Origin of the sequence: Aeromonas sp. R6-2, from assembly GCF_040908155.1 — a bacterium.
Taxonomy (GTDB): Bacteria; Pseudomonadota; Gammaproteobacteria; order Enterobacterales; family Aeromonadaceae; genus Aeromonas; species Aeromonas schubertii.
Map to the genome: position 1 here is coordinate 1 of NZ_JBFODE010000007.1, position 56,867 is coordinate 56,867.

50 protein-coding genes, 1 pseudogene and 1 riboswitch (1 of these 52 running past the window's edge) are annotated in these 56,867 nt (G+C 63.4%); of the genes and pseudogenes, 27 read left to right on the forward strand and 24 right to left on the reverse strand.

Features of this window, described 5'->3' with window-relative positions:
- Positions 1–29: 29 nt before the first annotated feature.
- From gpsA to AB5Y48_RS01540, 3 genes are read right to left on the reverse strand one after another with little or no spacing between them, the layout of a single operon-like run.
- The gene (gene gpsA, locus AB5Y48_RS01530; RefSeq protein WP_050668018.1) at positions 30–1,034 is read right to left on the reverse strand and encodes an NAD(P)H-dependent glycerol-3-phosphate dehydrogenase; all 1,005 of its coding nucleotides are present in this window, start codon (positions 1,032–1,034) and stop codon (positions 30–32) included.
- Between the two features lies 1 nt (position 1,035).
- Complete coding sequence (gene secB, locus AB5Y48_RS01535; protein ID WP_050668017.1) at positions 1,036–1,509, reverse strand: protein-export chaperone SecB; 474 nt, start codon at positions 1,507–1,509, stop codon at positions 1,036–1,038.
- Between the two features lie 51 nt (positions 1,510–1,560).
- The gene (locus tag AB5Y48_RS01540) at positions 1,561–1,992 is read right to left on the reverse strand and encodes a rhodanese-like domain-containing protein (protein ID WP_060587767.1); all 432 of its coding nucleotides are present in this window, start codon (positions 1,990–1,992) and stop codon (positions 1,561–1,563) included.
- A 205-nt stretch (positions 1,993–2,197) separates the two neighbouring features.
- Between AB5Y48_RS01540 and gpmM the strand changes: the two genes are divergently transcribed.
- The 4 genes from gpmM to AB5Y48_RS01560 all read left to right on the forward strand — a co-directional run bounded on the left by gpmM (position 2,198) and on the right by AB5Y48_RS01560 (position 7,513).
- Entirely contained in the window at positions 2,198–3,727 is a 1,530-nt protein-coding gene (gene gpmM / locus AB5Y48_RS01545) for a 2,3-bisphosphoglycerate-independent phosphoglycerate mutase (RefSeq protein WP_368163567.1), read from the forward strand.
- Between the two features lie 9 nt (positions 3,728–3,736).
- Positions 3,737–5,026, forward strand: coding sequence for a murein hydrolase activator EnvC (gene envC, locus AB5Y48_RS01550; protein ID WP_368163569.1), 1,290 nt, complete (start codon positions 3,737–3,739; stop codon positions 5,024–5,026).
- Between the two features lie 172 nt (positions 5,027–5,198).
- Positions 5,199–6,419, forward strand: a complete 1,221-nt coding sequence (locus AB5Y48_RS01555; protein WP_060587763.1) for an ammonium transporter — start codon at positions 5,199–5,201, stop codon at positions 6,417–6,419.
- A gap of 62 nt (positions 6,420–6,481) precedes the next feature.
- Complete coding sequence (locus tag AB5Y48_RS01560; protein WP_368163570.1) at positions 6,482–7,513, forward strand: substrate-binding domain-containing protein; 1,032 nt, start codon at positions 6,482–6,484, stop codon at positions 7,511–7,513.
- A 50-nt stretch (positions 7,514–7,563) separates the two neighbouring features.
- Here AB5Y48_RS01560 and AB5Y48_RS01565 read toward each other — a convergent pair whose 3' ends face one another.
- From AB5Y48_RS01565 to AB5Y48_RS01575, 3 genes are read right to left on the reverse strand one after another with little or no spacing between them, the layout of a single operon-like run.
- A complete protein-coding gene (locus AB5Y48_RS01565; protein WP_224160814.1) occupies positions 7,564–8,205 on the reverse strand; it encodes a bifunctional 4-hydroxy-2-oxoglutarate aldolase/2-dehydro-3-deoxy-phosphogluconate aldolase in 642 nt (213 codons plus the stop codon).
- 21 nt (positions 8,206–8,226) lie between these two features.
- The gene (gene edd / locus AB5Y48_RS01570) at positions 8,227–10,023 is read right to left on the reverse strand and encodes a phosphogluconate dehydratase (RefSeq protein ID WP_368163572.1); all 1,797 of its coding nucleotides are present in this window, start codon (positions 10,021–10,023) and stop codon (positions 8,227–8,229) included.
- The gene (locus AB5Y48_RS01575; RefSeq protein WP_368163574.1) at positions 10,020–10,529 is read right to left on the reverse strand and encodes a gluconokinase; all 510 of its coding nucleotides are present in this window, start codon (positions 10,527–10,529) and stop codon (positions 10,020–10,022) included. Before AB5Y48_RS01575 ends, edd begins: the two co-directional genes overlap by 4 nt.
- A 164-nt stretch (positions 10,530–10,693) precedes the next feature.
- On the opposite strand from AB5Y48_RS01575, the gene AB5Y48_RS01580 reads away from it, so the two are divergent.
- The 4 genes from AB5Y48_RS01580 to AB5Y48_RS01595 all read left to right on the forward strand — a co-directional run bounded on the left by AB5Y48_RS01580 (position 10,694) and on the right by AB5Y48_RS01595 (position 17,802).
- Positions 10,694–12,055, forward strand: a complete 1,362-nt coding sequence (locus AB5Y48_RS01580; protein ID WP_224160812.1) for a GntP family permease — start codon at positions 10,694–10,696, stop codon at positions 12,053–12,055.
- Positions 12,056–12,224: 169 nt separating this feature from the next.
- Entirely contained in the window at positions 12,225–13,577 is a 1,353-nt protein-coding gene (gene pssA / locus AB5Y48_RS01585) for a CDP-diacylglycerol--serine O-phosphatidyltransferase (RefSeq protein ID WP_168929937.1), read from the forward strand.
- Between the two features lie 99 nt (positions 13,578–13,676).
- The gene (gene recG / locus AB5Y48_RS01590; RefSeq protein ID WP_050668006.1) at positions 13,677–15,746 is read left to right on the forward strand and encodes an ATP-dependent DNA helicase RecG; all 2,070 of its coding nucleotides are present in this window, start codon (positions 13,677–13,679) and stop codon (positions 15,744–15,746) included.
- Positions 15,747–15,765: 19 nt separating this feature from the next.
- The gene (locus AB5Y48_RS01595) at positions 15,766–17,802 is read left to right on the forward strand and encodes an AsmA-like C-terminal region-containing protein (RefSeq protein WP_224160811.1); all 2,037 of its coding nucleotides are present in this window, start codon (positions 15,766–15,768) and stop codon (positions 17,800–17,802) included.
- A gap of 4 nt (positions 17,803–17,806) precedes the next feature.
- On the opposite strand, the gene AB5Y48_RS01600 is transcribed toward AB5Y48_RS01595, so the two are convergent.
- Complete coding sequence (locus tag AB5Y48_RS01600; protein ID WP_050668004.1) at positions 17,807–18,709, reverse strand: bifunctional GNAT family N-acetyltransferase/hotdog fold thioesterase; 903 nt, start codon at positions 18,707–18,709, stop codon at positions 17,807–17,809.
- Between the two features lie 51 nt (positions 18,710–18,760).
- On the opposite strand from AB5Y48_RS01600, the gene AB5Y48_RS01605 reads away from it, so the two are divergent.
- Entirely contained in the window at positions 18,761–19,405 is a 645-nt protein-coding gene (locus AB5Y48_RS01605) for a spermidine synthase (protein ID WP_050668003.1), read from the forward strand.
- On the opposite strand, the gene dtd is transcribed toward AB5Y48_RS01605, so the two are convergent.
- Positions 19,402–19,839, reverse strand: coding sequence for a D-aminoacyl-tRNA deacylase (gene dtd, locus AB5Y48_RS01610; RefSeq protein WP_060587747.1), 438 nt, complete (start codon positions 19,837–19,839; stop codon positions 19,402–19,404). The two genes, AB5Y48_RS01605 and dtd, sit on opposite strands and share 4 nt — an antisense overlap.
- Positions 19,840–19,892: 53 nt before the next feature.
- Positions 19,893–20,837 carry a homoserine O-succinyltransferase gene (gene metA, locus AB5Y48_RS01615; RefSeq protein ID WP_050668001.1) on the reverse strand — a complete coding sequence of 315 codons (945 nt, stop codon included), beginning with the start codon at positions 20,835–20,837 and terminating at the stop codon, positions 19,893–19,895.
- Between the two features lie 138 nt (positions 20,838–20,975).
- Here metA and AB5Y48_RS01620 point away from each other — a divergent pair, with 138 nt between their 5' ends.
- On the forward strand, positions 20,976–22,220 hold the full coding sequence (locus tag AB5Y48_RS01620) for an HD-GYP domain-containing protein (RefSeq protein WP_050668000.1): 1,245 nt from the start codon (positions 20,976–20,978) through the stop codon (positions 22,218–22,220).
- A 7-nt stretch (positions 22,221–22,227) separates the two neighbouring features.
- On the forward strand, positions 22,228–23,367 hold the full coding sequence (locus AB5Y48_RS01625; protein ID WP_368163578.1) for a molybdopterin-binding protein: 1,140 nt from the start codon (positions 22,228–22,230) through the stop codon (positions 23,365–23,367).
- Between the two features lie 49 nt (positions 23,368–23,416).
- On the opposite strand, the gene AB5Y48_RS01630 is transcribed toward AB5Y48_RS01625, so the two are convergent.
- Positions 23,417–24,034, reverse strand: a complete 618-nt coding sequence (locus tag AB5Y48_RS01630) for a cytochrome c (protein ID WP_050667998.1) — start codon at positions 24,032–24,034, stop codon at positions 23,417–23,419.
- 140 nt (positions 24,035–24,174) lie between these two features.
- Here AB5Y48_RS01630 and yihA point away from each other — a divergent pair, with 140 nt between their 5' ends.
- Complete coding sequence (yihA, locus tag AB5Y48_RS01635) at positions 24,175–24,819, forward strand: ribosome biogenesis GTP-binding protein YihA/YsxC (protein ID WP_050667997.1); 645 nt, start codon at positions 24,175–24,177, stop codon at positions 24,817–24,819.
- Between the two features lie 48 nt (positions 24,820–24,867).
- Here the strand turns inward: yihA and AB5Y48_RS01640 are convergent, their stop codons facing one another.
- From AB5Y48_RS01640 to AB5Y48_RS01680, 9 genes are all read right to left on the reverse strand, one after another.
- Positions 24,868–25,833, reverse strand: a complete 966-nt coding sequence (locus AB5Y48_RS01640) for an ABC transporter permease (protein ID WP_050667996.1) — start codon at positions 25,831–25,833, stop codon at positions 24,868–24,870.
- Between the two features lie 3 nt (positions 25,834–25,836).
- Entirely contained in the window at positions 25,837–26,940 is a 1,104-nt protein-coding gene (locus AB5Y48_RS01645; RefSeq protein WP_050667995.1) for an ABC transporter permease, read from the reverse strand.
- Complete coding sequence (locus AB5Y48_RS01650; protein ID WP_050667994.1) at positions 26,937–28,493, reverse strand: ABC transporter ATP-binding protein; 1,557 nt, start codon at positions 28,491–28,493, stop codon at positions 26,937–26,939. Before AB5Y48_RS01650 ends, AB5Y48_RS01645 begins: the two co-directional genes overlap by 4 nt.
- A 69-nt stretch (positions 28,494–28,562) precedes the next feature.
- Positions 28,563–29,561, reverse strand: a complete 999-nt coding sequence (locus AB5Y48_RS01655) for a BMP family protein (protein ID WP_050667993.1) — start codon at positions 29,559–29,561, stop codon at positions 28,563–28,565.
- A 299-nt stretch (positions 29,562–29,860) separates the two neighbouring features.
- Positions 29,861–30,073 (reverse strand): hypothetical protein, encoded by a 213-nt coding sequence (locus tag AB5Y48_RS01660; protein WP_050667992.1) that lies wholly within the window; start codon positions 30,071–30,073, stop codon positions 29,861–29,863.
- 91 nt (positions 30,074–30,164) lie between these two features.
- Positions 30,165–30,770 carry a sugar O-acetyltransferase gene (locus tag AB5Y48_RS01665; protein WP_050667991.1) on the reverse strand — a complete coding sequence of 202 codons (606 nt, stop codon included), beginning with the start codon at positions 30,768–30,770 and terminating at the stop codon, positions 30,165–30,167.
- A gap of 55 nt (positions 30,771–30,825) precedes the next feature.
- Complete coding sequence (locus AB5Y48_RS01670) at positions 30,826–32,079, reverse strand: DUF4010 domain-containing protein (RefSeq protein ID WP_224162804.1); 1,254 nt, start codon at positions 32,077–32,079, stop codon at positions 30,826–30,828.
- A gap of 66 nt (positions 32,080–32,145) precedes the next feature.
- Positions 32,146–33,354, reverse strand: a complete 1,209-nt coding sequence (locus AB5Y48_RS01675; RefSeq protein ID WP_368163580.1) for a sensor histidine kinase — start codon at positions 33,352–33,354, stop codon at positions 32,146–32,148.
- The gene (locus AB5Y48_RS01680; protein ID WP_368163581.1) at positions 33,351–34,019 is read right to left on the reverse strand and encodes a response regulator transcription factor; all 669 of its coding nucleotides are present in this window, start codon (positions 34,017–34,019) and stop codon (positions 33,351–33,353) included. Before AB5Y48_RS01680 ends, AB5Y48_RS01675 begins: the two co-directional genes overlap by 4 nt.
- An 80-nt stretch (positions 34,020–34,099) precedes the next feature.
- Here AB5Y48_RS01680 and AB5Y48_RS01685 point away from each other — a divergent pair, with 80 nt between their 5' ends.
- The 12 genes from AB5Y48_RS01685 (at position 34,100) to thiH (ending at position 45,958) form a co-directional block, all read left to right on the forward strand.
- Positions 34,100–34,513 (forward strand): DUF5666 domain-containing protein, encoded by a 414-nt coding sequence (locus tag AB5Y48_RS01685; protein WP_060587733.1) that lies wholly within the window; start codon positions 34,100–34,102, stop codon positions 34,511–34,513.
- A 72-nt stretch (positions 34,514–34,585) separates the two neighbouring features.
- Entirely contained in the window at positions 34,586–35,059 is a 474-nt protein-coding gene (locus tag AB5Y48_RS01690) for a hypothetical protein (RefSeq protein WP_224162781.1), read from the forward strand.
- A 234-nt stretch (positions 35,060–35,293) separates the two neighbouring features.
- Positions 35,294–36,754, forward strand: coding sequence for an aerolysin family beta-barrel pore-forming toxin (locus AB5Y48_RS01695; protein WP_193556653.1), 1,461 nt, complete (start codon positions 35,294–35,296; stop codon positions 36,752–36,754).
- Between the two features lie 154 nt (positions 36,755–36,908).
- Positions 36,909–37,322, forward strand: a complete 414-nt coding sequence (locus tag AB5Y48_RS01700) for a DUF350 domain-containing protein (protein ID WP_368163583.1) — start codon at positions 36,909–36,911, stop codon at positions 37,320–37,322.
- 7 nt (positions 37,323–37,329) lie between these two features.
- Complete coding sequence (locus AB5Y48_RS01705; protein WP_368163585.1) at positions 37,330–37,866, forward strand: DUF1190 domain-containing protein; 537 nt, start codon at positions 37,330–37,332, stop codon at positions 37,864–37,866.
- Positions 37,867–37,868: 2 nt separating this feature from the next.
- A complete protein-coding gene (locus AB5Y48_RS01710; RefSeq protein WP_368163586.1) occupies positions 37,869–39,026 on the forward strand; it encodes a glutathionylspermidine synthase family protein in 1,158 nt (385 codons plus the stop codon).
- Positions 39,027–39,096: 70 nt separating this feature from the next.
- Positions 39,097–39,210, forward strand: a riboswitch (TPP riboswitch).
- A gap of 266 nt (positions 39,211–39,476) precedes the next feature.
- A complete protein-coding gene (thiC, locus tag AB5Y48_RS01715; RefSeq protein WP_368163588.1) occupies positions 39,477–41,468 on the forward strand; it encodes a phosphomethylpyrimidine synthase ThiC in 1,992 nt (663 codons plus the stop codon).
- Positions 41,465–43,075 carry a thiamine phosphate synthase gene (thiE, locus tag AB5Y48_RS01720; RefSeq protein WP_368163589.1) on the forward strand — a complete coding sequence of 537 codons (1,611 nt, stop codon included), beginning with the start codon at positions 41,465–41,467 and terminating at the stop codon, positions 43,073–43,075. Before thiC ends, thiE begins: the two co-directional genes overlap by 4 nt.
- The gene (locus tag AB5Y48_RS01725; RefSeq protein ID WP_368163590.1) at positions 43,065–43,841 is read left to right on the forward strand and encodes a ThiF family adenylyltransferase; all 777 of its coding nucleotides are present in this window, start codon (positions 43,065–43,067) and stop codon (positions 43,839–43,841) included. The genes thiE and AB5Y48_RS01725 overlap by 11 nt, the downstream gene beginning before the upstream one ends.
- The gene (gene thiS / locus AB5Y48_RS01730) at positions 43,838–44,044 is read left to right on the forward strand and encodes a sulfur carrier protein ThiS (protein WP_042009043.1); all 207 of its coding nucleotides are present in this window, start codon (positions 43,838–43,840) and stop codon (positions 44,042–44,044) included. Before AB5Y48_RS01725 ends, thiS begins: the two co-directional genes overlap by 4 nt.
- A 1-nt stretch (position 44,045) precedes the next feature.
- Positions 44,046–44,813, forward strand: a complete 768-nt coding sequence (locus AB5Y48_RS01735) for a thiazole synthase (RefSeq protein ID WP_368163593.1) — start codon at positions 44,046–44,048, stop codon at positions 44,811–44,813.
- Complete coding sequence (gene thiH / locus AB5Y48_RS01740) at positions 44,810–45,958, forward strand: 2-iminoacetate synthase ThiH (protein WP_368163595.1); 1,149 nt, start codon at positions 44,810–44,812, stop codon at positions 45,956–45,958. Before AB5Y48_RS01735 ends, thiH begins: the two co-directional genes overlap by 4 nt.
- A gap of 475 nt (positions 45,959–46,433) precedes the next feature.
- On the opposite strand, the gene AB5Y48_RS01745 is transcribed toward thiH, so the two are convergent.
- Both AB5Y48_RS01745 and AB5Y48_RS01750 read right to left on the reverse strand, forming a co-directional pair.
- Positions 46,434–49,046 carry an AAA family ATPase gene (locus tag AB5Y48_RS01745; RefSeq protein WP_368163596.1) on the reverse strand — a complete coding sequence of 871 codons (2,613 nt, stop codon included), beginning with the start codon at positions 49,044–49,046 and terminating at the stop codon, positions 46,434–46,436.
- A gap of 248 nt (positions 49,047–49,294) precedes the next feature.
- Positions 49,295–49,585, reverse strand: a pseudogene (locus tag AB5Y48_RS01750) (chloramphenicol acetyltransferase); the annotation flags it as partial.
- Positions 49,586–49,751: 166 nt separating this feature from the next.
- On the opposite strand from AB5Y48_RS01750, the gene AB5Y48_RS01755 reads away from it, so the two are divergent.
- Positions 49,752–50,642, forward strand: a complete 891-nt coding sequence (locus tag AB5Y48_RS01755; RefSeq protein ID WP_136614386.1) for an ABC transporter substrate binding protein — start codon at positions 49,752–49,754, stop codon at positions 50,640–50,642.
- 59 nt (positions 50,643–50,701) lie between these two features.
- Entirely contained in the window at positions 50,702–51,421 is a 720-nt protein-coding gene (locus AB5Y48_RS01760; RefSeq protein WP_368163598.1) for a substrate-binding periplasmic protein, read from the forward strand.
- Positions 51,422–51,465: 44 nt separating this feature from the next.
- Here AB5Y48_RS01760 and AB5Y48_RS01765 read toward each other — a convergent pair whose 3' ends face one another.
- Positions 51,466–52,389 carry a LysR substrate-binding domain-containing protein gene (locus AB5Y48_RS01765; protein ID WP_368163600.1) on the reverse strand — a complete coding sequence of 308 codons (924 nt, stop codon included), beginning with the start codon at positions 52,387–52,389 and terminating at the stop codon, positions 51,466–51,468.
- A 103-nt stretch (positions 52,390–52,492) separates the two neighbouring features.
- On the opposite strand from AB5Y48_RS01765, the gene AB5Y48_RS01770 reads away from it, so the two are divergent.
- Entirely contained in the window at positions 52,493–53,107 is a 615-nt protein-coding gene (locus AB5Y48_RS01770; protein ID WP_060587702.1) for a LysE family translocator, read from the forward strand.
- A gap of 27 nt (positions 53,108–53,134) precedes the next feature.
- Here the strand turns inward: AB5Y48_RS01770 and AB5Y48_RS01775 are convergent, their stop codons facing one another.
- Together AB5Y48_RS01775 and glmS are read right to left on the reverse strand one after the other, a co-directional pair.
- Complete coding sequence (locus tag AB5Y48_RS01775) at positions 53,135–55,132, reverse strand: bifunctional 2',3'-cyclic-nucleotide 2'-phosphodiesterase/3'-nucleotidase (protein WP_368163602.1); 1,998 nt, start codon at positions 55,130–55,132, stop codon at positions 53,135–53,137.
- Between the two features lie 133 nt (positions 55,133–55,265).
- Positions 55,266–56,867, reverse strand: the 3' portion of a protein-coding gene (gene glmS / locus AB5Y48_RS01780; protein ID WP_368163603.1) for a glutamine--fructose-6-phosphate transaminase (isomerizing). The gene runs 231 nt beyond the window's last position; the window shows 1,602 of its 1,833 coding nt (coding positions 232–1,833); its start codon lies beyond the right edge, outside the window; the stop codon is at positions 55,266–55,268.

Here is a 56,867-nt window from a genome sequence, read left to right on the forward strand (position 1 = left end):
ACTGGCGGGGCCTTCTTGTTTCGGGTGAACTACTCGTCTTTCTTGTCCCGGGAGAGCAGGGCTATCGCCGCCTCTTTCGGGTTCTTGCCCTCGTAGAGCACCTTGTAGATCTGTTCGCAGATGGGCATCTCCACCCCACAGCGTGCCGCCAGCAGGTGCACCTCCTTGGTGTTGCGATGCCCCTCGACGACCTGGCCTATTTCGGTCATGGCACTCTCGACCGACTTGCCGGCCCCCAGCGCCAGACCGAAGCGGCGGTTGCGCGACTGGTTGTCGGTACAGGTGAGAACCAGGTCCCCGAGTCCTGCCATCCCCATGAAGGTCTTGGCATCGGCACCGAGGGCGAGCCCGAGGCGCTGCATCTCAACCAGGCCACGGGTGATGAGGGCGGTACGTGCGTTGGCACCAAAGCCCAGACCATCGGAGAGACCGGCACCGATGGCGATGACGTTCTTCACGGCGCCACCCAGCTGCAGGCCGATAAAGTCCGGGTTGGTATAGACCCGGAACGAGCGGCCACAGTGCAGCAGGTGGGAGAGGTCCTCGGCAAAGTCGTCATGGGTTGAGGCGACCGAGATGGCGGTCGGCATGCCGGCGGCCAGCTCCCTGGCGAAGGTGGGACCGGAAATCACCGCCAGCGGCATGGTATCGCCCAAGACCTCGCGCGCCACCTCTTGCAGCAGGCGGCCGCTGTCCGGCTCCAGGCCCTTGGTGGCCCAGGCGATACGGCTGTCGGGGCGCAGGAAGGGCCTGATCCGGGCCAGCACCTCTCCGAAGACATGGCTCGGGACTACCAGCAGCAGCACGGGAGCCGCCGTGACAGCCTCTTGCAGATCCGAGGTCAGCAGCAGGGAATCGGGAAAGGGCACATCCGGCAGGAAGGCCTTGTTGCAGTGCTCTCTGGCCAGATCGGCAACGTGAGCCGGATCGTGACCCCACAGCAGGGTCGGATGGCCGTTACGGGCCAGAGAAATGGCAAGGGCGGTGCCATAAGACCCCGCCCCCAAGACCGAAATGGCAGCCTTGTCACTCATCTCAAGCTTCCGCAGTGGCCTGCTCTGCCTGCAGTTGGGCCACATGCTGGGCGAACAGGGCATCGAAGTTGACTGGAGCCAGGTTCAGCTGCGGGAAGGAGCCGCGGTTAACCATGGCGGAGACGGCTTCACGAGCGTACGGGAACAGGATGTTCGGGCAGAAGGCGGCCAGGCAGTGAGCCAGCTGCGGCTCCGGCAGGTTGCCGATGGTGAAGATACCGGCCTGGTGCACTTCGCACAGGAAGGCGGTCTCTTCGCCCAGCTTGCAGGTGACGGTCAGGGTCAGCACCACTTCGTAGATGCTTTCGGCCAGCATATTGGTCTTGGTGTCCATATCCAGGCTGACTTCCGGCTGCCACTCTTTCTGGAAGATGTGCGGGGTGTTCGGTGCCTCGAACGAAACATCCTTCACATAGACGCGCTGGATGTGGAATTCCGGTTGCTGTACTTCCTGGTTGTTGATCGCTTCAGCCATGTTGTTTGATTCCTTTATTTAGCAAAAACGGGGCCTGTGGCCCCGGGATTATCAGCGCTTCTTGGTGACCGGCAGGTTATCTGCACGCCACTGGGCCATGCCACCCGCCAGGGTGTGCACCCGCTTGAAGCCATGCTTGTAGAGGGCTCCGGCGGCGGCACCCGCACTCATACCTGTCTCGCACACCACGATAATGGGGTCATCCTTGTGCTTTTCAAGCTGGCCCAGGTTGTTGGCCTGGATTTCGCTGAGGATGAGGTGCTGGGCACCGGCCAGATGGCCGCGACCAAACTCGTCGAGAGTACGGATGTCGACCACCACGGCATTCTCGCGGTTGATCAGCATGGTGGCGGCGTGGTTATTAACCGCCTTGACGGGGGAGAAACGGGCACGCACCGTGGTGTAGATCAGGGTGCCGGCCAGGCCGAACCAGGCTGCGGTGAGCAGGGGGTTGCGGCCCGCGAAATCCAGATACTCTTGCATCTTTCCTACAATCCAAATCCGGGACAAGGGCCCGAGTATACATGGGGGAGGTGAGAATATCAGCCATCAATGGGGCAAAGCGGGAGCACGTTCTCAGGCAGGGCTGGCGGGCCCCGGCGGATCAGGTGACTATTTCGGCGGATGTAGTAATATTACGCTAGTTTCGCTTTCTGCAATTCATTCCAATCCGAGAGGACATAGTCTTATGTCAACAGCCAAGAAACCCCTGGTTCTGGTCATCATGGACGGTTGGGGCTACAGCGACAAGGCAGAGCACAACGCCGTCGCCGCCGCCAACACCCCCAATCTGGATCGCCTCGCTCGTGACTACACCAGCACCCTCATCTCCGGCTCCGGCCTCGACGTCGGTCTGCCCGATGGTCAAATGGGCAACTCCGAGGTGGGTCACGTCAACATCGGCGCCGGCCGGATCGTCTACCAGGAGCTGACCCGCATCTCCAAAGACATCCAGGACGGCCCCTTCTTCGACAACGTCGAGATCGGCAAGGCCGTCGATGCCGCCGTTCAGGCCGGCAAGGCTGTCCACATTATGGGCCTGATGTCTCCGGGTGGCGTGCACAGCCACGAAGAGCACATCCTGGGGATGATCGAGATGGCCGCCCGTCGTGGCGCCGAGCAGATCTACTTCCACGCCTTCCTGGATGGCCGTGACGTGCCGCCGCGCTCCGCCCAGTCCTCCATCGAGCTGTTCGACGCCAAGTTTGCCGCCCTCGGCAAGGGTCGCTTCGCCTCCATGATCGGTCGTTACTACGCCATGGATCGCGACAACCGTTGGGACCGCGTACAGCAGGCCTATGACCTGATGACCCAGGGCAAGGGCGAGTTCACTGCCGCCTCCGCCACCGAGGCCCTGGCTGCTGCCTACGCTCGTGACGAGAACGACGAGTTCGTCAAGGCCACCCGTATCGGCGAAGCCGCCCCGATGCAGGATGGCGATGCCCTGATCTTCATGAACTTCCGTGCCGACCGTGCCCGCGAGATCACCCGCGCCTTCGTCGACACCGACTTCACCGGTTTTGCCCGCGAGGCCCTGCCGAAACTGAACTTCGTGATGCTGACCGAGTATGCGGCCGACATCAAGACCGCCTGTGCCTACCCGCCAACCGCCCTGGTCAATACCCTGGGTGAGTGGCTGGCCAAGCAGGGCAAGACCCAGCTGCGCATCTCCGAGACCGAGAAGTACGCTCACGTCACCTTCTTCTTCAACGGTGGCGAAGAGGCCTGCTTCACCGGCGAGGATCGCGAGATTGTGGCCAGCCCCAAGGTAGCCACCTACGATCTGCAGCCCGAGATGAGCTCTGGCGAACTGACCGACAAGCTGGTTGCGGCCATCAAGAGCGGCAAGTACGACGTCATCATCTGTAACTACCCGAACGGCGACATGGTCGGCCACACCGGTGTGTTCGATGCCGCGGTCAAGGCTTGCGAGGCCGTCGATCACTGCATCGGTCGTGTCACCGAGGCCCTGGCCGAGGTGGGTGGCGAATGCCTTATCACCGCCGACCACGGCAACGCCGAGAAGATGATGGATGAAGAGACCGGTCAGGCGCACACCGCCCACACCAACCTGCCGGTGCCCCTCATCTACTTCGGTCGCAAGTCCGAGGTGGTAGAGGGCGGCAAACTGTCCGATCTGGCGCCTACCATGCTGACTCTGATGGGTCTGCCTGTGCCGCCGGAAATGACTGGCAAGCCCCTGATGATTTTGAAATAATTCCGCCCCATGCGGGGACGTGACTTGATTTCAAAGCACTTACAACGCGTCGGCCTTTTGGCCGGCGCGCTGTTTTATTGCCTGAGCGCCCAGGGGGGGCTCAACAACGATCTGGGCAAGGTCCAGAACGATATCAAGGCTCAGCAGAAGGCGGTCAAGCTCGGCAAGCAGGAGCTGGCCAAGCTGGCCAAACAGCTGGAGCAGGATGAGCGCGCCGTCTCTGTCGCCGCTGCCAAGCTGGCGGATACCCGCTCTCAGCTCAAGAAGAGCGAGAGCCGTATTCAGGAGCTTGCCCGCGAGAAGGACGAACTGGAGCGCCAGGCCAACCAGCAGAAGAGCCTGCTGGCCAAGCAGGCCGAGAGTGCCTTCCGGGCCGGCGATCACGACTATCTCAAGCTGCTGCTCAACCAGCAGGATCCCAATCGCCTCAGCCGTACCATCGACTTCTACGACTACCTCAACAAGGCCCGAATTGAGGCCATCGAGTCCCTGCGTGCCACCCAGCGGCGGCTGACCGCCAATCAGGAGGCGACTCGGGAGACCCTGGGTCGTCAGCAGCGCCTCCTCGACGATCAGAAGCAGCAGCATCAGGGGCTGCTCGCCAGCCAGCAGAGCCGGGAGCAGACCCGCAGCCAGCTGCAGCAGGATGTGCAGAGCGATGAGGCCAAGCTGGCCAAGATGGTGCAGGCGGAGAAGCGCCTCAAGGCACGCCTCGAGGAGTTGCGCCGCCAGCAGGAGGAGGCCGAACGCCGCGAGCGCGAACGCATCGCCAGGATGAAGGCGGAGCAGGAGCGGCTACGCAAGCAGGCGGAGCAGGCCCAGGGGGAGGAGGAGCGCCAGCTCGCCCGCCGTCAGCAAAAAGAGCTGGAGCAGGCCGAGGCCCAGAGCCGTCGCTACAGCGGAGGCCTGAGCACCAGCAGCGCCCTGCGCTGGCCGGTGCAGGGGCCCATTCTCATCTCCTACGGGTCACGGCGCACCGCCGAGATCAAGTGGAAAGGGACCCTGATCGGCGCCCCCGAGGGCACTCAGGTCAAGGCGGTAGCGCCCGGTCAGGTGGTCTATGCTGACTGGCTCGATGGCTACGGCATGCTGCTGGTGGTCGATCATGGCAAGGGTTATATGAGCCTCTATGGTCACAACCAGTCTCTGCTGCGCCATGTGGGGCAGAAGGTCGAGCAGGGCGAGCCTGTGGCCCTGGTGGGTAACAGTGGCGGCCAGGATCAGACCGGTCTCTACTTCGAAATCCGTTATCAGGGGGAGGCGATCAACCCCACCAGGTGGCTCTCCCGGCGCAGTTAGTGCCCCATTTTGGTGCCAGGCACACAACTGGTGCCCCATCCTGAACCAATGCGTCTCTATCGGGCCCTCTTTTGGGCCCGATTTGCTGGCACGACTCCTGCTCTGCTCTCCCTCCGCCAGCCCCCTCGACGGGGCGGTGCATGACAACAAATCAGGATGATGGAGACACACAGTGCAGGACCCCAACGCTATCGCAACCCTTACCCAGAGTGCGGACACCCTGTTCGTGCTCGGCGGCGCCATCATGGTACTTGCCATGCATTCCGGCTTTGCCTTTCTCGAACTGGGCACGGTGCGCAGCAAGAACCAGGTCAACGCCCTGGTGAAGATCATCACCGACTTCGGCATCTCGACCCTGGCCTACTTCTTCATCGGCTATTGGCTTGCCTATGGCAAGACCTTCTTCGCCGATGCGCCGACCCTGGCGGCAGGGCAGGGCTACGAGCTGGTGAAGTTCTTCTTTTTGCTCACCTTCGCCGCCGCCATCCCGGCCATCGTCAGTGGCGGTATTGCCGAGCGGGCGCGCTTCTACCCCATGTTGCTCTGCTCCGGGCTCACGGTGGGGTTGGTCTATCCCCTGTTCGAGGGGATCGCCTGGAATGGCAACTTCGGCCTGCAGGCATGGCTTGAGCTGCGCTTCGGGGCCCCCTTCCACGACTTTGCCGGCTCGGTGGTGGTGCATGCCGTGGGGGGCTGGATCGGCCTGGTGGCCGTGGTACTGCTCGGCATGCGCAAGGGGCGCATTCGCGGTGGTCAGGCGGTGGGCTTTGCCCCCTCGAACATCCCCATGCTGGCGCTCGGGGCCTGGGTTCTCACGGTCGGCTGGTTCGGCTTCAACGTCATGTCGGCCCAGAAGCTGGGGGGGATCAGCGGTTTGGTCGCCCTCAACTCCCTGATGGCCATGGTCGGCGGTACCCTGGTGGCCATGCTGCTCGGCCGCAACGACCCGGGCTTCATCCACAACGGTCCCCTGGCCGGGTTGGTGGCGGTGTGTGCCGGTTCGGATCTGATGCACCCCTTGAGCGCCCTGCTGGTCGGGGGCGTGGCCGGGGCCATCTTCATCGGCACCTTCACCTGGTTGCAGCGCAAGCGCCCCCAGATAGACGACGTGCTCGGGGTGTGGCCCCTGCACGGACTGTGCGGTGCCTGGGGAGGGATCGCGGCCGGCATCTTCGGCCATCCCTACCTGGGTGGCATGGGCGGGGTGAGTCTCAGCAGCCAGCTGATCGGCACAGGTCTTGGTATCCTGACAGCCCTGTGTGGCGGCGCTCTGATCTACGGCCTGATGAAGCGGCTGGTGGGACTGCGCCTGAGCGAGGAAGAGGAGTTTATTGGCGCCGACCTCGCCATCCATCACATCGCCGCCACCAACCGGGACAAGGCACCCATCTGACGGCTGACTTGGGGGAGCAAAACGGGTATGTTACACGTAACATTTTCCGCCGGTTCTCCCCCATGCACGACACCCGAAAACGTCGCCCCACCCTGCAGGATATCGCCGACCGGGTCGGCGTGACCAAGATGACGGTCAGCCGCTATCTGCGTGACCCCGGCTCGGTGGCCGAGGCCACCCGGCAGCGCATCGCCGAGGCGGTCGAGGCGCTCGGCTATATTCCCAGCCGGGCGCCTGACATCCTCTCCAACGCCACCAGTCGCGCCATCGGTATCCTGATTCCCTCTCTCTCCAACCAGGTCTTCTCGGCCGTGGTGCAGGGGGTCGAGGCGGTCACCCGTGCGGCCGGCTACCAGACCCTGCTGGGACACTATGGCTATAGCCCGGAACGGGAGGAGGAGCAGGTCGCCTCGCTGCTCTCGTTTCATGTGGATGGGCTCATCCTCTGCGATACCGAACACACCGAGCGCACCCGCAAGATGATCGCCACGGCAGGCATTCCTGTGGTGGAGGCGATGGACTTCCCCGAGGCCCCCATCGACATGGTGGTGGGAATGGATCACCGCGCCGCGGCGCGTGCCATGACCGAGGCGATGCTGGCCCGGGGACGGCGTCATATCGTCTATCTGGGGGCTCGTCTCGACGTTCGCACCCGGTTGCGGATGGCCGGCTACTACGATGCCATGGGAGCGGCCGGGTTGACGGGGGAGCACCTGCTGACCGGGGAGTCCTCCACCTTCATCCTCGGTGGCTCCTTGCTGGATCAGGCGTTGGTCCGCTGGCCCGACCTGGATGGCCTGTTCTGCACCAACGATGACCTGGCGGTGGGGGCCATACTGCGTGCCCAGGCGCTCGGCATCCCGGTTCCGGGGCAGATTGCCATCGCCGGTGCCAATTCCCTCAACATAGGGCGCGCCATCTCGCCGCAACTGGCCAGCATCATCACCCCGCGTGAGGAGATAGGGCGCGAGGCCGCCACTCTGCTACTGGCCAGCCTGGCCGGTCAGTCGCTGGCGACCAAGGTGCGCGACCTCGGCTTCACCCTGTTCGAGGGGGAGAGCCTGGGTGAGATCCCCCGGCCCATCCGTTCATGAAACAGGCCACCCCTCGGGGTGGCCTGTCGGTTTGGCAGGGGGCGCCGTGCTTAGCGGCTGACCAGTGCGACCGCCTCGCGGGAGAGGCGGGTCACCTCGTCCCAGTTGCCGGCCTTGACGGTGTCGGCTGGCAGCATCCAGGAGCCGCCGACGGTGGCGACGCTCTTAAGGGCTAAATAATCGGCCACGTTCTTCGGGCCAATACCGCCGGTCGGGCAGAAGCGCACCTGGGGCAGGGGAGCGGCGATGGCGGCGAGCGCCTTGGTGCCCCCGTTGGCCTCGGCCGGGAAGAACTTCAGATGATCGTAGCCGGCTTCCAGGGCCTGCATCACCTCGGAGGGGGTGGCGACGCCCGGGATCAGCGGTGCACTCCCCCTTGCGGCATGGGCCAACAGGGCCGGGGTCATGCCCGGGGAGATGACGAAGCGGGCGCCGGCGGCGACGGCGGCGTCATACTGGGCGGCGTTGATGACGGTGCCGGCCCCGACCATGGCCTCGGGCATCGCCCTGGCGATGCGCTCGATGGCGGCCAGAGCCACCGGGGTGCGCAGGGTGATCTCGAACACCGAGATGCCACCGGCCAGCAGGGCCTCGGCCATCGGCACGGCCTGCTCCAGATCGGTGATGACCATGACCGGGACCAGGGGAGAGGCGGCGAAGACCTCGGCGGGGGAGACGTTCCAGTTGTGCATGGGAATTTCCTTCTGCTGATCTTATTCGAAGATGGTGGCGCCACACTCGGCGCTGGATACGGCGCGACGCATCACGCCAAACAGTTCACGACCCCAGCCTTCCTGCTCGGTGCTGAGATCGATGGGGGCCGGCTCGCGGCCGCTCAGATCGCTCAGGCACATCAGGCTGCCCTGATTGGCGTCGAGGCGCAACAGGTCGCCATCGCGCAGCAGGCCGATGGCTCCGCCGTGCAGCGCCTCCGGGGTGACGTGGATGGCGGCCGGGATCTTGCCCGAGGCGCCGGAGAGGCGGCCGTCGGTCACCAGAGCCACCTTGTAGCCGGCCTTCTGCAGGTTGCCCAGCACCGGCATCAGCTTGTGCAGCTCCGGCATGCCGTTGGCGGCCGGGCCGTTGTGGCGAACCACGATGACGGCGTCCTGATTGAGTTCACCGGCCTTGTAGGCGGCCTCCACCGCGTGCTGGGAGGAGAAGACCCGGGCCGGCGCCTCGACGAGGCGATACTCGGGGGCCACGGCGGAGACCTTGACCACGGCGCGGCCCAGGTTGCCGTCGAGCACCCTGGTACCGCCGCTCGCCTGGAACCGGGCGCCGGGCAGGGCCAGCACCTCCGGGTCGCGGCTCGCCCCCGCCTCTTGCCACACCAGCTGACCCTCCACCAGGTGCGGGTTCTTGAGATAGTCGGCCATGCTGCCGAACACCGGGGTGGCGTCCAGGTGCAGCAGTTGTTGCTCGGCCAGACGGCGCAGCAGACCCGGTACGGCCCCGGCCTCCTGGAAGGCGTTCACATCGGCCGGACCGTTCGGGTACATGCGCACCAGCAGTGGTACCACATCGGAGAGCTCGCTGAGATCGTCCCAGGTCATGATGAGGCCGGCCTGACGGGCGATCGCCACCATGTGGATGCTGTGGTTGGTGCTGCCGCCGGAGGCGAGCAGGGCCACCAGGCCGTTGACCAGGCTGCGCTCGTCGAGCACCTCGGCCAGGGGGCGGAAGTGGCCTGAACCGCCGACCATGGCGCTGATGCGCCGGGCGGCTTCCCGGGTCAAGGCCCGGCGCAGCTCGCTGTGGGGATGCACGAAGGCCGAGCCCGGCAGCATCAGCCCCATCGCCTCGAACACCAGCTGGTTGGTGTTGGCGGTGCCATAGAAGGTACAGGTGCCGGCGGCGTGGTAGGCGCCGCACTCCATCTTGAGCAGGGCGTCGCGCCCTACTTCACCGGCGGCGTACTGCTGGCGCACCTTCACCTTCTCGTCGTTGCTGATGCCGCTGGCCATGGGACCGGCCGGCACGAAGGCGGTCGGCAGGTGGCCGTGGGAGAGGGCCCCCATCAGCTGGCCCGGGGCTATCTTGTCACACACCCCAAGCAGCAGGGTGGCGTCGAAGGTGTTGTGGGAGAGGGAGAGGGCGGTGGCCTGGGCGATCAGATCCCGGGAGAAGAGGGACATGTCCATCCCCGGTTGGCCCTGGGTGACGCCATCGCACATGGCGGGCACGCCGCCCGCCACTTGGGCGCTGTGGCCCAGCTCGGCCAGCGCACCCTTGATGATCTCCGGGTAGCCCTGATAGGGCTGGTGGGCACTCAACATGTCGTTGTAGGCGGTGACTATGCCCACGTTGGCGCGGGTCATGTCGAGGATGCGCCCCTTCTCGTCACAGCTCGAGGCGGCGACGGCGTGGGCCAGGTTGCCGCAGGCCAGGGCGGCGCGGGTCTTGCCCCTGGCGGCCATCTGCTCGATGCGGGCGAGATAGGCGGCGCGGCGCGTCTGGCTGCGCTCGCGAAGGCGGGCGGTGACGCGGGCGATGACGGGATGGATCATTGCTTTGCCTCCAGGGCGTGGACGGCGCGCTCCACCACTTGCTCGAAGCTGCCGTCGATGTCGATACGGATCACCCCGGTTTCCCCTTCCGGTCGCTCCAGGGTGGTGAACTGGCTCTGCAACATGGCCTCTTTCATGAAGTGTCCCTGGCGCGCCTTCATGCGCTCGAGGATGAGGTTGAACTCGCCGTCGAGAAACAGGAAGCGCACCGAGCGGTTGCCGTCGCGGATGAGGTCACGGTACTGACGCTTGAGGGCCGAGCAGACGATGATGCCGGTCTCGTTCTTGTGCTCGAGGCTGTAGGCCGCATCACGGATACGCTCGAGCCAGGGGGCACGATCCGCGTCGTTGAGAGGGGTGCCGTTGGCCATCTTCTGGATGTTGGCTCTCGGGTGGAGATCGTCCCCGTCGATAAACTTGGCGCCGATGGCTTCTGCCACCCGGGCGCCTACCGAGGATTTACCGCTGCCGGAGACCCCCATCACGATAATGCTCATTCCCGCCATTGTTTGACCTCTATCTCACTTCTTGAAAATCGTTTGTCGAATGGCTTCTAACTTACCACGTTACCGGTAACATGTTACCGGTAACGTTGCGCATTGTGAAGTGAAGCACAGAATCGTGCGACGCATAATAGGAACCAAGTGAGGATAAGAAAATGGATGGAGCGGTGAACACACCCGATGTGGCCTATCTGCTGTCTGTCGCAGGTGGCGCCATCGTTCTGCTGCTATTGCTGATCATGCGTTTCAAGGTGCACGCCTTCGTCGCCCTGACGCTGGTCAGCCTGATCACAGCCCTGGCCACCGGGGTGACCTACGACCAGGTGATACCCACCATGCTGGGCGGTTTTGGCAGCACCCTGGCCTCGGTGGCGCTGTTGGTGGGGTTGGGCGCCATGATAGGGCGGATCCTGGAGCAGACCGGGGGGGCCAAGGTGCTGGCCGATACCCTGATCAACCGCTTCGGGCCCGAGCGGGCACCGCTGGCGCTGGGGGTGGCCTCCCTGCTGTTTGGCTTCCCCATCTTCTTCGATGCGGGGCTCATCGTCATGCTGCCCATCATCTTCAGCGTGGCCAAGCAGTTTGGCGGCTCTGTGCTCAAGTATGCACTCCCCTCGGCCGGCGCCTTTGCCGTGATGCATGCCTTCCTGCCTCCTCACCCGGGGCCGGTGGCGGCGAGTGAGTTGCTGGGGGCCAACATAGGCTTGCTGACCGTGGTGGGCTTGCTGGTGGCGATCCCCACCTGGTATTTGGGGGCCTATCTCTATGGTCTGTGGGCCGGCAAGAAGTTCGAGATCCCCCTGCCACCGCGTTTTGTCGCAGATGCCCAGGTCAGCCATGAGGCGGCGCCGAGCTTCGGGCAGGTGCTCTCGATCCTGCTGTTGCCCCTGCTCCTCATCTTCATGGATACCGGACTCAACACCCTGGGCACCATGGGGATGGTGGACAAGGGGGCCGAGTGGGTCAATGTGCTGCGGATGGTCGGCAAGACCCCGGTCGCCCTGCTGATTACCCTGATCTATGCCCTCTTCCTGTTTCGTCAGAGCCAGGGCAAGGTGGCGCTCGAGAAGTTGTGTAACGAGGCGCTCGCCCCCGTCTGTGCCGTCATTCTGGTGACCGGTGCCGGCGGCATGTTCGGCGGTGTGCTGCGTGCCAGTGGCATAGGTGCGGCACTGGCCGATGTACTCTCCGATACCGGGATGCCGGTGATCCTGGCGGCATTCCTGGTCTCTACCGCCCTGCGCGTGGCCCAGGGCTCGGCGACCGTGGCACTGACGACCACGGCGGCCCTCATGGCGCCGACGGTGGCGGCCACTGCCGGGCTGAGCGAGCTGGATCTCACCTTTATCGTCATCGCCATCGCCGGCGGGGCCACAGTGCTCTCCCACTTCAACGACTCCGGTTTCTGGCTGGTGGGGCGTTTCCTCAACATGGACGAGAAGACCACCCTCAAGACCTGGACCGTCATGGAGACCCTTCTGGGGACGATTGCCTTCCTGATCGTGGCGCTGGCCAGCATGATTTTCTGAGTGACCGTCGTGCCAAACACCATGGGGCCGGCCTTGCGCCGGCCCCATGGTTATGGTGCCTGAATCGACTTTTTACCGATTCTTGCTTGGGGACGCCGCCGACCGTTGCTAGAATTGCCCATTCCCCGCTTCGAGTGGAACGCGTAACGCAGTGATTTCAGGTTTCTCTATGCATTTACCGGCACATTATCGACAGCTGTTGGAGCGCTTGCCCAAGATCGCCGTGGGCGCAGACCGTTTTGACGTGCTCTACAGCGCCAAGGATTTCAAGCAGCGCATCCTCGATCTCATCGCCAGCGCGCGCCAGCGCATCTATCTGGTGGCCCTCTACCTGCAAGATGACGAGGCGGGCCGCGAGATCCTGGATGCCCTCTACGCCGCCAAGGGACGTAATCCCGACCTCGACATCAAGGTCTTCGTCGACTTCCACCGTGCCCAGCGCGGCCTGATCGGCAAGGGGGCCCAGGGAGGCAACCACCTGCGCTACCAGGCCATGGCGGCCGAGCACAAGGAGCGCATCGCGATCTATGGTGTACCGGTCAAGGGGCGCGAGCTGCTCGGGGTGTTACACCTCAAGGGCTTCGTCTTCGACGACACCGTGCTTTACTCGGGCGCCAGCCTCAACGATGTCTACCTGCACCAGCAGGAGCGCTATCGTTTCGACCGCTACCACCAGATCGAGAGCCACGAGCTGGCCAATGCCATGGTGCGCTATGTGGACGACTACTTCGTCGCGAGCGATGCGGTATCCCGGCTCGACAAGCCGGCCATCCCCACCGCCAAGCAGCTCAAGGGGACGATCCGCCGCTTCAAGGGGCAACTGGCCCGCAGCCACTACCGTTTCAACTCCAGCCTGCCGGTGGCGGGTGAGGTGGCGGTGACGCCCCTGGTGGGACTCGGCAAGCGCAACAACCAGCTCAACCGGATGATCCGTAACCTGGTGCGCGGCTGCGAGCGCGAGATCTTCATCTGCACTCCCTACTTCAATCTGCCCAAGGAGTTGGCCAAGGATATCGAGGGGCTGTTGCGCCACGGGCGCAAGGTGACGATCGTGGTCGGCGACAAGACCGCCAACGACTTCTATATCCCGCCCGAGGAGAAGTTCTCCACCATCGGCGGCCTGCCGTATCTGTACGAAGCGAACCTGCGCAAGTTTGCCCAGCGTAACCAGCACCACATCGACAGCGGCCTGCTCAACATGATGCTGTGGCGCCACGAGCGGCACTCCTACCACCTCAAGGGGATCTTCGTGGATGGCGGCGAGTGGGCCCTGCTCACCGGCAACAACCTCAATCCCCGTGCCTGGTCCCTGGATCTGGAGAACGGCCTGCTGGTCAAAGATGCCCAGCACCTGCTGGCCGAGCACTTCACTCGCGAGCGGGAAAATATTCTGCAGCATACCCAGAGGGTTACCCGTTTCAACGAGGTGGAGCAGATTGGCGACTATCCGGAGCAGGTGCGTCGCCTGCTGGCGCGGATTCACAGGGTCAAGGCTCACCTGCTGCTCAAACGCATCATCTGACCCGATTGCCGCTTTTGTAAGCGTTCCAAAGGCCTCCCGTTTTCGGGAGGCCTTTGTTATTATCTGGACGTATTTACAGTACTGTCGGGCATCTGGTTGATGAAATTGGATAAAATCCCGCTGGACAGCCTCAAGGGCGTGGGCGGCAAGATGCAGGAGAAGCTGGAGCGACTGGGACTGGTCACGGTCCAGGATCTCTTGTTCCACCTGCCACATCGTTATGAGGACCGCACCCGGGTGTGGCCCATCGGCGATCTCTTGCCCGGCACCACCTGCGCGGTTGAGGGGGAGATCCAGGACAGCCAGCTGTTGATGGGGCGCAAGCGCATGCTGGTGTGCCGCATCAGCGACGGCAGCGGCAGCATCACCCTGCGCTTTTTCAACTTCACCGCCGCCCAGAAAAACAGCCTCAGCGCCGGGCGCCTGATGCGCTGCTTCGGCGAGATCCGCCCCGGCAAGTTCGGTCTCGAGATCATTCACCCTGAGTACAAGCTGCTCGGGGAGGAGCAGGCCGGCCAGGCCGAAGAGGCTCTCACGCCGGTCTATCCCACCACCGAAGGGCTGCGCCAGCTGACCCTGCGCGGCCTCACCGATCAGGCGCTGGTGCTGCTGGCCGAGCACGGGGTGGAGGAGCTGCTGCCCGCCGGTCTCTACCCGACCCAGATCTCCCTGGCCGAAGCCCTGCGCCTGTTGCACCGGCCGCCGCCGGACGTGGCCCTCGACCAGCTCGAGAGCGGTCGCCACCCGGCCCAGGCCCGACTGGTGATGGAGGAGCTGCTGGCCCACAATCTCTCGGTGCTCAAGGTGCGCGAGCAGGCCCAGACCCAGGCGTCGGTGCCCCTGCCGCCGGCCCCCGAGCTGGTGGGGCGGCTGCTCGCCTCGCTCCCCTTCGCGCCGACCGGTGCCCAGCGCCGGGTGGTGGAGGAGATCAGCCGCGACCTGCAGCGTGGCCACCCCATGATGCGGCTGGTGCAGGGGGATGTGGGCTCGGGCAAGACGCTGGTGGCCGCCATGGCAGCCCTGCAGGCCATTGGCAACGGCTATCAGGTGGGGCTGATGGCCCCCACCGAGCTGCTGGCCGAGCAGCATGCCATCAACTTCGGCCGCTGGCTCGAGCCGCTTGGCATCAAGGTGGGCTGGCTCGCCGGCAAGCAGAAGGGCAAGGCGCGGGAAGAGGCGCTCAATGCCATCGCCGATGGCTCCGCCGCCATGGTGGTGGGCACCCACGCCATCTTCCAGGAGCAGGTCAACTTTCATCGCCTCGGGCTGGTCATCATCGACGAGCAGCACCGTTTCGGGGTGCACCAGCGCCTGGCCTTGCGCGAGAAGGGGGAGCGTGACGGAGTGCACCCGCACCAGCTCATCATGACGGCCACCCCGATCCCGCGCACCCTGGCCATGACCGCTTACGCCGATCTCGACACCTCGGTCATCGACGAGCTGCCCCCCGGGCGTACCCCCATCACCACGGTGGCGGTGCCCGACACCCGCCGCCAGGATGTGATCGAGCGGGTGCGGCTGGCCTGTACCGAGGGCAAGCAGGCCTACTGGGTCTGTACCCTGATCGAGGAGTCCGAGGTGCTCGAGTGTCAGGCCGCCGAAGAGACGGCCGCCGAGCTGCAGCGTCTGCTGCCCGGGCTGCACATCGGCCTAGTGCACGGGCGGATGCGCCCGATCGAGAAGCAGCGGGTGATGGAGGAGTTCAAGGCCGGCATACTGCAACTGCTGGTGGCTACCACCGTCATCGAGGTGGGGGTGGACGTGCCCAACGCCAGCCTGATGATCATCGAAAACCCCGAGCGACTGGGTCTGGCGCAGCTGCACCAGCTGCGCGGACGGGTGGGCCGGGGGGCGGTGGCCTCCCACTGCGTACTGCTCTACCATGCCCCCTTGTCCAAGACAGCCCAGAGCCGGCTCGGGGTACTGCGAGAAACCAACGACGGCTTCGTCATCGCCCAGCGCGATCTGGAGTTGCGCGGCCCTGGCGAGCTGCTCGGTACCCGACAGACCGGGCTGGCCGATCTCAAGATCGCCGATCTGGTGCGCGACCAGCCGCTCATCCCCCAGGTGCAGAAGCTGGCGCGCTACCTGATGGACCAATACCCGTCCCATGTGGACCCGCTGATCCGCCGCTGGCTGGGGTTGCGGGAACACTACTCCACCGTCTGACTCGAGGAGGAAGGCATCGATGAACGCATGGCTCCGTGCCCTCTTGTACACCCTTGCCTTCCTGCTGCTGACTGTCTGGGTCGTGCTGGGTCTGTTCGATGCCGAACGGGCCAAGGCGCCGTTGGCCCGCTGGCTCTCGGCCCAGAGCGGGGTGCCGGTCGCCATCGGCAAGCTGGTTTTTAACCCCTTGCACCCCTACACCCTGCTCGCCGAACAGGTGCAGGTGGGGGAGGCGCTGACCCTGGACAAGCTCTACGTCGAGGTGGAGTCGGTGGACTGGCTGGAGCGTGACGTGCGTCTGGCTCACCTCGATCTGATCCGTCCGAGGATCACCTTGCCGCTGCCTCAGGGGTTGCCGACGCTCCCCATCAACCGCCTCAGCGTGGCAGACGGCCGCATCGACCGTCTCTCACTGAGTGGACCGCTTGGCAAGGTGACCGGCCTCTCGGCGGGGATCCGCGACTGGCAGCTTATCGACCCGGTGCGCCCGCCCCAGGCCAACCTGACCCTCAATATCAACGCCCTCGAGACCCCCTGGCTGGCCCTGTCGCGCCTGACCCTGAGCGGCAAGCTGGAGGGGCAGAAGCTGTCGGTGGACAGGCTGGTGGCCAACGCCTTCGACGGCCTCATCGAGGCTGACATGGTGCTGGACTGGGGTGCGCGCAGCCTGCAGCTGGACCGCTTCAAGGGGAGCGGCATGAACATAGAGCTCGGGGATCTGGAGCGTCTCGAGTTTCCCTTGACCCAGGTCAGCATCAGCCATGGCCAACTCGAGCATGTCAGTCTCAACGCCCTCACCCAGGAGTTGGCACTCAACGACATCAACGTCAGCCTGGGTGGCATTGAGTGGCGCCAGGGGCAGGCGCCGACCGGCTTCGTCCACGGTCGTCTCGGGGAGATTGGCCGCGGCCTGTTCCAGCTCGAGGGGGTCGACACGGATCTTGCCATGTACCCGGATCGCCTCGATGGGGAGTTCAGGGGCAAGGCCTACGATGGCAGCTTCAATCTGGAGGTGAGCGTCGCCCCGGCCCGCTCCGAGTGGACCGTCAAGGATCTGACCCTGAGCGGCATGGAGCTCTCCCTGCCTGCCGGTTGGTGGCAACAATGGCGCTCCTGGCATCCCGCCCGGCTCGATGTGCGGCGCATTGCCCTCGACAAGATGCGGGTGCTCTCGTTTGACGATGCGGTGCCCCTCTCCCTGATGAACTGGCAACTCTTCGTCAACGACCTGCGCCTCAAGGGCGAAGAGGTGACTCCCCTGATCGGTCGGGCGCGCCTCGAGAGCCACTGGGAGGAGCTGGTGTGGAAGGGGCTCTCCAGTCGCAAGGGAGAGCTGTTGCTCGAGCTCACCCCGGAGCAGTGGCAGCTGCGGAACCTCGAGAGCCGGCTGCCTGATGATGGCCACCTCAAGCTGGCCGGTAGCTGGGGATTGCAGCCGGGTCAGCCGGGGTCGCTTACCCTGGCCGGCCGCGGCCTGGATTTGGAGCAGTGGGCCAAGCTGGGGGGCGCTCCGCTGACCCTCTCCGGCAAGGGGGATCTGGACGCCTCTGTGCAGGCGAGCGACAGCCAACGCTGGCGTGAGACGCTGGGGGGGAGCCTGAGTCTCTCTTTAAGCGATCCCTTCTGGGAAGGGGTGAAGCTCGACCCCCTGCTCGATGAGTGGTTTGGCCGAACCGAGGCCCCGGCCCTCGATGCTGCCAGCCTCTGGCAGGGGATGCAGGGGGGCGATACCCCCTTCTATCGCATCGCCCTCAAGGGGGAGGCGAAAGAGGGCAGGGTGAGCCTGAACGGCGGCGCCAGCACCATCACCCACTTGCTGGCCCTGCGCGGCGATCTCGATCTCGCCAACGGCGAGTGGGCGCTCGATCTCGGTGCCCTCAACAGCCAGGGATGCGCCGAGCTGCTGACCGAGTGGCGCGGCCCCCTGGCAGCTCCGACCCTGGCCTGGCGCTTTCCGGCCCGCGAGAGCGAATGTGGCTGGCCAGCGGCGGGGGTTGCCTATCCGGCCCAAGGGCCAGGCGGACGGCTGCACCAGGTCGAGCCGGCCACTCGCTAAGGGGTTATCCCTTCCTGACCGGCTGCACCACGTACTGGCCGATAAACTCGGCAGCCAGCTTGCCACCGCTGTAGAGCTGCACCGAGAGCTGGAAGCGGGCAGCCTCACCGCTGCGCAGGGGCAGCAGGGCGGCGGGCATCCCCTCCCGGGCGACCCTGGCCTCGGGGCTTGCCTTTACCGGCCGGTAGTAGCGAATATTGCCCTCGGCCAGCACCGTATCCCCCACCACTCCCAGCTCCTTGAGTTGCAGCCAGATAAGGCCCCATCCCGCCAGCACACAGAGGCTGTAGATGCTGCCGGCAAACATGGTGTCGTGGACGTTGAGATTGGCCGCCAGATTGGCGCCCAGATGGAGGGTCTGGCCATCATAGTGGTGGATCTGCACCCCCATCTTCTCGCTGATGGGAATGCCGCGGGACCAGCGGGTCGCCAGATCCTGACACCACTCGGGGCGATAGGCGATGGTCTGCAGGGGGGCGAGGGACTTGATCATCTGGCGGTGCGGGATGCGGCCAAAGGTGACCGGCCCTTCCCCCACCTCGAGAAAGCCACACTTGCGGTAGAACTCCACCGCCTCCTGGCGGGCGTTCATCACCAGCCGCTTGACCTTCTCCTCCCGGGCTCGCTGTTCGAGATCTTCGACCATGCGAGCACCCAGCCCCTGGCCCCGGTATTGGGGCAACATGCCCATGAAGCGGATCTGCGCCTCGTCGCCGCCCACGAAGAGACGGCCGACGGCGATGGGATTGCCCGCCTCGTCGAGCATCATGCGATGAATGGCGACGCTGTCGTATTCGTCGCGCTCCGAGCCGAGGGGCAGGTTGAAGGGCTTGCGCAACAGCTCCCAGCGCAGACGGTAATAGGCATCCAGTTCGGTGTCGGTGTGGGGGGTAATCACCCGGTACATGCACCCCTCCTTGGGTTAAAATGGTCTCAAACCATCTTGCCCATTAGCCCCATGAACTTCAATCTGGAAGCGCGCCACCCCGATACCCTGCTCCATCTCGACCACTACAGTGGCCGGCGTCTTGCCGTGCTGGAAGATGCCGACTTTCGCTGGCTGGAGATCGACGATGTGGTCCAGTCAGTCCTCTGCCGGACGACTCCGGAGGCGCTCTGCCTGCCTCATCTGCGGATGGTGCAAGCCTGCCTGCCCGACAAGGCTACCCGCATGCTGGAGCTGGGGTTGGGGGGGGGTGACATGACCCGCCATTTGGCGGCGCGCTGGCCCGGGGCCGAACACCATTGTGTGGAGCTGGATCGGGAGGTGCTTGAGCTCTACCGGCGCTTCTTCCAGGGAGGGGAACAACCCACCCTTCACCACGCCGATGCGCTGGCCTATCTGGAGCGAGAGGAGGCAACCTTTGACCTGATCCTGCTCGACCTGTTCGGCCAGGATGGCAATCCCCCCCTGATGTTTCAGCCTGCTCTCTATCAGGCCCTGGCCCGACGGTTGGGGGGAACCCTGCTGGTCAACCTGTTGCCCCGTACCCGGCTGGAACTGGAGCGGGTGCTGCACCTGTGTGCCGAGCATCTGGGGCAGGCCGAGCTGTGGCCCGTCCCCGGATACCGCAACATCATCCTCAGCCTGGTGTACGACTAGACCTGTAGCCAGAAGGTAACCGGCCCGTCATTGATCAGGGCTACCTTCATGTCGGCGGCGAAACGCCCGGTTTGCGTGGTCAGACCGCCGGCACGGGCCTGCTCCACGAAGTAGTCGTAGAGGCGCTCTGCCTCGGTGGGGTGGGCACCGCCCGAGAAGCTGGGGCGCATCCCTTTCTTGGTGTCGGCGGCCAGGGTGAATTGGGAGACCACCAGCAGGCTGCCACCGGCCTGTTCCACGTTGAGGTTCATCTTCCCCTCTGGGTCGGAGAAGATGCGATAGCCGCGCACCTTGTGCAGCAGGCGATCGGCGTGGGATGGGGTATCCCCCTGCTCGACCCCCAGCAACACCAGCAGGCCTCCGTCGATGGCACCCACCACCTCCCCATCGACGGTGACACTGGCCTCACTCACCCGTTGAATCAATGCAATCACGACGTCACTCCCGAAAGTCAAAGGACCGAGCATAACAGCCCGGCCCCGAACGGTCAGTTCTTGTTGGCGTAGGTGAAGACCTTGCCGATGTCCTCGAGGCGGTAGCTGGTGAGCTGGTAGACGTAGTAGTTGAGCCAGTTGGAGAAGAGCAGGTGGCCGTGGCTGCGCCAGGTGGCCCTGGGCGGGCGAGCCGGATCGTTGTGCGGGTAGTAGTTGACCGGCACCATGGGGTCGAGACCTGCCTCGAGGTCCCTGTGATACTCCTGGTCCAGGGTCAGGGCGTCGTATTCCGGATGACCGGTGACAAACACCTGGCGACAGTCCCGGGTGGCGGCGAGGTAGACCCCGGCCTCCTCAGACTCGGCAAAGATCTGCAAGTCGGTCTGGGCCCGGATAAGGTCACCGTCGAAGGCCGCGTAGCGGGAGTGGGGGGCGACAAACTCGTCGTCGAATCCGCGCAGCAGGGGCTCGTGATCCACCAGACGCTGGTGGTGATAGACCCCGGAGAGCTTCTCGCCACGGGTCTGTTTCTCCATGCCGTAGAGCACCTTGAGGGCCGCCTGTACCGCCCAGCAGAGGAACAGGGTAGAGGTGACGTGTTCATGGGACCAACGGATGATCTCGCCGATCCGCTCCCAATAGACCACGTCCTCAAACTCCACCAGGCCAAGGGGGGCGCCGGTGATGATCATGCCGTCATAGTTGTTGCCACGCACCTGCTCGAAGTCGTGATAGAAGTTCTCCAGGTGGGCTTGCGGGGTGTTACGGGAATCCCTGTCGTCGATACGCAGCAGGTCGACGTGTACCTGCAGCGGGGTATTGGAGAGCATGCGCAGCAGCTGGATCTCGGTCTCGATCTTCTTGGGCATCAGGTTGAGGATCAGCACCCGCAGGGGGCGGATATTCTGGGTGACGGCGCGCGACTCGCTCATCACGAAGATATTCTCTTCCCCCAGCACGGCGGCGGCGGGCAACTGGTCCGGAATCTTGATTGGCATGCTCACTCCCTGCACTACATCAGTAAATATGTCTGGATGTCTAGAAATCTATAATAAAGGGCCTGCGCTGTCATCAACCCTTTGTGTTCGGGATCGGGTTTGTCTAGCATAACCGCCATAAGGGAGGGGTTTCTGATTATGGCGGGTATCAAGATCTCGGTGGACAGACTGCAGGTGGGCAATTTTGTCTCCCTGCCCTTGGGGTGGCGCGAGCACCCCTTCCTCTTCTCCAGCTTCCTTATCAAGGAGCCGGAGCAGATAGAGCTGATCCGCCGCCTCGGACTCAAGCAAGTGGTGATCCTGCCCGACAAGAGCGAAACGCCTCCCAAGCCGCTGCAGGAGGTACAAAACGTCACCCCCTGCGACACCTCGGCGCTCGAGGCTCAGCAGCGCGCCATGCAGGAGGAGAAGGAGCGACGCATCGCCCAGTTGCAGAAGTACCGCCGCGAGCTGCAGCAGTGCGAGAAGCAGTTTCAACAGTCCCTGGCCCAGGTGCGCGGGGTGATGAACAAGATCCAGAGCCGCCCCCTCAACGCCATCGCCGACGCCCATGAGCTGGTGGGCGCCATGACCAAGCAGCTGATGTCGGTCGACGAGATGGTGTTGCACCTGGTGTCGGGTGGTGAAGACGAGAACAACCTCTACTTCCACTCCCTCAACGTCTGCGTGCTCAGCATGTTGCTGGCCAAGGAGTGCGGCATGGGGGCCAACGAGATCACTCTGGTCGGCCTCGGCGCCCTGTTCCACGACATCGGCAAGCTGAAGATCCCGAGCCATATTCTGCGCAAGACCGAACCCCTGACCCAGCCGGAGCAAAACCTGATGGCCCAGCACCCGCGCTATGGGCTGGATCTGCTCTCCCTGGCCAAGGATTTTCCCGATGCGGCCAAGGGTATCGTGCTGCGTCACCATGAGCGGCTCGATGGTTCCGGTTATCCAGAGGGGCTCAAGGGGGGGCAAATCGATGCCCTCTCCCAGCTGGTTGGGCTGGTCAACGAATACGACGATCTCTGCCACAACAGGGGCAAGGTGCCCTACTCGGCCCTGAGCGGCCTCTACAAACAGAAAGGGGTTCAGTATAACGAGCAGTACCTCACCCGCATGGTGCGTCTGCTCGGCCTCTACCCCCCCGGCAGTGTGGTGCAGCTTTCCGACGGGCGGGTGGGCTTGGTGATGTCCATCAATGCCTCGCGCCTGCTCTACCCCTCGGTGCTCATCTATGATGCGACCGTGCCCCGGCACGAGGCGGCCATCATCGATCTGGAGCACGTCGGCCTCTCCATCGCCAAGGTAATTTCGCCCAGGCGCCTGCCCCCGGCCATCTTCGAATACCTCAACCCACGTACCCGCATCAGCTATTACTTCGAGCACAACTCGAACTGAGGAGTCTATGCACATTGAACTGGTGAGCACCGGCGACGAGATCGTCACCGGCCTGGTGGTCGACACCAACGCGGCCTGGCTGTCGGCCCTCCTGCTGGAGCGGGGGTGGCAGGTGCGGCGCCGTCATACGGTGGGGGATGATCTGGCCGAGATAGGCTGTGTACTGGCCGAGGCTGCGGCCCGCAGCGATCTGGTGATCGTCTGTGGCGGCCTGGGACCCACTTCGGACGATCTTACCGCCGAGGCGGCTGCCATGGCGTTCAACGCTCCCCTCGAGCAGCACGACGACTGGCTCGACATCATCCGAGAGCGCTATGCCAGCCGGGGCCGCAGCATGCCGCAGAGTAACGTCAAGCAGGCCTCTCTCCCCCGTGGCAGCCGCCTCATCCCCAATCCGGTGGGGACCGCCTGTGGCTTCATGCTCCAGTTGGGACGTTGTCGCCTCTACTTCACACCGGGCGTGCCGTTTGAGTTCAAGCAAATGGTCGAGAAGCAGATCCTGCCCGAGCTGGTGGCTGCCCGGGAGACGAGCCTGCGCCGCTTCCATACCTTCGGGGTGGCCGAGTCGGCACTGGGGGATGTGCTCGATGGCCTCGTCTGGCCGCAAGGGGTGACCCTGGGGTATCGCTCCAGCATGCCCATCATAGAGCTCAAGCTGATAGGACGCGGGGTGGATGAGGTGGCGATGGTTCAGGCCGAAGCCCAGCTGCTGGCGGTGATCTCCCCCTGGTTGGTGGGAGAGGGGGATGAGGAGCCCTGGGTACAGATTCTGGCGGCCCTGGCGGGTACACCTCTTCATCTGCTGGAGGGGGCCAGCACAGGGATGCTGCAGCGGCTCTGCCGCGACTATCCGCAGTTGCACGCCCGCTTCGAGGCCGGATTGCCGAGCGATCCGGCCGATTTACCCCGTCTGCCCGGCACGCTGTCGCTGTTGGTGGGGGGGGAGGATGAGCAGGGGGTTGCCCTCTGTCTGCAGGAGGGGGAGCGCCGCTTCGAGCAGGTGATCCGGGTGCCGCATCCGGATCGGGAGAGCCGGGAGCGCATCATCGCCTTCTGTGCCCTCGACATGTTGCGCCGTCATCTGGCCGGCGAGTCGCCCTTCGGCGACTATCAGACGCTGGTTCGTCACTCGATGCGAGTGGCGTAAAAAAGAACGGGAGGCCTTGGGCCTCCCGCTTGCTTTCCCGTGCAGGGGATCAGTGCAGACCTGCCACGTATTGGGAGAGGACCTTGATGTCATCGTCGGTCAGCTTCTTGGCCACATCGCGCATCATGCCGTTGGGGTCATTGTCGCGGGTGCCGGCGCGGAAGGCTTCCAGCTGGGCCTTGATATAGGCCGGATGCTGGCCGGTCAGGTTGGGGTACTTGGCCTGCTCGAGACCCTCGCCACGGGGGCCGTGGCAGGCGATGCAGGCGGCCAGGCCGCGGGACATGTCACCGCCCATGTAGAGGGCGCGACCCTGTACCACCACCTCGTCGGGGACCGGCACCGGGGTGCGCTCCTGGCTGCCGAAGTAGGCGGCCAGATCGTCCATGTCCTGCTCGGAGAGAGGCATGGCCATGGGGCCCATGATGGGAGAGGCGCGACCGGCTTTACCGGTGGCGGCGGCCTTCAGCTCCACCAGCTGTTTCTTGATGTAGGAAGGGTGTTGACCGGCAATCTTGGGGTAGATGTCGGCGGGGCTGTTTCCGTCAGCTCCGTGACAGGCAACACAGGTGGCGGACTTGGTCTGGCCTGCAGCGGCGTCTCCCGCAGCCTGTGCCGCACCGGTCACGCCTGCCAGCAAGGCAAGGGCAATGGCTAGGTTCTTCATGGCGTTCCAACTTCTCGTTATAAGGCTTCCAGATCCCATGCCGCTGAAGGCATGTTAAAATGTGTGTTTAAGCGACGCTATTTTACACCATTTCACAAAAAAGTAACTCCATAACCCGCTCTTTCAATGGGGAATTTACCTTGGATAAACAAGTTTTGAATTTTCGCAAGGTGCACTTCGTGACCAGTGCTCCTGACATCCGCCATCTGCCGAATGATGGTGGTGTCGAGATCGCGTTCGCGGGGCGCTCCAATGCGGGTAAATCCTCGGCGCTCAACACGCTTACCCAGCAGAAGAACCTGGCCCGCACCAGTAAGACGCCGGGACGTACCCAGCTCATCAACCTGTTCGAGCTGGAGCCGGGCAAGCGTCTGGTGGACCTGCCGGGTTATGGCTATGCCCAGGTGCCGCTGGAGATGAAGATCAAGTGGCAGAAGAACCTGGCCGAGTACCTGCAGCGCCGTGAGTCCCTCAAGGGGTTGGTGATCCTGATGGATATACGTCACCCCCTCAAGGAGACAGACCAGAACATGCTGGAGTGGAGTGCCCACCGCAAGCTGCCTGTGCTGCTGTTGCTGACCAAGGCTGACAAGCTCAACCCGGGTCCGCGCAAGACCCAACTGCTCAAGGTGCGCAAGGACGTGGCCGCCCTCGGGGACCATATCCGGGTCGAGGCCTTCTCGTCGCTCAACAACATCGGTGTCGAGACTCTGGCCGAGGTGCTGACCGACTGGTACCTGAGCGATCAGGTCGAGGATATTGCACACGAGGAGAGCGCCGAGTAAGGGCGCATCCCGAAATAAACCAAGGGGGCCATCGGCCCCCTTGTCGTTTTACTCTCGTTCCTTCACATAGGGCGTACCGAGCGCCTTGGGCGCTACCGCCTTGCCGATGAAGCCGGCCAGCAGGAACACGGTCAGCACATAGGGCAGCGACTCGATAAACTGCACCGGGATGGCGAAGCCTCCGATGGAGACCCCTTGCAGCCGGATCGCCACCGCATCGAGGAAGCCGAACAGCAGGCAGGCCGCCATGGCATTCCACGGACGCCACTTGCCAAATACCAGGGCAGCCAGGGCCATAAAGCCCTTGCCCGCGCTCATGTTGGGGATGAACTGGGCGGTCTGGGCGACCGACAGATAGACACCTCCCAGTCCTGCCAGCATGCCACCGATAAACAGAGCGCTGTAGCGCAGGCGCACCACTGAGATGCCGGCGGTATCGACCGCAGCGGGCGCCTCGCCCACCGCCCGCAGGCGCAGGCCGAAGCGGGTGCGAAACAGCACCCACCAGGCGAGTGGCACCACGGCGAAGGCGGCGTACTCGAGCAGGGAGTGACCACTGAGCAGCTCGCTGTAGAGCTGGCCAACGACAGGCACGTCGTAGAGCTCCTTGGCGTAGGGCAGGTCGATCGGTGCGAAGCGGGCATCGCCGGAGAGTGCCGGGGTCTGTCCGCCCTGATCGAACCAGAAGCGACCCAGGGTCACGGTCAGACCGGCCGCCAGGATATTGATGGCCATGCCGCTCACCACCTGATCCCCCTTGTGGGTGATGGTGGCGAAGCCGTGCAGCAGGGCGAGCAGGATAGAGATGCCCACCCCCGCCAGCAGGCCGACCCAGGCCGAGCCGCTGACGGCCGCTGCGGCGGCGCCGGCAAAGGCGGACGCCAGCAGCTTGCCCTCGAGGGCAATGTTAACGACGCCCGAACGCTCGCAGAACATACCGGCCATGGCGGCCAGGATGAGAGGGGGCGCGGTGCGGACGGTGGCATCCAGCATCAGGATCAGAATCTCGAACATGATTTACGCCTCCTTGCGTGTGGCCAGCGCCAGATAGAGCTGCTCGACCCGCGGGCGCAACATGTGCTCCAGCGCGCCGCAGAACAGGATCACCAGACCCTGCAGCACCACCACTATGTTGCGGTCGACCCCGAACTCGAAGCTGAGCTCGGCCCCCCCCTGATAGAGGAAGCCAAACAGCAGGCTCGCCAGGATCACCCCGACCGGGTGGTTGCGTCCCATCAGGGCCACGGCGATACCCGTGAAGCCGAACCCCTCAACGAAGTTGAGCTTGATCTGGTGCAGTTCCCCCTGCAGCACGTTGAGGGCGAAGAAACCCGCCAGCATACCGGAGATGAGCATGGTGATGATCACCACGCGCGGATAGGGGATGCCGGCATAGGCCGACGCGCTCTGACTGGCACCGACCGAGCGGATCTCATAGCCCCAGCGGGTGTGCCAGATGAAGAGCCAGACCAGCACGGCACAGATCAGCGCCCAGAAGAAGCTGATGTTAAGGGGGCTGCGCACCATCTCTATGCCCATCATGGCGGCCAGATCGCTCATCTTGGGCAACCAACTCGCCGCGGCGAAGACCCGGCTCTCGGTCGCCATGGAGCCCGCCGGTTTGAACACCTCCACCAGCAGGTAGGCCATGATGGCCGAGGCGATGAAGTTGAACATGATGGTGGTGATAACGATGTGGCTGCCGCGCCTGGCTTGCAGCCAGGCCGGAATAAAGGCCCAGGCCGCGCCAAACAGACCGCCGGCTATGATGGCGAGCGGCAGCAGCAGGGCAAACGGCAGTACATCGCCAAGCAGCAGACAGACCAGGCCGACGCCGAGACCGCCAATATAGGCCTGCCCCTCACCGCCAATGTTGAACAGGCCGGCGTGGAAGGCCACCGCGACCGCCAGACCGGTGAAGATGAAACCGGTGGCGTAGTAGAGGGTGAAGCCTATCCCCTCTTCGCTGCCGAAGGCGCCGGTCCACATGATCTTGGCCGCGTCGAGGGGGTTAATCTCCAGATAGCTGAAGAGGATGGCCGATACCAGGAAGGCCAGCAAGACGTTGAGGGCCGGCAGCAGGCCAACCGAGATCCACCCCGGAATGCGTGCTTTGCTCATGATTGTGCCTCCTTCGCGATATCGTCGGGGACTATGTTGGCCATCATCAGGCCCAGGGTCTTCTCATCGGCCCGGGCGGCGTCGAGCTCACCCACGATGCGACCGTCGGCGATCACCAGGATGCGGTCGGAGAGGCTCATGATCTCGTCGAGCTCTACCGAGACCAGCAGTACCGCCTTGCCTTGATCGCGCATGGCGATGATCTGCTGGTGGATATACTCGATGGCCCCGATATCGACCCCGCGGGTGGGCTGGCCCACCAGCAGCACTTGCGGGTCCTGCTCCACCTCGCGGGCGATCACCAGCTTCTGCTGGTTACCGCCGGAGAAGTTGGCCGTCTTGAGGGTTGGGCTGGGGGGGCGCACGTCCCACTTCTCCATCTTCTCCTGACACTCTCGCAGGATGGCCGCCTTGTCTTGCAGCAGACCCTTGTTGTAGTCAGGCAGGTGGTGGTAGCCGAGGATGTAGGCCTCCTGGGCCTCGAAACGGTTGATAAGCCCCATCTTGTGGCGATCTTCCGGCACGTGGCCGAGCCCCATGGCGCGCACGGCGCGGGCGCTGGCCGGATGGGCCTGATCGACCCTGTGCTCGGCTATGGTAAAGGCGCCCTTGCTGGGCTTGAGGATGCCACCGAGCAGGCTGAGCAGCTCGGACTGGCCGTTGCCGGAGACCCCGGCGATGCCGACCACTTCCCCGGCGCGAACCTGGAAGTTGACCGACTTGACCCGCTCCACTCCGCTGCCATCCACATAGCTGAGGTTGTCGACCCGCAGCAGCGGCTCACCCGGGTTGGCAGGCTGTTTGTCGACCTTGAGGCGTACCTTGCGTCCCACCATCAGCTCGGCCAGTTGCTCCTTGTCGGTGTCACAGGTGGCCACATGGTGCACCATCTCGCCGCGACGCATGATGGAGACCTGGTCTGTGATGGCCATGATCTCCCGCAGCTTGTGGGTGATGAGGATGACGGTGGTACCCTGGTCGCGCAGTTTTTTCAGTACTTCGAAAAGGTGATCGGCCTCTTGCGGGGTGAGTACGCCGGTGGGCTCGTCGAGGATCAGAATGCGGGCGCCGCGATAGAGCGCCTTGAGGATCTCGACCCGTTGCTGCAGTCCCACCGGCAGGTTCTCAATCTTCTCGTGCAGCGGCACTTCGAGACCGTAGTCCCGCGCCAGCTCACCGAGCAGCTTCTCGGCGGTGGCCTGGCTCTGCCCCAGATGCCACCCCTGCTCGGCGCCGAGGATGACGTTTTCCAATACGGTAAAGTTGTTCACCAGCATGAAGTGCTGGTGGACCATGCCGATACCGGCCTTGATGGCCTCTTGCGAGCCGTGCGGCTTGAAGGGCTGGCCGAAGATACGCATTTCGCCGTTGTCGGCATGGTAGAAGCCGTAGATGATGCTCATCAGGGTCGATTTACCGGCCCCGTTTTCACCCACTATGCCGTGGATCGAGCCACGGCGAACCTGCAGGTCGATATGCTTGTTGGCGTGAACATCGCCGAACCGCTTATCGATACCGCTCAATTCGATGGCATAGCGATCTGTCTGGTCCATGATGCAATCCTTGCGAGTCATGAAAAAGCGTTGAAGAAGGCCGGCCTGATGGCCGGCCTTGAGGTGAGATTAGTACTTGCAGGAGTTGTCGGACATGTAGTCGTGGACCTGGATCTTGCCGGCGATGATGTCAGCCTTGATGGCGTCAGCCTTGGCCTTCATCTCCGGGGTGATCAGCTTCTCGTTGTACTGGTCCAGGGCCCAGTCAACACCGCCTTCGGCCAGACCCAGGGCCTGGATGCCGGGTTTCCAAGTGCCCTTGGCGGCGTCATCCCAGGTCTTGTAGGCGGCCAGACCTACCGACTTGACCATGGAGGTGAGCATGGTGCCCGGTTGCAGGTGGTTCTGGTTGGAGTCGACGCCGATGGCCAGCTTGCCTTCGTCCTTGGCGGCCTGATAGACACCGATCCCGGTTCCGCCGGCGGCGGCATAGACCACATCGGCACCCTTGGCGAACTGGGACTTGGCCAGCTCGGCACCCTTGGCCGGGTCAGCAAATGCGGCCGGGGTGGAGCCGGTCATGTTCTGGAACACTTCCATTTTCGGATTGACGTACTTGGCGCCCTGCTCGTAGCCGCACTGGAACTTGCGGATCAGGGGGATATCCATGCCGCCGACGAAGCCGACCTTGCCGGTCTTGGAGGCCATGGCCGCCAGGGCACCGACCAGGAAGGAGCCTTCATGCTCCTTGAAGACGATGGATTGTACGTTGGGCTTGTCGACCACCATGTCGATGATGGTGAACTGGGTGTTGGGGAACTCGGTGGCAGCCTTCTCGACGGCGGATCCCATGTTGAAACCGACCGCGACGATGGGCCCGTTACCACGGCTGGCCAGACGGCGCAGACCCTGCTCGCGCTGGGCTTCGTTCTGGGGTTCGAACTCTTTGACCTTGATGCCCTTGTCCTTGTTGTAGAGCTCGACGCCGTTACGGAACACGGCTTCGTTGAACGACTTGTCGAACTTGCCGGCAGTGTCATAGATGACGGCCGGTTCAGAGGCGGCCTGGGCGGAGAGTGCAGAGAGGGTGAGGGCGGCTACTGTGGCCAGCTTGAGTACTTTAGTCACGATCTTGTCCTTGATTGTTATGGTGTCCGCTACCTGCCTGGGCAGGTATACCTGCTTGCGCGGTTTACTGTAAGTGAGCTGTCGACCGGGTCAAGGGAATAGTGCCGGAAAAACGTTTTCGCTAACGGTTTGAATTTTAAACCATAGTTCTCATAAGTGACTGTTTTTATATGGGTTGGTCGGTGCTTGAATGTTGGTAACTCGGTTGATTGGAGTGAATTGTCAACACAATCAACAGGTTAGTGTAAATCGTTTGCGCCTTGGCGGTATTGGGGAGGGCGGGGAGCCCTCCCTCAGGGTCACAGGGAGCGGAAGGGACGCTTCTTCTCCTCCTCGATGACGATGGCTTCCAGATTGACCACCCGCTCCTGCAGCTTCTGCAGCTCCTCTCGCAGGGCATCCACATCGGCTCGCTGACGGCCATTGAGGCCCTGCTGCCTGGCGCGGGTGCGCAGATAGTCAAAACCCAGGCTGATCAATACGATCAGCACAATCCCTGTCCACATGGTCATAACGTCTCCTGACGAAGCTAAGGTTACTCCCCTGTTGTGACACAGGTGCGAGGCCGAGTCACCACTCCGTTTGGAGTGGGTGTCGTTGGGGTCAAGCGCCCTGGCCGGCGTCCAGAGCCCGTTCGTCTCTCGGCTCCCCATGGGACAGGGTGCGGATCACCCGGGCCGGGTTGCCCACCGCCACGCTGTCGGCGGGGATGTCCCTAGTGACCACGGCCCCGGCGCCAATCACGGAGCGTGGCCCTATGGTGACGCCGGGACAGAGGATGGCACCACCGCCGATCCAGCAGTCGTCACCTATGTGTACCGGTTTGCCGAATGCCTCCCAGCGGCGCCGATCCCGGTAGTCCATGGAGTGGGTGGCGGTGTAGATCTGCACGTTGGGTGCGAGCAGCACATGACTGCCGATATGCACCTCGCACACATCGAGGATGGTGACGTTGAAGTTGAGGAAGCTCTTCTCGCCGATGTGGATGTTGCGGCCAAACTCGCAGGTGAAGGGGGTGCTGATCCAGCTGCTCTCGGGGCAGTGGCCGAACAGTTCGCGGCACAGTGCCTGGCGTTCGCTCTCCTCGCCGGCCGGTGTGGCGTTGAGTCGGGTGAGCAGGGCCTGACCACGGATCCGGTCGTTAGCCACCTCTTCGCTGCTGCTGTCGAGCAGCCCCCCGGCCAATATCTTGTCCCAGTCGCTTGCCATCACATTCTCCTGCTGCTTGGTGATGGCTGTGCATTATGGCCAAAGCGGGGTCGGGTCACCACCCCAGCAGAGGCATGCAGACGAGGGCAGAGAGCAGATAGGGGAGCAGCACTCGCCAGCCGAGCCCACGACCGCCGATGACCAGCGCCAGTCCCCCCTTGATGAGGGAGTTGATAAAGCCGGCCAGCAGGATGGCACGCATGGCCACCTCCAGGTTCAGCTCCCGGCTGGCCAGATGGGCCAGGGAGAGGGTGATGGCGTCCACGTCGGCGATCCCCGATGCTGCGGCCAGCAAATAGACCCCCGAGCTCCCCACCGTCTGCTGTAACAGGGTGGCGAGAAAGCCGATGACGGCGAGCAAGAGGCCAAACTTGAGGGCCGTGGCCAGATCGAGGGGGTTGCGGGTCTCGGGTTGGACCGGCTCGGGGGCGGCCTCCCGCCGGTACCAGAACCAGAAGGCGCAGCCGTAGATGACCAGAGCCAGGGTAATCAGGGGCCAGGTGAGCTGGCGGGCCAGCGGCGGGTAGACCACCAGAGTGAGGGCCCAGACCCGCAGCCACATGGTGGCGCTGGCGAGCAGGATGCCGTTGGCGAGCAGCCGCTCCAGGCCGCTTTGCTCCCGGTTGAGACGAGCAAATTGCAGGGTGAGGGCGGTCGAGGAGGCAAAGCCCGCCAGTATGCTGGTGAGCACCAGCCCCTTGCGGGTGCCCACCAGGCGTACCGCGAAGTGGCCGCAAAACGAGATGGCGGCGATCATCACCACCATCAGCCAGATCTTGAAGGGATTGAAGGCCTGCAAGGGGCCAATCTCCTCGTTGGGCAGCACCGGCAGCAGCACCAGGGAGATGAGCAGGAAGCGCAGGGTGGCGTGAAACTCGGTCTCGCTCAGGAACAGCATCCCCTGGTGTATCTCCCCCTTGAGCCCCATCAACAGGGCTGCCAGCACGGCGCAGGCGACCGCCTCGGTGGGACCGAGCAGTACCGCCATCAGGCCGAGCAGGTAGGTGAGCACCATGGCGACCGAGCTGGTGAGGCCAAACTCCCCCTGCCAACGCAGGGAGAGCCACACCGAGAGGACGACGCCCCCCAGAATGGCCAGCAGGCCGAGCAGGGCGAGCGTGGTGCCGAGGGTGGGGAGCAGCAGGCCGCAGGCGCCCCCGAGCAGACCGATGAGGCCATAGGTGCGCATCCCGGCGATGCGCTGGTTATCCTCCAGCCGGCGTGTCTGCCAGCCGCGCTCCAGCCCGATGATGAGGCCGATCGCCAGTGACACCAGGGCGCCGTAGAGGGGGGTATCGCTGAACTCCATCTCGCTCTCCCGCACATCCTTCTGCCTCATGATGGCACAGGCGGCAGGGGACAGACGTGTCCCCGATCACGTCCGGCAGTCGAGCCGAGCAGTGAAGACGCCTGCCTCGAGTCGGGTCTCGATTCGCCACTCCAGCTTCTCGGCGATGCGCTCAATGATGGTGAGGCCACAGCCGTAACCGAGCACCTGATCCGGAGCGGCGTCACTGGGATTGCTCACGGTGACTACCCCCAGCTCCAGGCGAATGTCGATATGCCCCTCGGCGTAGCTGAGGGCGTTCTTCAGCAGGTTGCGCAGGGCGATGGTGAGCAGGGAGAGGGGAGCCTGAGCCTGGCTGTCATCCAGAGTCAGGCAGATATCGAGGGGCTCGCGCTCGAGCAGGGGGCGCATTCGCGCCAGCTCCTGCTCCAGCAGGGGGGCGATGGGGAGAGGCTCGCGCTCGGGATCCGATCCCCGGCCGAGCAGCAGGAAGGTCTCGGTGAGCAGGGCCATCTCATCGGCCGCCTCGCGAATGCGGGTCACCGCCCGTCCTGCGGGCGGCGGCAACCCCTCCACCTTGCCGAGCAGGGCTGCCGAGCCCTGGATCACCATGTTGGGGGTGCGCAGCTCGTGACTGGCGAAACGGCTGAACTCCTGCTCCCGGGCGAAGACGGCGGCCACCTCCCGTTTGCCGGTCAGCAGGGCCAGCTCTATCTCCCTGAGCTCTTGCCAGGGGGCGTCCGGGGTGAAGTCGGCCTGGGAGGGGGTGAGGTGGGCGACCCGTTGGCGCAGCCGGTTGAGGGGGCCCGTGATGTGGTGGACCAGCCAGAAGCCGAAGCCGAGGGTCGCCAGCAACAGGCCGAGGCCGATGAGGCGGGTCACCAGATGCAGCTTGTCCTCGTAGGGGTCGAGATAGTCATCGGCATCGTCATTGAAGACCAGATAGAGCAGCCCCTGGCCCGAGGGGTGGCGGGCCACCAGAAAGTGTTTGTCCTCATCCCCCAACTGGTGCTCGTAGAAGCCGGGGGCATCATAGGGCTTGAGCCAGCGGGGCAGCCTGCCCGCCTCGGTCCAGTAGCTGGAAAACTGGCGCGGGCTGGGGGCCGGCGCCGCCTTTCCCAGCCGCAACCAGTCATCTCCATAACGGGTCACCTCGGCTTGCAGCCAGTGGTGCAGGCTCAGCTCCTCCATCTTGTCCTCGGCCACCAGCATCAGCCCGGAGACCAGCAGCAGAAAGAGCAGGCCGGCCCCGCCCAGGGCCAGCATCAGACGGCGGCGCAGACTCGGCAGCTTCATGGGGTGATCAGCCGGTAGCCCTGACCGTGCACCGTCTCCAGCATGGGGTGATCAAACGGCTTGTCGAGGGCAGTGCGCAAGGCATAGATGTGGCTGCGCAGGGCGTCCGAGTCGGGCTCCTCCTCGCCCCAGACGGTGTCGAGCACCTCCTGGCGGGTCACCAGAGCCGGGGCACGGCGTGCCAGCAGGGCCAGGATCCGAAACGGGATCTTGCCAATCTTCAGCTCAACGCCGGCCCGGGTGGCGCGGCCGCTGCCTGGATCCAGGGTGAGATCCCCCACAGTAATCTGCCCCACGTCGCTGCGCGGGCCACGCAGGTAGAGGGCCTGCAGGCGCACCTCCAGCTCCTCCATGGCGAAGGGTTTGACCAGATAGTCATCGCCCCCCGCCTTGAAGCCGGCCAGCTTGTCCTCCAGGCTGTCGCGGGCGGTGAGGAAGATGACCGGGGTGGCGATCCCCTGTTCGCGCAGGCGTGCCACGGCAGTCAGTCCGTCGAGGCGGGGCATCATGACGTCCATGATGATGACGTCGAAGCGCTGCTGTGCCAGCAACTGCAGGGCGGCTTGCCCATGATAGGCGCAATCGACCGTGTGACCGGCCAGCTCCAGGTAGTCGAGAATGGTCTCGGCGACCTGGGGATTGTCTTCCACGACGACTATTTTCATGCTGAGATCTCCCCGCTTCACGTTGCTTTCACACCACAGGCGCTACCCTGTCAGCCGCCAGTGTAACCCCGAGGATCCCCATGCTGAAACGTCTCTCTCTGTCACTCCTGCTTGTCTCCCTCTCGGCGCTGGCGCAGGGGAGCGAGTTCAAGCTGATGGGGCGCACCACCTGGCAACTCGGTGAGTTGATGGTCAATGGCATCCCCTTCGTGATCGACGAGCAGACCCGTTTCAAGGATGGGCTCAATGAGGACGATCTCGGTGGCACCTGGGTCGAGCTGGAAGGCGTTGTGCTGGGAGGGCGCAACCTGGTGCGGGAGATAGAGCCCCTGGAGGAGGATGAGGATCTCGATCTTGAGGGAAGGGTCGAGGGGGGGCGAGTCTGGGGGTATTCAGCCGAGGATGGCTCTCTGGCCCCCTTCGAGGGGCGCTGGGTGGCACTGGAGTGCCACTTCGACGGGATGCGGCTCTCTCGTTGCAGGGTGGATGACTGACAGATTTCGCAGGGGGCACCCGGCGGCGACCAAACCCATGCTTGAACCTCGGTTCGACATGGGTTTTTTGTTATGGGGATCAGAGAGATTGCCTTGCTGGCCGCGTTGCTGTCGGGTGATGTGGCGGCGGCCAGCGAGTTGTGGCTGGTGGAGCTGGAGGGGGAGGATGGTCTCTCTCTGGAGATGATGGGGGCCAGGGTTGAGCGGGGCAGTGCCACCGTGTGGCGAGAGGGAAGGCCCTATGGTGGTCCCCTGAGACCCGGAGACCGTCTGGCGCTCTGGGTGGAGGAGGGGGTGGCCCTGCGTATCGAGGTACAGGCGCGTCTCGTGGCAGGCGCTGCTCCCTGGCGACGGGCACAGGACAGGGTGGCGAGTGTTGGGAGGAGAGAGATAAACCTGATTCATTTGGGGCGTATCGAATGGGATGAGCGGGTGAGCTGGATCAACGGCAGTGCCGTGGATCTGGCGCCGGGCAGAGATCTGGTCTTGACCCGTACCGGCGATGGTCTGCTACAGCAAATAGAGATCATCAACCCCGAGGAATAAGGCTATTTGGCGCACAGTGAATAATAACCACCGCAATAGGGTGGTTATTTTTTTCATCTTTATTGTGAGTGTGGAGTCAATAAAGTTAAAGCTCTAATGGTTTTGTTTTTTTATAAATTTTTAATTTGTCGCAGACTTATTTTGGCGCTTATATAAAGTCTCAGGCGGCGCTCTTCATGAGCCTTGCCTGCCATACAAAGAACAATCCACGCATACTTATAAGAGGGTTAAATAATGAAAAGAATAATAACGGGCAGTTTGACGCTGATCGCATCGTCCCTGCTGCTGGCACAGGTTCAGGCTGCCGAGCCCGTCTATCCCGACCAGGTGAAGTGGTACAAGCTGGGGGTGGGGGTCTGCGGCAGCGGGTATCGTCCCCTGACGCGGGATGAGGCCATGAGCATCAAGAGCAATCTGGTCGGGCGCATGGGGCAGTGGCAAATTACCGGGCTGGCCAACGGCTGGGTGATCATGGGCCCCGGATATAATGGTGAGATCAAGCAGGGAACGGCCGGAGAAACCTGGTGCTATCCTAATTCCCCTGTCTCTGGAGAGATCCCTAACTACTCGGCATGGAATATTCCAGCCGGCGATGAGATCGATGTTCAATGGCGGCTTGTTCATGACAAGGATTATTTCATCAAGCCGGTGAGTTATCTCACTCATTATTTGGGCTATGCCTGGGTCGGGGGAAATCATAGCCCCTATGTGGGTGAGGATATGGATGTCACCCGCCTCAGCGATGGCTGGTTGATCAAGGGCAATAACGACGGCAGTTGTTCTGGCTATCGCTGCGGGGAGAAGAGCTCCATCAAGGTGAGCAACTTCTCCTATACCCTGGATCCCGACACCTTTAGTCATGGGCAGGTGACCGAGAGCGGCAAGCAGCTGATCAAGACCATCACCGCCAACGCGACCAACTACACGGATCTGCCCCAGCAGGTGGTGGTGACCCTGAAGTATGACAAGGCCACCAACTGGTCCAAGACGGATACCTACAGCCTCAGCGAGAAGGTCGGCATCAAGAAGACGTTCCAGATCCCGCAGGTTTCCAGCACTGAATACTCGGTCGAGATTTCTTCAACCCAGAGCTGGGCCGAGCAGAAGGGAGGAGCGACCACCGAGACAGTGTCGGTCGAGGCTCGTCCCACTGTGCCACCCCACTCCAGCGTGCCGGTGCGCGTCGCTCTCTACAAGTCCAATATCTCCTATCCCTATGAGTTCAAGGCCGAGGTCAACTATGACCTGACCATGAAGGGATTCCTGCGTTGGAGCGGCAATGCCTGGTACACCCACCCGGATAATCGTCCGACCAAGGAGCACCTCTTCGCCATCGGCCCGTTCCGGGACAAGGCGAGCAGCATCCGCTACCAGTGGGACAAGCGTTACATTCCGGGTGAGGTGAAGTGGTGGGACTGGAACTGGACCATCAACGAGTATGGCCTGTCGACCATGCAAAACAACCTGGGCCGAGTGTTGCGCCCGGTTCGCTCCGGCGTTACCGGCGACTTCTACGCCGAGAGCCAGTTTGCCGGCGATATCGAGATCGGCCAACCTCAGACCCGCTCCCAGAGTGCCGAGCTGCGCAGCGCCTCTGCCGAGGGCGTCGCTCTCACCGGTGTGAATATGGACAGGGAGACCCTGGCCAGCGAAGGGTTCGGTGACGTCAGCCTGACCATAGCCCCGGTGCAATAAGCCCCCCGCAGGCCCCTTCATGGGGCCTGCTTCTGTTTGTGATGACGTTTTCGGCGAGCCACTCCCCCATCTTGGGGGTGGTGCCTCCCCTGCCGTTGTTGTGTTTGCCGCTTTTCTCCATGATGTCGCCTCGCTTCATCACAGGACCCTTCACATGCCTCCTTCACTGCTCGGATCCCTGAGTGGACTGTTACCCTTTCTTGTCTATTTCCTGCTGGCAATGGTGTTGCTCGGTTGTTTCGTGCGTCTCTACACCTGGCTCACTCCCCACCATGAATTTGTCCTGATCCGGGCCGGTAATATGGCGGCGGCATTGGCGTTCTCGGGGGCGCTGTTGGGGTTTGCTCTGCCCCTTTCCAGCGCCATCAGTCACTCTCTCTCCCTGCTCGATTGTGCCATCTGGGGGGCGATCGCCCTGATGGTTCAGGTGGCGGCATTTATGGTGATGAGGCTGTGGCTTAAGGACCTTTGCGAGAGGATTGCTCGTGGAGAGATGGCCAGTGCCATCCTGCTGGCGGCTATCTCCCTGGCCGTCGGGTTGCTCAACGCCGCCTGCATGACCTATTGAGGGGCCCATGAAGAGCAACAACAAACGCAGTAGCCGGGTGGCGCTGGTGATGATGGTACCGACCGCCTCACTCTGGCTGCAGGGGTGCAACGAGCGTCCCGAACTGGCTTATGTCTACTACTCGGCCCAGGCCTGTGCCGCTTCCCCCGAGAATGATCCTGCTCAGTGCCGCTTGGCCTTCGATGAGGCCCGTGCCAGGCATATGATGCGAGCCCCCCACTATCCCGATCGTGCCGAGTGCGAGGCCGACTTCGGGGTGGGGGGCTGCGAGGGCGAGGTTCCCCGCATGCGGGCATTTCTGGCGAGCGGCGTGGCCCGTGGCTCCACGCCCAATCCGAATATCCCGACCCAGCCCCTCTATCAGCGCATCAATGAGCCTTACTCATTGCGCACCGCCCAAGGGGTCGGCTTGCCTGCCGGTGGTGGCCTGGTGCAGGTGTGTCAGAGTGCAATGACCCTGGCGCCGGCGCTCGCCGTGCGTCGGGGTGGCTTTGGCGGTGAGGCGGCACGACGGGCGGCCTATTGTCAGAGCAGTGGAGGTTAGGCGTGGAACGCATCCTTATTACCGAACGCCCCGACTGGCGAGAACAGGCCCGCGAGCTTGGCTTCGAGTTTCACACCTTCGACGGAGAGCCCTATTGGGATGAGCGCGCTTACTATCGCTTCACCCTGCGCCAGATAGAGGATGATCTGGAGGCGCCGACCGAAGAGTTGCACCAGATGGCCCTCTCTCTGGTGCCCGAGATAGTGGCCAGCGAGGCGCTGCTGACCCGGTTGGACATCCCGCAGTATTGCTGGCCCGCCCTGGAGGACTCCTGGCGGCGCCGGGATCCTCATCTCTATGGCCGGCTGGATCTCGCCTATGACGGGCGTGGGCCCGCCAAGCTGCTGGAGCTCAACTACGATACCCCCACCTCCCTCTACGAGTCCGGTTTCTTCCAGTGGATCTGGCTAGAGGATCAGGTGCGCCGCGGTGTCTTGCCGGCCGGGGCGGATCAGTTCAACTCCCTGCAGGAGAAGCTGCAGAGCGCCTTCACCACCCATGGGCACGGCACGCCCCTGCATTTCACCTGTGTCGGCGATAACCTGGAGGACAGAGGCAATCTCGATTATCTCATCGACATCGCTCTGCAGGCCGGGTGCGATGCCCGTTTTATCGACCTGGTCGATATCGGTGAGTTGGCCGGTCAGTTGGTCGATCTGGAGAGCAAGCCGATCCGCGAGATCTTCAAGCTCTATCCCTGGGAGTTTATGGTGCGTGAGCCCTTCGGCCATACCCTGCTCACCAGCCAGACCCGTTTCATCGAGCCGGCCTGGAAGATGATCCTCTCCAACAAGGGGATCTTGCCCCTGCTGTGGCAGGCCTTTCCGGGCCATCCCAACCTGTTGCCCGCCTGCTTCGATGACTCCCCACGAGACTCGTTACCGCCTGGTTGGGTGCGAAAACCACTCTACTCACGGGAAGGGGCCAATATCGAGCTGGTGGATCATCGGGGTGAGCATCTGCAGGAACCGGGCCCCTATGACGACTCGGGTTATGTGCGCCAGGCATTTCATCCCTTGCCTTGTTTTGCCGGCAGTTACACCCTGATCGGCAGCTGGGTAGTGGGTGATGAGGCGGCCGGCATCGGCATCCGGGAAGATGCCACCCTGATCACCAAAGACAGCTCCCGATTCCTGCCCCATATCATCCTCGATCAGTAGATCCCCCTCACAGGGAAACTGGTCGGTCATGTTAATGGGTTGTACTTTGCAAAACCCCACTTATACTGGCGCCATCTTGTCGGAGTGCTGACCGTCGAACGACGCTAAGCTGAGACCGTTAATTCGGGATCCGTGGAACCTGATCAGGTTAAGACCTGCGAAGGGAAACAAGGGTAACTTGCGGGTTACCGCGCCAGGGAAGGAGCACCTTCCTGTCAGCCAGAGGCAGACCGCCTCTGGCCACTACAGGCGCACAGGGGGAGGCTGCCCCTACCGGTCGTCCATCAGGCGCCGGCTCTCCTGTCAGGGAGAGAGGGTCAGCAGGGTTGGACTGGGAAGAGAGACCCCATCGCCCACTCCCCCGAACACACCCCACCGCAAGTTCATCTTCTCCTCGAACTCCAGACAAGCAAACACCCATAACTTCAACCAGTTAATGTGAGTTTTGCTATGTCTACCCATGTATCTGATACCACCAAATCCAGCCGCCGCGAGCAGCGCTCCAGCGCCCAGACCTTTATCGATAACTTGAAGGGGATGGCTCACCCCAACTCCCGCCGCATCTTTATCGAAGGCTCCCGCCCCGACATCCGTGTGCCCCTGCGGGAGATCCAGCTGGCCGACACCTTCGTCGGCGGCACCAAGGAAGCCCCTCAGTTCGAGCCCAACGAACCGGTGCCGGTTTACGACACCTCGGGCCCTTATGGGGAAGAGGCCGCCCCCATCGACGTGCGCTGCGGCCTGCCGCGCCTGCGCGAACAGTGGGTGCTGGAGCGCGCTGACACCGACGAGCTGCCGGGGCTGAGCTCCACCTTCACTCAGGAGCGCCTGGCCGACGAGGGGCTGGATCACCTGCGCTTCGAGCATTTGCCGAGCGCCCGCCGCGCCAAGCCGGGCCGCCGGGTCACCCAGCTGCACTACGCCCGCGCCGGCATCGTCACCCCGGAGATGGAATTTATCGCCCTGCGCGAGAATATGGGCCGCGAGCGGGTTCGCTCAGAACTCTTGCGCACCCAGCATCCGGGTCAGGGCTTTGGCGCCAGACTGCCCCAGAACATCACGCCCGAGTTCGTGCGGGGTGAAGTGGCCGCCGGGCGCGCCATCATCCCCAGCAACATCAACCACCCGGAAGCGGAGCCCATGATCATCGGCCGCAACTTCCTGGTGAAGATCAACGCCAACATCGGCAACTCGGCGGTCACCTCCAGCATCGAAGAGGAGGTGGAGAAGCTGGTGTGGTCCACCCGCTGGGGCGCCGACACCGTGATGGATCTCTCCACCGGCCGCTATATCCACGAGACCCGCGAGTGGATCCTGCGCAACAGCCCTGTGCCCATCGGTACCGTGCCCATCTACCAGGCGCTGGAGAAGACGGGCGGCATCGCCGAGGATCTCACCTGGGAGCTATTCCGTGACACCCTGCTGGAGCAGGCCGAGCAGGGGGTGGACTACTTCACCATCCACGCCGGCGTCTTGCTGCGCTTCGTGCCCATGACCGCCAAGCGCCTCACCGGCATCGTTTCGCGCGGTGGCAGCATCATGGCCAAGTGGTGCCTCTCCCACCACAAGGAGAACTTCCTCTACGAACACTTTCGCGAAATCTGCGAGATCTGCGCTGCCTATGACGTGGCGTTGTCGCTGGGTGACGGCCTGCGTCCGGGCTCCGTCTATGACGCCAACGACGAGGCCCAGTTCGCCGAGCTGCGCACCCTGGGCGAGCTCACCAAGATTGCCTGGGAATACGACGTGCAGGTGATGATCGAAGGCCCCGGCCACGTGCCCATGCACATGATCGAGCGCAACATGACCGAGCAGCTGGAGCACTGCCACGAGGCGCCCTTCTACACCCTGGGCCCGCTCACCACCGACATCGCCCCGGGGTACGATCACTTCACCTCCGGCATCGGTGCGGCGCTCATCGGCTGGTACGGCTGCGCCATGCTCTGCTACGTGACCCCCAAGGAGCACCTGGGCCTGCCCAACAAGGAGGACGTGAAGCAGGGCCTCATCACCTACAAGATCGCCGCCCACGCTGCGGATCTGGCCAAGGGCCACCCGGGCGCCCAGATCCGTGACAACGCCATGTCCAAGGCGCGCTTCGAGTTCCGCTGGGAGGATCAGTTCAATCTGGCGCTGGATCCCGACACCGCCCGCGCCTACCACGACGAGACCCTGCCCCAGGAGTCCGGCAAGGTGGCCCACTTTTGCTCCATGTGCGGGCCCAAGTTCTGCTCCATGAAGATCACCCAGGATGTGCGCGACTACGCGGCGAAACTGGAGGCCGTTGAGATCAAGCTGGTGGGCATGGACGGCCAGCAGGAGCGGGTCGTGGCCGAGGTGGAGAGCGGCATGGCGCGGATGGCGGAAACCTTCAAGGAGACCGGCGGCGAGATCTACCACCAGGCGGCGACCCTGAAGCAGGCCGCAGGGGAGGAGGCGTGAGCAGCGAGCGCGGGGCTGTCAGCCCCGCCGACCTGTCCGCCATGACGGCGGCCCCGCGTCCCGTGGTCTGGACCATAGCAGGTTCAGACTCCGGCGGCGGCGCCGGCATTCAGGCCGACCTGCACACCCTGCACGACCTTGGCGTGCACGGCTGCTCGGTTATCTCCGCCATTACCGCCCAGAACTCGGTGGCGGTGAAGATGGTCGACCCCGTGCTGATGCAAACCTTCACCGCCCAGATCGACGCCCTGGGGCTGGATCTGCCACCCGCCGCCATCAAAATCGGCCTGCTGCCGACCCGGCTGCACGTGGAGGTGCTGGCCCGCAGGTTGTCGACTGTCGAGGCTTCCTTCGTGGTCTACGATCCGGTGGCCATCGCCAGCACCGGCACCCCCATGGCGGAGCCCGGCATGCTGGCGGCGGTGCGCGAGCACCTGCTGCCGCGCCTCTCCTTGATTACCCCCAACGGCCCCGAGCTGGAGGCCCTGACCGGCCTGCCCGCCACCAGTCCCGAGCTGGTGCGCCTCGCCGTACGGCGGCTCCGTGAACTCGGTGCCCGCGCCGTGCTGGTGAAGGGGGGTCACCTTGAATGGGGCGGGGATCTCTGCCTCGACTACTACCAGGACGAGACCCGCGAATTCTGGCTCGCCGCCCAGCGCCTCGATACCCGCCACGGCCACGGCACCGGCTGCTGCTACGCCAGCGCCATCGCCGCCGTAGTGGCACAGGACTACCCGGTGGAAGACGCCATCACCCTGGCGCGCGCCTACCTGCAACAAGGGCTGGCGGCGGCGCAGGGAGTGGGAGCGGGTCCCGGCCCCATCGCCCACCTGGGTTGGCCAGACAATCTTGCCCACTTCCCCCGCGCCGTGCTGGCGGGGTCAGCCCTGGATCGCCGCTTCGGCCTGTATGAGACAAGCAGTGCCCGCCTGCCGCAGGGCCCCTTCGCGCCGACCGAACAGAGCCTCGGCCTCTATCCGGTGGTGGATTCGGTCAAGTGGCTCAAACGCCTGCTGGGGCAGGGGGTCAAGACGATCCAGCTGCGGATCAAGAATCTGCCCGCCGCCCAGGTGGCACCGGCCATTCGTGATGCGGTCGCGCTCGGTCGCCGTCATGGGGCACGGCTCTTTATCAACGACTACTGGCAGCAGGCCATCGAGGCGGGCGCCTGGGGCGTACACCTGGGGCAGGAAGACATGGAGACCGCCGATCTCGCCGCCATTCAGGCGGCGGGGCTGCGCCTTGGCATCTCCACCCACGGCTACTTCGAGCTGATGCGCGCCCGCGAGCTGGCCCCCTCCTATATCGCACTCGGCCATATCTTCCCGACCAACACCAAGGCCATGCCTTCGCGCCCCCAGGGGCTGGAGCGGCTGCACCGCTACCGCGCCCTGATGTGCGACTGGCCGACGGTCGCCATCGGCGGCATCAGCGAGGAGCGGGTCGCGGCGGTCAAGGGGAGCGGCGTCGGCAGCATCGCCCTGGTTTCGGCCATTACCGGAAGCCGAGACTGGCAGGGGGCGACCGAGCGGCTGCTGGCTGCCGTGGGGGCGGGGGATGAGCCACGCTCGGCCTGTGTGATGCGGGAGGTGGAACATGCGCTCTGATGCCGCATCTCTCAGTGACAAAGAGTATCTCAGATATGGCCGCCAGCTGATGCTGGGGGAAGTGGGGGAGGCCGGTCAGGTGCGGCTAAAAGGCAAATCCGTGCTGATCGTGGGCCTGGGCGGGCTCGGCTCGCCGCTTGCCCTCTATCTGGCCGGGGCCGGGGTGGGCACCTTGTGGCTGGCCGATGGCGACACGGTGGATTCCAGCAACCTGCCGCGCCAGATCCTGTTCGATAGCGAGGCAGTCAACCACTCCAAGGCGGAGCTGGCCCGCGAGCGCTTGGCCGCCCACAACCCGCAGGTGGAGCTGATCGCCATCAACCAGCGGCTCGATGCCGCCAACCTGCCGGAGTTTGTGGCCGAGGTGGGTCTGGTGGTGGACTGCTGCGACAACCTGGCCACCCGCCAGGCCATCAACGCCGCCTGCGTGGCCCAGGGCAAGCCCTGGATCTCTGCGGCGGCTGTGGGCTGGCAGGGGCAGCTGATGGCGCGTACAAGCTTTGATCACGCCTGCTACGCCTGCCTCTATCCGCAGGATACGAAAGTCAGTCAGAGCTGCGAAACCAGCGGCGTCACCGGCCCATTGGTCGGGGTGATGGGCTCTTTGCAGGCGCTGGAGGCGCTGAAACTGCTGCTCGGGATGCCGAGCCCGGTCGCCGGCACATTGCGTCGTTTCGATGCGCTGACCCATCAGTGGCAGACCCTCACCTTGGCCCCCGATCCCGATTGCCCGGTTTGCGGGCAGCACAAGGAAATCACCCCATGACCTTGACCATTCGACTCAACGATAAAGCCCAGCCGCTGGCGGCAGGGCAGAGCGTGGCCGACCTGCTGGCCGCCCAGGACGTCCATCCCCAGGGGGTGGCGGTGGCCCTTAACGGCGCCGTGCTGCCACGAGGCCGCTGGGCCGAGACCCGTCTCAATGACGGGGATGAACTTCACCTCTTCACTGCCATTGCAGGGGGCTGACATGCTCAAGATTGCTGATCACACCTTCTCCTCGCGCCTCTTTACCGGCACCGGCAAGTTTGCCCGCCCGGATCTGATGGCCGCGGCCACCCTGGCGAGCGGCTCCCAGCTGGTCACCATGGCCATCAAGCGGCTCGAACCCGGCAAGGCTCACGACGATATCCTGAGCCCCTTGCTGCAACTCGGGGTCAAGCTCTTGCCCAACACCTCGGGCGCCAAGACTGCGGCCGAGGCGGTGTTTGCCGCCCACCTGGCCCGCGAGGCGCTGGGAACCAACTGGCTCAAGCTGGAGATCCACCCCGATCCGCGCTATCTGCTGCCCGATCCCATCGAGACGCTGAAAGCCGCCGAGCAGCTGGTCAAAGAGGGCTTCGTGGTGTTGCCCTACTGTGGCGCCGACCCCGTGCTCTGCAAACGGCTCGAAGAGGTGGGCTGCGCCGCCGTGATGCCGCTCGGCGCGCCCATCGGTTCCAATCAGGGGCTGGTGACCCGGGAGTTTCTCTCCATCATCGTCGAGCAGGCCAATGTGCCTGTGGTGGTGGACGCGGGCATAGGCGCGCCAAGCCACGCGGCCGCCGCCTTTGAGCTTGGCGCCGACGCCGTGCTGGTCAACACCGCCATCGCGGTGAGCGGCGACCCGGTTGCCATGGGCCGCGCCTTCGCTTTGGCCTGTGAGGCAGGCCGTAGCGCCTATAAGGCGGGTTTGGGGGCGCGCGGCGTGCAGGCCCAGGCCTCCAGCCCGCTCACCGATTTTCTGGGGGCTCTATGAGCGTGCACTTCGACCCCATCGAGGGCGTGAGTTTTCTCGATAGATGGCAGGCGCTGGAGTGGGACGACGTGGGGATGCAGGTGCGCGCCAAGACCGCCGCGGACGTGGAGCGGGCGCTGACCACCTCCCGCCGCACCCTGGCGGACTTTATGGCGCTGATCTCGCCGGCCGCCGAGGCCTATCTGCCCCGGATGGCGGCCGAGGCCGAGCGCCTCACCCGCCAGCGCTTTGGCAACACCATCGGCTTCTATGTGCCCCTCTATCTGTCGAACCTGTGCGCCAACGACTGCACCTACTGCGGCTTCTCCATGAGCAACCGCCTGAAGCGCAAGACCCTGAGCTTGGAGGAGATAGAGCGAGAGTGCCTCGCCATCAAGGCGCGGGGCTTCGACAGCGTGTTGCTGGTGACCGGCGAGCACGAGACCAAGGTGGGGCTCGGCTATTTCCGCGAAGTGATGCCCATCATCCGCCGCCACTTCAGCACGGTAGGGATGGAGGTGCAGCCCCTCTCCCAAGACGAATACGCCGAGCTGAAGACCTTAGGATTGGATTCCGTCATGGTCTATCAGGAGACCTACCACGCCCCCACCTACGCTCGCCACCATCTGCGCGGCAACAAGCGGGACATCGCATGGCGCCTCGCCACGCCGGATCGGCTCGGCCGCGCCGGTATCGACAAAATCGGCTTGGGGGCGCTGATCGGTCTCTCCTCGGACTGGCGCGCCGACAGCTACTTTGTCGCCGAGCATCTGAGCTGGCTTGAGCGCCACCACTGGCAGAGCCGCTATTCGCTCTCCTTCCCGCGCCTGCGCCCCTGCACCGGCGCTCTGGTGCCCGAGGTTGTGATGTCGGATCGCCAGCTGGCCCAGCTGATCTGCGCCTGGCGCCTCTTCTCGCCGACCCTGGACTTGTCGCTCTCCACCCGCGAATCCGCCACCTTTCGCAACGGTGCGGTGCGCCTTGGCATCACCCAGATGTCGGCCGAGTCGCGCACCCAGCCGGGGGGCTATGCGGACGGCGGCGAGGAAGAGCTGGAGCAGTTCGCCATCCACGACGACAGGCCGGTAGGGGAAGTGGCCGCCGCCGTGCGGCAGGCGGGGTTGCAGCCAGTGTTTAAAGACTGGGAACCCTTCTTGGGTCGATAGGGGCGGCCACGCCCCCTTTGCCGGTGGCATCTCGGCGTCCAGCCAGACTCCGTGCCTGTGGCGAGCAGGCACGGCTGCGCCGTGCAATCGTAGGGTCGATTAGCCGGTAGGCGTAATCGTCCGCTTTGCATTTTTTGGGGATGGTAGACGGCTCGGCTACACCGAGCAGGACGCGAGGCCGCCGGCCTCGAAGGGATTTCGCCCGCCCTTCGGGCCGGGGCGAGTGACTTTGGAAAGACCCAAAGTCACCAAAGGTCTTCTCCCCCGCTTATTCGCCCGACTTCGTCGGGGCCCTTCGTCTCACCCACTTGTCCGACGGCACGCGCCGACGGGCCATCCATGGCCCAGCGCCGCTCGCTCGACATCCTGTCTCGCGGCCTGGACAAGCGTGCTCGCCTCTGCGAATAAGAGGGGGAACCAAAACCGTGCCCACCATTCAGACTTGGCCTAGTGGGTTTATGTCACTAGTAGACACTCAGCTTCTGGTCTTGGCCGTATCGATCAGACGCCTGTTAATCGTGTCTCGCCATGCCGCCAGTCTCGCTATGTCTTGCTCAAGTTCATCAGGCTCTGGGATTGGGAGCCTTCCAACAATTGTTGCGGCATCGTGCTCGAACTTGGAGCACTTAGACATTCCTGCATCAACTTCCCGGTAGTCATCATCGGTCACAACGACAGACTTAAGGCGCTGTGTTGACACACCTTCACCGAACCGCTGGACCGCGCCGTTCAGCAACACCTCCTCGACACACCTCTCCCAAGCCAGGCGTAGCCGGCCGTAGCAAAATGCAGTCAGACGACGATGTTCATCTTCATCCCCATCCTTTTGCGCTCTACGAACCTCCACGAGTTCTTGCCGGAGCCTTGCCAGACGATCTTTGGTGCCCACCACGTCAAACGGCAGATCCTGCGAGTGCACACCATATCCTTGGGCTGTTCTGCGAATGTAGTTCTTGCTCAGCATTGACCCAAGTTCTTCGATCTTCTGCTCCAAGATGCAGAGGAAGTAGATGTCGTGGGTGAAGACGATCACCTGCCGGGTGAGTGACTCAAGGGCTAAACGATACGCCACCTCCCAACGGCGCCTGTGATCGAGTGATGACACTGGATCATCAAACACAATCCCGCCACGTCCTTTGCCAAGCTTTATCTCTGCCAGGAAGGATGCGATGGCAATAGCTCGCTGCTCCCCCTCACTGAGGATGGCGGCAGGCGAACCTCCACCAGGCAATTGAAGGACCAGCTTGAATTGGGTCTTTCCCCCTGGAGACTCTGGCTTCATTACGACCTGAAGTTGATGCACCTTGAGTAGTTTGAGTTCATCGTTGAGAGCGTCCGCCAGCTCCTTGCTGGCCGTTGTCCGCGAAAGCTCGGTAGACTTTCTGGAGATTGCTCGCGTATCCAAACCATCAATACACGCCTGAAGCTTACGGCAGGTCTCATGCTTGGTGATTGCCTCTAAGACAGCGGTCTTGACTTCCCCCAGGCGCACCCGTGCATCAAGCTCTCGCTTCTCAGCCATCATATCAGCCCGAACTTTCTCATCGGCCGTGGCTTCCAAAGCCTTGGCCTGTTCCTGTAGACCTTCAATTATGCTTACCAACCCCGGTCGAGGGTCATTCGGCAGTGCCAAAATCTCTTCCCATGAGAGCTCGGTCGCCGCTGCCTGCAACACCAATTGATGACGGGTATTCAGGCACTTCTGCATCGTCGAGCATCCTGCAGCGAGCTCAGGAGCAATCTCCGTCAACTCTTCCACCAAACCATCACGGAATATGATGTCCAAGGTCGCTTTCTTGATCACTTTGTAGGCCGTTGCTGCTACCTCGCGCGCCTCGGCCGCAGCTTTTTCAGCTGCCTGCTTGATAAACGTGTCAAACTGCACCAGACGCGCAGCCCCATCCTGTCCAAGCATGTTTTGACAGAGGGGGCATGCAGAGTCTTTGGGAAGCACCGGGAATTCATGGTCTGGGTGGCTTACTTTGGCAAAAGTTCGGGCTGCTTCAAACAGCGTTTTCCATTCTTCATTTCCAGTACCAGCAAGTTGACCCGGAGTTTGTTTGAACTCGGTTGCCGCTAGGTCTGCGGCAGCTTTGGCCGATTTTGCTTTATCAATAAGCCCTTTAAGCTGTGTGACCTTTTCATCGTCGATCAGTGTTATCGCGGCGGTAATCCGATCCTTCAACCCCGTAAGGCGCGCTGCCTTCTGATGAGTCGCCTGGGCTTTTTTCTTAGGATCAGCCTCTGCGAGGGTTTTGGTCAGCAGGGCCCGCCGATCCAGCTCGGCTTGGTTAAGCGTGGCCAAATTCTCAATGTGCTCTGGTTTTGTCTGGATCGGGATACCAAGTAGTGCTGTGGCGACCGCAGTCTGCTCTCTCATCAGCACGGCATACGCTGCGTCACTTGGAGCATTCGCAGCCTTCTCTTGCGTAGCCCGCGCCTTGAGCTTGGTACAGGCACCGACTAGCCCCTCCAAGATGTCCAGCCCATATGGGGTGTAAGCAAAGTCCCCGTGGTTATCGATGTAAGCTCGGGCGCAGTGGGTATCGAAGATTGAGATATCCGAAAGTGGTTCAGGCGCTATCACACCGTACTGCCAAGGAAGGTCAATCGCTGTGCCATCGATTACAACCTCGAACACAGCCTGAGCGGGGCCAACGTCCTTGGGGTCTAGTTTGGCGTTGGGTAGGATGGGCTCGCGCCGATCTCTCGCGCGACACGCGTGTTTGAATATTCTGGAGTATCCCGACTTCCCGGCTCCGTTTTCCCCGTAGATGACGGTTAGACCAGCTAAAGCGATCGGGACGCTCCCGCCGTTCGCCAATGCATTGACGTTCACAAGCCCCTTGATCGCGGCTAACTGAACTACTCGGGCTGGATCGGCAGGCGGAGCAACCTGTGTGTCTTGAAGCTTCTTGGATATCCGGCCATCTGGATCTGGAATCCCCACTTCTGCCTTGGCCAATGCATAGAGGTCTTCCAGATCCGCAGTACTAAGTGAACGGTCTTGGTAGAGCCTAGCAATAGCATCTTGCTGCCAAGCAGCGAGTCCCTTGGACCACGCATAGATCTCTTGAATAATGCTCATCAATTTGCACCTTGTTGCTCACATCTGCTTTTTCAGAAAATTACCGCCATACCCCAGTGGTATATCCGGCAGTTCGCCAAGAATGGAATAATCCTATTCCCGGTAGAAGGGGCGGGCCTGGAAACTGGTGTGGCTGATGGAGGTCAGTTGCATCTGGCTCAGTTCCAGATGAAGAGTGATCACAATGACTAGGTGGTACTGGATGGTCAAGGTGGATAGTAGAAAAGTGGGTGTCCAAAAAGAGGCTCGCCGAAGATAAAGAAGGGGTAGGTGGAGGGGCCGGCGCTCTGGTGGTTGGCGCCGTTCATGATGAACTTCACCCCGCGGGCGATGGCGCAGAACTTGCCGATGATGAGCTTGTCGCCGATGAAGGGGAAGTGGTAGAGGACGTTGCGCTCGAAGCCTGCCGAGTCCTCGGGGTCATCGTAGTAGGTGTAGTCACCCACCTCGATATTGGGCCCCTTGATGGTGTTCTTGATAAAGCACACCTGGGGGAAGCCCGCCATGGGGTGCGGGTTGGCGGGGTCGGGTCCGTTCATAAGATCGTTCTTGGCAGGCTGAGTGGGGTCATTCTACTCCGTGCTGTGATGGTGATGAAGGCGCGACTCATGATGGGCCTTGGGGGCCCCGCTCGGTCGAGTATCAGGGTTCGGCTTTTTGTTGGCTGGCCTACGCTAACTGAAGGGTGCAAGCGGAGGGGTAAGCATGAGAGTCGGAGTCGTGGTGCTGCTGTTGTTGTTAACGCTGCCGGCTCAGGCGTTGACCATCGCCATGGTGCTGTGGCGGGGTGAGACCCAGGCCGAGGAGGGGTTTCGCGACGAGCTGGCTCGCCTTGGCTATCGGGCGCGCTTTGTCACCTTCAACGCCAATCTGGATCGCAATCAGCTGGCGACCCTGCTGCGGCAGCAGCTGCTGCCCAACATCGAGCAGTATGACTATGTCTACACCTTCGGCACCACGGCGACCCTGATGGCCAAGAGCCTAATGGGTGGGCGCAAGCCGCTTATCTTCAACGTGGTCTCCGATCCTTTCGGGGCTGGCATCCTCTCCGATGAGCCGGGGGCCAATCGCCAGGTGGCGGGGGTCAGCAATCTGGTGCCCATGGGGCTGCAACTGGAAAATGGCCGTCGCCATCTTCCCGCGGGGCGGCGGCTCCTGCTCCCCTTCAATCCGAGAGAGCAGAACACCCTGCTGCTGGCAGAGATGGTGATCCACGAGGCCCGGCGCTTCAACTGGCCGGTGGAGACCTGGCGCATAGTGCCGGTTGCCAAGCGACTCGACAGTGAGCTGGCGCGACTGGTGCACGATGCTGGGGATGCCATCGTCTATCTGGGGGCCGACAGCTATCTGCTCTCGGTGGCGCCGCGCCTGCTGGCGTCGCTAAACCGGGCCGGGATCCCGACCCTGTGCGGCGCCGAGCTGTTTATGTCTTACGGTTGCAGCGTGGGCACCATCAGCAGCTATGAGAGCCTGGGGCGCATGGCCGCCCGCATCATAGACCAACACAGCCGCGGCACCCCGCTCGAGGCGATCCCTTTGCAACTGGATCCTGCGCCGCGCCTTATTCTGGGCGGGCGTGAGAAACCGGTACCTTGACTCCCCCTCTGCCCTCTTCTTAGCTCAGTGAGGTGAGTCAACCCGATGGAGAGTGGAAAATGAAAGCATGGATGGGTGGAGTCTTGTTGCTGTGGAGCGTCACCGGCGCCCAGGCGGCGACGGTGATGGCGGCGCAAGACCCCTGGCCTCCCTTCGTGATCGACGGGAACAAGGGGATCTCGGTAGAGATAGTCAAAAGTGCCCTGGCAAGTCAGGGGCATCAGCTGGAGATGCGGATCATGCCCTGGGCCCGCGCCCTTTCGGGGGTGGAGGAGGGGAGTATCGACATCCTGGTGGGGGCCTGGTTTACCGAGGCGCGCACCAAGAGCCTGCTCTTTAGCGAGCCCTACCTGAAAAACGAGGTGAAGTTTATCCAGCTGGCCGGGGGCAGCTTCGATTACAGCGGGCTCGACAGTCTCAAGGGCAAGAGCGTCGGCATAGTGCGGGGCTACGGCTATGGCGATGACTTTATGCAGGCGGATCTGAATCGGCAGGAGGCGGTGGATCTCCCCACCAACCTCAAGAAACTGCTGGATCATCGCATCGATCTGACTCTGGAGGACGAGGTGGTCGCCCGTGCCATCATGGCCCAGCAGGGCATGGACGCGGCCCAGTTCAGCTTCACCACCAAGGCCCTCTCGACCAACCCGCTCCACGTGGCCAGCGGCCTGAAAAATCCCAATGGCAAGCAGTGGATCGAGGCCTTCAACAAGGGGTTGGCGGCCATCAAGGCCGATGGCACCCTGGACAAGATCCTCGCCAGCTACGGGGTGAAATAGCCCGGCCTCGACGCCACATAGAAGGAGCCGTCACGGCTCCTTTTTTATGGCCGCACCTTGGGGCCGCCGAGCTCCTTTCGCAGTCGCTCCTGAACAAAGGTGATGAAGTGGTTGATTCGGCGCGGCCGGCTCTCCCGGCTGCTGCCCATCAGGGCGACGATATCGACGGCGGGCGGCGCATAATCGGGCAGCACGGGAACCAGGGTGCCCGCCGCCAGCTCGGGTTGCAGATCCCACTCGGAGCGATGAATGATCCCCAGCCCCTGCAGGGCCCACTGCTTGACCGCATCGGCCACGTTGCTGGTGAGGGAGGGGGAGACCCGGATGCTCGACTCCTCTCCCGAGGCGAGGTGGCGCAGGCGCCACAGGGTGCAATCCTCGTCGTTCTCCCGCAGCACTATGCAGTGGTGATGGGCGAGATCCTCCGGCCGGTGCAACGGCGGCATGCTGGCCAGATAGGCCGGCGCGGCGCACAGCAGGCGGCGGGTTGGGGCTATCAGGGTGCGATAGAGTGTGCTCTGATGCAGATCGCCTATGTAGAACATGATGTCGGGCTGGCGCGGATTACCCTCCCAGGCGGGGCGATCCGAGAGGGTCAGATCGAGGGTCACATGGGGATGCCGGCGCCGGTACTCCCCCAGCAGGGGGGCGAGGCGTTTCTCTCCAAAGCCGATGGGCGCCACTATGTTGAGCTGGCCCCCCAGCTCCTCGCGGCTGCTCTGCAGGTTCTCCTCCAGCGCCCGCATCTGGCGCAGCACCTCGCCGCCGCGTTCGGTGATGAGGCGTCCCTGGGGGGTGAGCCTGGGTTGGCGACCGCGCTCGAACAGGCTGACGCCCAGGCTGGCCTCCAGCCGCTTGAGCTTCTGGGTCACATGCGGTGCCGAGACGTCGAGACGACGGGCGGCGATGGCAAAGCTGGGGCTGGTCGCCAGGGTGACGAGAAAGTGGAGATCCTGCAGGGCGATCATTAACCCACTCCTTAATGTCGGATTAACTGATGGGTGAATATCAGCCGGATGCTAGCACATGGTACCGTGGCGCCCAACCTCGTCCGTCACCCCAGGAAAACCCATGACTCCCGCCCTGCTCTCGATCTTCGCCGTCAGCTGCCTGGCATTCAGCTTCTCGCCCGGAGCCGGAGCCGTCGCCACCATGTCGCGCACCCTGGAGGGAGGTCGGCGGCTGGCAGGCTTCAACATCCTCGGCCTGCAACTGGCTCTGCTGCTGCATCTGCTGGTGGTGAGTGCCGGCCTCGGCAGCCTGGTTGCCGGCTCGGATACCCTGTTCCACGCCATCAAGCTGATGGGTAGCGGTTATCTCTGCTACCTGGGGATTGCCAAGTTTCGTCAGGGAGAGGTGGCCTTGCGGCAAGGTGAGACCTCGCAGGGCTGTGCATGGCAGAGCCTGCGCCAGGGATTTCTGGTCAACCTCAGTAACCCCAAGTCCATCGTCTTTCTGGTTGCCTTCCTGCCCCAGTTTGTGGGGGCCGGTGAGGGGATGGTCCACTACCTGCGCCTCGGCGCCATCATCATCGCCATCGATACCCTGGCCATGGTGAGCTATTCCCTCTGCGCCGGCTTGCTGCTGGGGCGGCTCGCCCGCCAGGGTCAGCTGCGCTGGCTCAACCGGGGGTTCGGTCTCATCTTCATTGTCCTGGCGCTGCTGTTGGCCCTCTCGGGGCGATAAAAAGGCGGCCCGCAGGCCGCCTTGTCATCAGGGCTGGCGTACCAGCCGGTAGATGGCGTAACCGGGGTGCTTGGGATCATCCATCGGCAGGGTCGAGAGGTACTGCAGATCGCTGCCCGCCAGGGCCTTGGCCTCCTCCTTGGGTGAGGAGTAGAGGCGCAGGTCGACGCTGGCCGGCAGGGCCTTCATGTGCCAGTTGCCGTCGGCGCTCGGGGAGAAACCACCCGGATTGGCGGCGGAGAGGTGCACCAGGTACTCGGAGAGGATCTCACGGGTCTCCTTGGGATCCTCGTGCACGATCACCTTGCTGTTGATGCCCGGGAAGTGGCCGCCGCCGCTGGCGCGGTAGTTGTTGGTCACCACATAGAACATCTGGGCCGGATCGACAGGCTGCCCCTGATAGGTGAGGTTGCTGATGCGGCTGCCCTCACTCACCTTGGCCCCGTCCTTGTCATAGCGGGCCGGCTGGGTCACATCCACTTCATAGCTCACCCCGTCCAGCACATCGAAGTTGTAGGTGCGGAACTGCTCGTTCACCAGCCACTGGGTGGTGGTGGCGGCCGGGTCGATGCGGTTGAACTGGCCGGCACTCATCTCCAGCCACTCCTTGACGGTGGCACCGTTGATGGCGACCACCTGCAGGGTGTTGGGATAGATGTAGAGATCCGAGACGTTGCGCAGTGAGATGTTGCCCGCCGGCACCCAGGTGAAGTCGGTGATGCCGTTGCGGCCACCGCGGAACGGCGCCGCCGCCGACAGTATGGGCCAGCTCTCCTTGAGCAGACCGCTCTGGCGCAGGCTGTTGGCGTGCCAGCGCTGGGCGTCGCTCACCAGCTGGATCGAGGGGTCATCCTGCACCAGGGCGAAGAAGCTGTGGATGGGCTGGGTGATCTTGCCGAGGGGCTCGTCGAGCCAGGCGTTGGTGGCATCGTGATCCGCCTGCACCAGGCCGGCGACCTTCTCGTCAACCGGGCTCCCCTCGCTGCTGTCGATCTTGCGCAGCTGGGCCTGGCTTGAGGCCACCTGCCAGCGACCCTCCTTGAAGGTGAGCTTGAGGTCGATGATGCCGAGGTGATTACCCCAGAAGCCGGGCATCACGGTCGGCACGCCGGCCAGGGTGCCCTTGTCGTTGTCGATCCCCTGGATATCGGGATAGTCACCGGGGAAGTTCTTGTGGGCGTGCCCCAGCATCAGGGCGTCGACCCCCTTCACCTGCGCCAGGTAGTAGGCGGCGTTCTCCATCAGCTGTTCACGGCTGGCACCCGTGATGCCGGTGTGGGCCACCACCACCACCAGATCGGCCCCCTTGGCGCGCATCTCGGGGATGTAGTGCTCGGCGGTCTCGACCATGTCGGCCACCACCACCTTGCCCTCCAGGTGGCGCTTGTCCCACTGCACCACCTGCGGCGGGGTCAGCCCCAGCACGCCAACCTTGACGGTCTGGGTGTTGCCGTTGGCATCCTTGACCTGGCGATCGAGCAGCAGGTAGGGGGTGAAGCGGTTGGCGCTCCAGTCGATGGTACCGCTGGCGTCGCGCTTGAAGGCGCCGGCGGCGAAGACGTTGGCGTTCACATAGGGGAAGTTGGCTCCCTTGAGCGCCGCCGTCAGGTAGTCGAGGCCGTAGTTGAACTCGTGGTTGCCGAGGTTGCCCACGTCATAGCCGAGCTCGTTCATCGCCTTGAAGGCAGGGTGGGCCTGCTTGGCCAGGTAGTTCCCCTTCTCCTGCTGATCGAAGACGTAGTCGGCGAGCGGCGAGCCCTGGATCAGATCGCCGTTGTCGAGCAGCAGGTTGTTGGGATTCTCGGTGCGCGCCTGACGGATCAGCAGGGCGGTGCGGGAGAGGCCGAACTTGCGGTCTTCCTTGTTCTGGTAGTAGTCAAAACCGAGCAGGTTGGAGTGGATGTCGGAGGTCTGGATCAGACGCAGGGTCACGTCACCGGGTTGCGCTTGGCTGCTGTTGTCACTCTGACAGCCAGACAGCAGCAGGATGGCGGCTACCGCCCCCAGCTTGAAGTATTGTTCCATGATGATTCGCTTCTGTAGTTGTTAGTGCCAGCGCGCGAATGATACCCGATTGGATTTACTGAGGCTGTGAGGAGCGTGGCAGAGCACGAAACCGGTTTCGAAAAGAGAAGGGCCCCTTTCGGGGCCCTGTTGCTTACTCGACGGTGACCGACTTGGCCAGGTTGCGGGGCTGATCCACGTCGGTGCCCTTAATGAGGGCCACGTAGTAGGAGAGCAGCTGCAGCGGTACCGTGTAGACGATGGGCGCGATCACCTCTTCCACGTGGTTGAGGTTCATCACCCGCATGGTGTCGTCGCTCTTGAAGCCGGTCTCGGCATCGGCGAAGACGTAGAGGATGCCGCCGCGGGCACGCACCTCTTCCACGTTGGACTTGAGCTTCTCCAGCAGGTCGTTGTTCGGCGCCACGACGATGATGGGCATCTCGGCGTCGATCAGCGCCAGCGGGCCGTGCTTGAGCTCACCGGCGGCATAGGCCTCGGCGTGGATGTAGGAGATCTCCTTGAGCTTGAGAGCCCCCTCCATGGCGATGGGGTACTGATCCCCACGGCCCAGGAACAGGCTGTGCTGTTTGTCGGCGAACTCCTCGGCCAGGGTCTCGATCTGCTTGGCGAGCGAGAGGCTCTCCTTGATGCGCTGGGGCAGGGCTTGCAGGGCCTTGACCAGGTTGGCCTCGGCGGCGGCATCCAGGTTGCCGCGGCAGCGGCCGACGGCGGCCACCAGCATCAGCAGGCCGGCCAGCTGGGTGGTGAAGGCCTTGGTAGAGGCCACGCCAATTTCTGCCCCCGCGCGGGTCATGAAGGCGAGATCCGACTCACGCACCAGAGACGACCCCGGCACGTTGCAGATGGCCAGCGAGCTCATGTAGCCGCTGGTCTTGGCCAGACGCAGGGCGGCCAGGGTGTCGGCGGTCTCGCCGCTCTGGGAGAGGGTCACCAGCAGGCTGCCGGGGCGCACCACCGACTTGCGATAGCGGAACTCGGAGGCGATCTCCACGTTGCAGGAAACCCCGGCGATGGACTCGAACCAGTAGCGGGCCACCATGCCGGAGTGATAGGAGGTGCCGCAGGCGACGATCTGGATGTGCTCGACCTGGTCGAAGATGGTGCGCGCGCCGTTGCCGAAGGACTCGACCACCACGTGATCGAGGCCCAGACGCCCGTCCAGGGTCTGGTTGATGGCGGCCGGCTGCTCGTGGATCTCCTTGAGCATGTAGTGGCGATACTCGCCCTTGTCACCAGCGTCGTGGGAGATGTCGGACTCTTTTTCCTCGCGTACCACCGGCTTGCCGTCCACGTCGAACACCTGCACGTCGCGGCGGGTCACCTCGGCCACGTCTCCCTCCTCCAGGAAGATGAAGCGGCGGGTCACCGGCAGCAGGGCCAGCTGGTCGGAGGCGATGAAGTTCTCGCCGATGCCGCGGCCGATCACCAGGGGGGAGCCGGAGCGGGCCACCACCACGCGGCTGTCGTCACGGGTGTCCATCACCACGGTACCGTAGGCGCCGCGCAGCTGCTTCACCGCGCGTTGCATGGCGGCGATCAGGCTCGGCGCCTCTTTGAGCTCATGATGCACCAGGTGGGCGATCACCTCGGTGTCGGTGTCAGAGGTGAACTGGTAACCCTGGGCTTTGAGCTCCTCGCGCAGCGCCTCGTGGTTCTCGATGATGCCGTTGTGCACCACGACGATGTGCTCGGAGAGGTGAGGGTGGGCGTTGCGCTCGGAGGGTTCGCCGTG

Bases quoted from the DNA above. Each gene is read 5' to 3' on its own strand.
- gpsA (WP_050668018.1), bottom strand. From the start codon at position 1,034: ATGAGTGACAAGGCTGCCATTTCGGTCTTGGGGGCGGGGTCTTATGGC.
- secB (WP_050668017.1), bottom strand. From the start codon at position 1,509: ATGGCTGAAGCGATCAACAACCAGGAAGTACAGCAACCGGAATTCCAC.
- AB5Y48_RS01540 (WP_060587767.1), bottom strand. From the start codon at position 1,992: ATGCAAGAGTATCTGGATTTCGCGGGCCGCAACCCCCTGCTCACCGCA.
- gpmM (WP_368163567.1), top strand. From the start codon at position 2,198: ATGTCAACAGCCAAGAAACCCCTGGTTCTGGTCATCATGGACGGTTGG.
- envC (WP_368163569.1), top strand. From the start codon at position 3,737: ATGCGGGGACGTGACTTGATTTCAAAGCACTTACAACGCGTCGGCCTT.
- AB5Y48_RS01560 (WP_368163570.1), top strand. From the start codon at position 6,482: ATGCACGACACCCGAAAACGTCGCCCCACCCTGCAGGATATCGCCGAC.
- AB5Y48_RS01565 (WP_224160814.1), bottom strand. From the start codon at position 8,205: ATGCACAACTGGAACGTCTCCCCCGCCGAGGTCTTCGCCGCCTCTCCC.
- edd (WP_368163572.1), bottom strand. From the start codon at position 10,023: ATGATCCATCCCGTCATCGCCCGCGTCACCGCCCGCCTTCGCGAGCGC.
- AB5Y48_RS01575 (WP_368163574.1), bottom strand. From the start codon at position 10,529: ATGGCGGGAATGAGCATTATCGTGATGGGGGTCTCCGGCAGCGGTAAA.
- pssA (WP_168929937.1), top strand. From the start codon at position 12,225: ATGCATTTACCGGCACATTATCGACAGCTGTTGGAGCGCTTGCCCAAG.
- recG (WP_050668006.1), top strand. From the start codon at position 13,677: ATGAAATTGGATAAAATCCCGCTGGACAGCCTCAAGGGCGTGGGCGGC.
- AB5Y48_RS01595 (WP_224160811.1), top strand. From the start codon at position 15,766: ATGAACGCATGGCTCCGTGCCCTCTTGTACACCCTTGCCTTCCTGCTG.
- AB5Y48_RS01600 (WP_050668004.1), bottom strand. From the start codon at position 18,709: ATGTACCGGGTGATTACCCCCCACACCGACACCGAACTGGATGCCTAT.
- AB5Y48_RS01605 (WP_050668003.1), top strand. From the start codon at position 18,761: ATGAACTTCAATCTGGAAGCGCGCCACCCCGATACCCTGCTCCATCTC.
- metA (WP_050668001.1), bottom strand. From the start codon at position 20,837: ATGCCAATCAAGATTCCGGACCAGTTGCCCGCCGCCGCCGTGCTGGGG.
- AB5Y48_RS01620 (WP_050668000.1), top strand. From the start codon at position 20,976: ATGGCGGGTATCAAGATCTCGGTGGACAGACTGCAGGTGGGCAATTTT.
- AB5Y48_RS01625 (WP_368163578.1), top strand. From the start codon at position 22,228: ATGCACATTGAACTGGTGAGCACCGGCGACGAGATCGTCACCGGCCTG.
- AB5Y48_RS01630 (WP_050667998.1), bottom strand. From the start codon at position 24,034: ATGAAGAACCTAGCCATTGCCCTTGCCTTGCTGGCAGGCGTGACCGGT.
- AB5Y48_RS01640 (WP_050667996.1), bottom strand. From the start codon at position 25,833: ATGTTCGAGATTCTGATCCTGATGCTGGATGCCACCGTCCGCACCGCG.
- AB5Y48_RS01645 (WP_050667995.1), bottom strand. From the start codon at position 26,940: ATGAGCAAAGCACGCATTCCGGGGTGGATCTCGGTTGGCCTGCTGCCG.
- AB5Y48_RS01650 (WP_050667994.1), bottom strand. From the start codon at position 28,493: ATGGACCAGACAGATCGCTATGCCATCGAATTGAGCGGTATCGATAAG.
- AB5Y48_RS01660 (WP_050667992.1), bottom strand. From the start codon at position 30,073: ATGACCATGTGGACAGGGATTGTGCTGATCGTATTGATCAGCCTGGGT.
- AB5Y48_RS01665 (WP_050667991.1), bottom strand. From the start codon at position 30,770: ATGGCAAGCGACTGGGACAAGATATTGGCCGGGGGGCTGCTCGACAGC.
- AB5Y48_RS01670 (WP_224162804.1), bottom strand. From the start codon at position 32,079: ATGGAGTTCAGCGATACCCCCCTCTACGGCGCCCTGGTGTCACTGGCG.
- AB5Y48_RS01675 (WP_368163580.1), bottom strand. From the start codon at position 33,354: ATGAAGCTGCCGAGTCTGCGCCGCCGTCTGATGCTGGCCCTGGGCGGG.
- AB5Y48_RS01680 (WP_368163581.1), bottom strand. From the start codon at position 34,019: ATGAAAATAGTCGTCGTGGAAGACAATCCCCAGGTCGCCGAGACCATT.
- AB5Y48_RS01685 (WP_060587733.1), top strand. From the start codon at position 34,100: ATGCTGAAACGTCTCTCTCTGTCACTCCTGCTTGTCTCCCTCTCGGCG.
- AB5Y48_RS01690 (WP_224162781.1), top strand. From the start codon at position 34,586: ATGGGGATCAGAGAGATTGCCTTGCTGGCCGCGTTGCTGTCGGGTGAT.
- AB5Y48_RS01695 (WP_193556653.1), top strand. From the start codon at position 35,294: ATGAAAAGAATAATAACGGGCAGTTTGACGCTGATCGCATCGTCCCTG.
- AB5Y48_RS01700 (WP_368163583.1), top strand. From the start codon at position 36,909: ATGCCTCCTTCACTGCTCGGATCCCTGAGTGGACTGTTACCCTTTCTT.
- AB5Y48_RS01705 (WP_368163585.1), top strand. From the start codon at position 37,330: ATGAAGAGCAACAACAAACGCAGTAGCCGGGTGGCGCTGGTGATGATG.
- thiC (WP_368163588.1), top strand. From the start codon at position 39,477: ATGTCTACCCATGTATCTGATACCACCAAATCCAGCCGCCGCGAGCAG.
- AB5Y48_RS01725 (WP_368163590.1), top strand. From the start codon at position 43,065: ATGCGCTCTGATGCCGCATCTCTCAGTGACAAAGAGTATCTCAGATAT.
- thiS (WP_042009043.1), top strand. From the start codon at position 43,838: ATGACCTTGACCATTCGACTCAACGATAAAGCCCAGCCGCTGGCGGCA.
- AB5Y48_RS01735 (WP_368163593.1), top strand. From the start codon at position 44,046: ATGCTCAAGATTGCTGATCACACCTTCTCCTCGCGCCTCTTTACCGGC.
- thiH (WP_368163595.1), top strand. From the start codon at position 44,810: ATGAGCGTGCACTTCGACCCCATCGAGGGCGTGAGTTTTCTCGATAGA.
- AB5Y48_RS01745 (WP_368163596.1), bottom strand. From the start codon at position 49,046: ATGAGCATTATTCAAGAGATCTATGCGTGGTCCAAGGGACTCGCTGCT.
- AB5Y48_RS01755 (WP_136614386.1), top strand. From the start codon at position 49,752: ATGAGAGTCGGAGTCGTGGTGCTGCTGTTGTTGTTAACGCTGCCGGCT.
- AB5Y48_RS01760 (WP_368163598.1), top strand. From the start codon at position 50,702: ATGAAAGCATGGATGGGTGGAGTCTTGTTGCTGTGGAGCGTCACCGGC.
- AB5Y48_RS01765 (WP_368163600.1), bottom strand. From the start codon at position 52,389: ATGATCGCCCTGCAGGATCTCCACTTTCTCGTCACCCTGGCGACCAGC.
- AB5Y48_RS01770 (WP_060587702.1), top strand. From the start codon at position 52,493: ATGACTCCCGCCCTGCTCTCGATCTTCGCCGTCAGCTGCCTGGCATTC.
- AB5Y48_RS01775 (WP_368163602.1), bottom strand. From the start codon at position 55,132: ATGGAACAATACTTCAAGCTGGGGGCGGTAGCCGCCATCCTGCTGCTG.